We start from the raw sequence: 55,279 nt of genomic DNA, 5'->3' as shown, positions 1-55,279 counted from the left end.
GTATGTGATCGGTACCGCGAGCGCGGGCAAGCACGAGTTCCTGCGCGGTCTCGGCGTGGACGAGGCGATCGACTACCGGGAGACGGACTTCGCCGAGGCGGTCAAGGACGTCGACGTCGTCCTGGACACCCTGGGCGGCGACACCTCCGTGCGCTCGCTGCGGGTGCTGCGGCCCGGCGGGCTCGTGGTGTCGATCCTGCCGGTCGGCTCGGACGAGTTCCACGAGGAGGCCGAGCGGCTCGGCGTCCGGGCGCTGCGCATGCTGGTCGACGCCTCCCACAGCGGGATGACGGCGATCGCCGAACTGGTCGAGGCGGGGAAGCTGCGCCCGACGATCGCCGGCACCTTCCCGCTGGCCGACGCCGCCGAGGCTCACGCCCTCGGCGACACCGGCCGTACCACGGGGAAGCTGGTCCTCACGGTCGACTGAGCCGACGGCCGGGACTCAGAAGGTCAGCACCGGCTTGATCGCCTTGCCGGCCCCCATGTCCCGCACCGCCTGGTCGATGTCCGCGAACGCGTACGTGCTGACCAGGCGGTGCAGCGGGAGCCGTCCTTCCTTCACCAGCCGGACCAGGGCGGGGATGAAGGACTGTGTCTCGGCGTCGCCGAGGGTGAGGCCGACGATCCGCTTGCCGCCGAGCAACCCGTTGACGTCCAGGGCGACTTCGGTGCCGAACGGCGGGGCGCCGACGACGACCAGGGTGCCGCGGGCGCCGAGCGCGTCGACGCCCTGGCGGAGCACGCCGACGTTGCCGGTGGTCTCGATGATGCCGTCGGCGCCCTGGCCGCCGGTGATCGCGGCGAGGGCCTCGCCGAGGTCCTCGTCACCGGCGTTCACCACGTGAGTCGCGCCCAACTCCCGGGCCAGCGCGAGGCGTTCGCCGACCCGGTCGACGGCGACGATCGTCGTGGCGGGTGTCAGGGCGGCGGCCATGACCGCGGACAGGCCGACCGCTCCGGCGCCGAGGACGACGACCGTGCTGCCGGTGACCGGCTTCAGCACGTTCCACACCGCGCCGACGCCGGTCTGCACCCCGCAGCCCAGCGGGGCGATCGACGTCAGCGGCACCTCGGGGTCGACCTTGACGAGGCTGCGCTCGTCCACCAACGCCCGTTCGGCGAACGAGGACTGGCCGAAGAAGTGGCCGCCCAGCGTCTCACCGTCCCGGCTGATGGTGGCGCTGCCGTCGGCCCGCCGGCCGCCGATGAGGTTGAGCGGCAGCCAGGTGGCGCAGTAGGCCGGGTGGCCGCCGTCGCAGTTGCGGCACGCGCCGCAGGAGGTGAACGACAGCACCACGTGGTCGCCCGGCGCGACACCGGTGACCGCCGGGCCCACGGCCTCGACGACCCCGGCGCCCTCGTGACCGAGCACGCCGGGCAGTGGGAAGGGCAGACCGCCGCTCGCGACCCCGAGGTCGGTGTGACAGAGCCCGGTGGCCACCATGCGGACGACCGCCTCGCCGGGCCCCGGCTCGTCGAGCTCGACGTCGGCGAGGGTGAAGGGCGCTCCGCCGGACTCGACGACCGCGGCGCGGGTGGGGATGGACATCGTACGAACTCCCTTGTTCTTCCTGCCCGTTCGGGACGGTTCAGCCGAGCGAGACGACGACGGACTTGACCTTGGTGTAGGCGGCGAGCGCCTCCGGGCCGTACTCGCGGCCGAAGCCGGAGTCCTTGACGCCGCCGAAGGGGATCGCGGGGTCGAGCATCGCCCAGTCGTTGACCCAGACGATGCCCGCCTGGAGCCGGTCGGCGACGCGGTGCGCGCGGGCGAGGTTGGTGGTCTGGACGCCCGAAGCGAGGCCGTACGGTGTGGAGTTGGCGAGGGCGACGGCCTCGTCCTCGGAGTCGAAGGGCTGCACGGTCAGGACCGGGCCGAAGATCTCCTCCTGGATGACGCGGGAGTCGTTCGGGAGGTCGGCGATGACGGTGGGCTTGTAGTAGTAGCCGCCGTGCAGAGCGAGGCGTTCGCCGCCGCAGACGATGCGCCCGCCTTCCTTGCGGGCGAGTTCGACGTAGTCCTCGACCTTCTTGAGGTGCTTCTCCCCCGCCATCGGGCCGACGACGGTCTCCGGTTGCCGCGGGTCGCCCAACGGCACGCCGGGCACGGCCTGCTGGAGGATGCCGAGCAGGGTGCTGTAGACCGACCGGGCCACCAGCAGCCGGGGGCCGCCCATGCAGAACTGGCCGGAGTTGAAGACGAAGGCCTTGATGATCGCGCCGACGGCCTGCTCCAGGTCGGCGTCCTCGAAGACGATGTGGGCCGCGTTGCCGCCCAGCTCCATGGTGACGGGCTTGAGGTTCTCGCCCGCGACGCTCGCGGCGTGCCGGCCGACCGCGGTCGAGCCGGTGAAGGCGATCTTGTCGACGCCGCTGTGCCGCAGCAGCGCCTCGCCGGCGACCGGTCCGGCACCGGTGACGACGTTGACCACGCCGTCGGGGACGCCGGCCCGCTGGAACAGCTCGGCCATGTAGAGCGCGCTGAGCGGGGTCTCGTCGGCGGGCTTGTGCACGACCGTGTTGCCCGCCGCGAGCGCCGGGGCGATCTTCGAGCCGGCGAGGATCAGCGGGAAGTTGAACGGGGTGATCGCGGCGACCACGCCGAGCGGGTCGCGCCGGGTGTAGGCGAGGGCGTTCATGGGGGTGTCGCGGTGGGCGCCGTGCAGGGAGTGGGCGAGGGCGGCGAAGTGCTCGTAGTCGTTGGCCGCGTTGGTGACGTCCACGGCGTGGGCGAGCGTGATCGGCTTGCCGACGTCGAGGCTCTCCAGGTGGGCGATGTCGTCGGCGTTCTCGCGGATGAGCTCGGCGACGCGATGCAGTACCCGGCCGCGCTCCCGGCCGCTGAGTCCGGACCAGGAGCCGTCGTCGTACGCCTCGCGCGCGGCGCGCACGGCCGCGTCCACGTCGGTGGCGCCGGCCTCGGCGACGGTGGTGACGACCGTGCCCCGGGACGGGTCGACCACCTCGGTGCGGGCTCCGTCGGCGGCCTCCCGCCACTGTCCCCCGATGAACAGCCGCCCGGGTTCGATCTCGAAGGTGGTCATCGCCACTCCTCAGCCTCATTGCCAAGTTTTCAACCAACAGGATTCCTGTTGGTTCGCGTCATGGTCCGCAGTCTCATTACAGACAGGATTCCTGTCAATGCTCTAGGCTGAACTCATGCTCGACACCCAGGCGACCAAGACGCCCCCGTCCCTGCTCTACATGGTCAAACAAGTGGAGCTCGTGGTCCGTTCCCACCTGGACGAGCTGGTCAGGCCGTCCGGGATCACCGCGCTCCAGTACACCGCGCTGACCGTCCTGGAGCGGCACGACGGACTGTCGGCCGCACAGCTCGCGCGGGACTCGTTCGTCACGGCACAGTCGATCGCCGATCTCGTACGGTCGCTGGAGAACCGTGAGCTGGTGCGCCGGGAACGCAATCCGCGCAATCGACGGGAGCTGCTGATCCTGCTCACCGACGCCGGTCGCGAGTTGCTCGCCCGACACGAGGAGCCGGTCCGCGAGCTGGAGGAGCGGATGGTCCGGGAGCTCACCGCACACCAGACCGAGCAGTTCCGGCAGGCCCTCTCCCGGGCCTGGCACGCCCTGTCCTGAGACTGGGCTGTAATTCACAGACATATGTCAATCGAACATGCTCAAATTCACTCCATCGAGGGTAACTTGCAGGGCGGGGAAAGGACTTGCACGTACTCCGGGCACGGTGACACGGCGGCGGCTCGTACGCTCGCCGCACGATGTCACCCCAGCCCCCGGTGACCTGCACCCCGCCACGCGAAGGGCCCGGTTGGAGGCGATGTCGTCGTGCAGCAGGAACCTGCACCGATCGGTCGGCACCTGCACATCCACCAGGACCGGGGACACACGGTGCTGGAGTTCCGCGGCGAGATCGACATCGCGGCCGCCGTGGAGATCGTCCCCCATCTGGACCGGGAGACCGGGCGCGACCGCTCCCGGGTCGTGATCGACCTGCGACAGGTGGAGTTCTTCGACTGCTCCGGTCTGCGGCTCCTCTACCGCGCCCGCACCCGGGTCCTCGACCACGACGGACAGCTGCGCCTGGTCTGCGCCCACCCCCTCACCCTGCGGATCATGCGGGTCACCGGGCTGCACCGGTTACTGCCCCCGCACGCGACGCTGGACGCGGCCCTGGGACAGTCCGAGGCCGCGTCCGGGTCCCTGTGACCGCGTCCGTCAGAGGATCTTGGTGACCTGACCGGCGCCGACGGTCCGCCCGCCCTCACGGATGGCGAACTTCAGCCCCTCCTCCATGGCGACGGGCTGGATCAGCCGCACGTTCATGGTCGTGTTGTCGCCCGGCATGACCATCTCGGTGCCCTTGGGAAGCGTCACCACCCCGGTGACGTCGGTGGTGCGGAAGTAGAACTGCGGGCGGTAGTTGTCGAAGAACGGCGTGTGCCGGCCGCCCTCGTCCTTCGACAGGATGTACGCCCGCGCCTCGAAGTCCTGGTGCGGGGTGACCGAGCCCGGCTGGATGACGACCTGCCCGCGCTCGACGTCCTCGCGCTTGACGCCGCGCAGCAGCAGCCCCACGTTCTCCCCCGCCCGGCCCTCGTCGAGGAGCTTGCGGAACATCTCGATGCCGGTGACGGTCGTCCTCGTCCTCGTCTCGTGGATGCCGATGATCTCGACCTCCCTGTTGACGTGCAGCACACCGCGCTCGATCCGGCCGGTGACGACCGTGCCGCGGCCGGTGATCGTGAAGACGTCCTCGATCGGCATCAGGAACGGCTTGTCCACATCCCGCTGCGGCTCCGGCACCGCCGTGTCGACCGCGTCCAGCAGATCGAGCACCGACCGCGTCCACCGCTCGTCGCCCTCCAGTGCCCTGAGCGCGGAGACCTGGACGACGGGCACGTCGTCGCCGGGGAACTCGTACTCGCTGAGCAGCTCGCGCACCTCCAGCTCGACCAGCTCCAGGATCTCCTCGTCGTCCACCATGTCCGTCTTGTTGAGGGCGACGACGATGTACGGCACACCCACCTGCCGGGCGAGCAGGACGTGCTCCTTGGTCTGCGGCATCGGACCGTCGGTGGCGGCGACGACGAGGATCGCGCCGTCCATCTGGGCCGCGCCGGTGATCATGTTCTTGATGTAGTCGGCGTGCCCCGGGCAGTCGACGTGCGCGTAGTGCCGGTGCTCGGTCTGGTACTCGACGTGGGCGATCGAGATGGTGATGCCGCGCTGCCGCTCCTCGGGCGCCTTGTCGATCTGATCGAAGGGCGTGAACGGGTTCAGGTCGGGATACCTGTCGTGCAGCACCTTCGTGATCGCCGCGGTGAGCGTGGTCTTGCCGTGGTCGATGTGCCCGATGGTGCCGATGTTCACATGCGGCTTGGTCCGCTCGAACTTCGCCTTCGCCACGAGGGCCTCCAGGTCACCTGAGGGGCTCCGGGCCGAACCCGGCTCTCCCTCCTGTCTATTCGCTCGGCCGCGCGTCGAACAGGGCGCTGACGGACTCGCCGTTGTGAATACGCCGCACGGCCTCGGCGAGCGCCGGGGCGATGGACAGGATGCGCAGCTTGTCGGTGCGCTCCTCCTCCGGCACCGGCACCGTGTTGGTGCAGACGATCTCCAGTACGTCGGGCTGCTCGCCGATCCGCTTGAGCGCACCGGCCGCGAACAGCCCGTGCGTGCACGCCACGCGGATCGAGCGGGGCTTCAACTCGCGCAACCGGTCCAGGAGTTCGAGGACGGTGCTGCCCTTGGCGATCTCGTCGTCCAGGACGATGACGTCCCGGTCCGTCACCTCGCCGATGACGTCGCTGATGCTGACCCGGTCGTCCGCGTAGCGCTGCTTGGCCCCGGCCGCGACCTGGGCGCCGATGAGCCGGGCGAACGCGGCGGCCTCCTTGGCGTTGCCGAGGTCCGGGGAGACGACGGTGGTGCGCGAGAGGTCGTACTGCTGGAAGTGCGCGGCCAGTTCACGCAGTGCGTGCAGATGGTCGACGGGCACCGAGAAGAAGCCGTGCACCTGCGGGGAGTGCAGGGTCATGGCGAGGACCCGGCTCGCGCCGGCCGACACCATCAGGTCGGCGACGAGGCGCCCGCCGAGCGAGATGCGGGGCGCGTCCTTCTTGTCGGAGCGGGCGTAGGAATAGTGCGGCATGACGACGGTGATCCGCCGCGCGGAGGCGCCGCGGGCCGCGTCGCACATCAGCAGCAGCTCGACGAGATGCTCCTGGACGGGCTTGACCAGCGGCTGGACCAGGAAGACGTCCCGCTCCCGGCAGTTGGCCTGAAGCTGCACCTCCAGGCAGTCGTTGGCGAACCGGCTGACCCGGGTGGGGCTGAGCGGCACACCGAGATGCGCGCAGACCTCCGCCGCCAGCTCGGGATGGGCACTACCGCTGAACACGGCGATGTCTCGCACGATCCGCTCCTCGCATGATCATCTCGGGCTGCCGCCCCTCATGCTACTGACCTGCGAAATTCGCTTGCGCACGGCCCACACCGGCAGGCCATGATGGCGGCGTCCGTGTTCCCTCACGTCAGGATGACCCGCATGCGCCGACTCCTCGGAATCCCCCAGCCCTTCCACAGGCCCACGGTTCTCGAGGACTCAACCAAGCATGCACACCCTGAACATCGGCATTCTGGCCCACGTCGACGCCGGTAAGACCAGCCTCACCGAGCGGCTGCTGTTCGACCACGGCGCGATCGACCGGCTCGGCAGCGTCGACGCCGGTGACACCCGTACGGACGACGGGGCGATCGAGCGGCAGCGCGGCATCACCATCCGCTCGGCGGTCGCCTCCTTCACCGTCGGCGACACCCAGGTCAACCTCATCGACACCCCGGGGCACTCCGACTTCATCGCCGAGGTCGAGCGGGCCCTGGAGATCCTGGACGGGGCGGTGCTGGTGCTCTCCGCCGTGGAGGGCGTCCAGGCACAGACCCGCGTCCTGATGCGGACCCTGCGCCGACTGCGGCTGCCCACGCTCGTCTTCGTCAACAAGGTCGACCGTGCGGGCGCCCGCACGGAGGGACTGCTGGACGATGTCCGGCGGCTGCTGACGCCGCATGTCGCGCCGCTCAGCACGGTCCAGGACATCGGCACCCCGCGCGCCCGTGTGCTCGCCGCGCCCCTCGCCGGCCTGGCCGAACCGCTGGCCGACGTCGACCCGGACATCCTCGCGGCGGTCGTGGACGGCCCCGCGCCCACCCCGTCCGACCTGCACAAGGCCCTCGCCGCGCGCACGGCCGACGGCTCGCTCCACCCCGTCCACTTCGGCTCCGCCCTCGGTGGCCAGGGGGTCGCCGAGCTCGTCGACAGCGTGGTCCGGCTCGTCCCGCCGGCCCCGACGGCCGGGGGCGGCACGCCGCGCGGCACGGTGTTCGCCGTCCGGCCCGGCCCCGGCGGCGAACGCACGGCGTATCTCCGCCTGTACGACGGGGAGGTGACGGAGCGTCAGCGGCTCACGCTGCTGCGACGCGACGCCGACGGGCGGATCCTGGAAGTGGCGGGGCGGGTGACCCGCCTCGACGTGATCGGCGGGAGCGGTCCGCTCACCGCGGGGAACATCGCCGCCGTCACGGGCCTCGCCGGAGCCCGCGTGGGCGACCGGCTCGGCGAACTCCCCGCGCGGGACGCCCAGTTCGCGCCTCCGACCCTGGAGACCGTCGTCACCGCCCGGCGTCCGGAGCAGGCCGCCCGCCTCCGCTCCGCGCTGCTCGCCTTGGCCGACCAGGACCCGCTGATCCACGCCCGCCCCGCGCCCGACGGCACCACCGCGCTGCTTCTCTACGGCGAGGTCCAGCTGGAGGTGCTGGCGGCGACCCTCGCCCAGGACTTCGGCATCGAGGCGGACTTCGCACCGGGCCGCGTCCGCCTTCTGGAGCGGCCACGCGGTGTCGGTGAGGCCTGGGAGGAGCGGCCCTGGCTCGACGGCACCCGGTACTGGGCGACGATCGGGCTGCGGGTGGCGCCGGGAGAGCGCGGATCCGGCGGGGTGTTCACCTACGAGACGGAACTCGGCGCGCTGCCCCGGGCCTTCCACCAGGCCATCGAGGACACCGTGCACACCACCATGCGGACCGGCCTGTGCGGCGCGGCCGTGACGGACTACCGGGTCACTCTGATCCGCTCCGGCTTCGTCGCCCCGCTCAGCACGGCCGGGGACTTCCGCGGGCTCACCCCGTACGTGCTGCGCCGCGCCCTGGAGCGGGCACGGACGCGGCTCTACGAGCCGTACCACACCTTCGAGACCGAGGTCCCACTGGACGCGCTGGCCCCAGTGACCGCCCAGCTCGCCTCCCTGGGCGCCGAGTTCACCGGCACCACAGGAGGCGGCACGACATGGGTGATCACCGGCGAGCTTCCGGCCCGGCGGGTGCGTGAGATGGAGCTGCGGCTGCCGGGGCTCACCCGCGGGGAGGGGATGTGGTGGTCCCGTACGTCTGGCGACCGTGAACTCCGCTCGCACTGACCGGTGTTGTCACCATGACACCGGCAGACGCAGCGGACTGCGCGTCATCTGTCCCACCCGCCACTCGATGGTCCCGGGCGTGAAGTCGGCTCGTAGCCGCGGGAATCGGGCGGCGAGGTGGTGCAGCGCGAGTTCGAGTTCGAGGCGGGCCAGCCAGGCGCCGAGGCAGTGGTGGGGTCCGGCGCCGAAGGCGATGCTCGGCGCGGTGAGGGGCGCGGACAGGTCGGGCGGGCCCGGTGGGAAGACGTCGGGGTCGCGGCCGGCGGAGTTGGTCTGGACGGCCACCACGCTGCCCGCCGGGATCAGCACCCCGCCGACCTCGACGTCGGCGACCGCGCGCCGGATCAGGCCGGGCAGCACCCGGCCCTCGCTGAGCGGCACGGTACGCAGCAACTGCTCGGCCGCGGTCGCCGCCGCCTCCTCGTCGCGGGCGAGCAGCGGCCAGCCGTCGCGCCCGTCGGTGAGGAGGTAGACGACGGCGTTGCCGAGGGCGCTCATGGTGGTCTCGTGCCCGGCGACGACCAGCCCCAGGGTCAGGGTGATCAACTGCCGTTCTTCGACACCGAGTTCATCGCCGGCGGCGATCAGCCCGCTGACCAGGTCGTCCCCTGGCTCCTTGCGCCGCTCGGCGATCAGGGCGGCAGCGAACGCGCCGAACTCGGTCATCGCCGCCATGACCTCCTCGGCCGTGTGGGCGCCGCCGGACAGGGCGTGGTCGGCCCAGTGCCGGATGCGGTCGCGGTCGAGATGGTCCAGGCCCATGAGCCGGCAGATCACGGACACGGGCAGCGGACGCGTGAACCCCTCCACGATGTCGGCGGGCCGCGGCAGGGCCGCGAAGTCGTCGAGCAGCGCGGTGACCACGGACGCCACCCAGGGCCGCCAGCGCGCGACGGCCCGCGGGGTGAACGCCCGCTGCACGGTGGAGCGCAGCCGCTGGTGGGCGGGGCCGTCCTGGTTCAGCAGCCCGTTGGGATCGTCCAGCAGGTTCGGTACGAGGAGCAGGGGCGGGGCGTTCTCGGCATGCAGCGACCTGCGGTCGAACCGCGGGTCCCTGAGCACCTGCCGCACCTCGGCGTACCGGGTGACGAGCCACACCGGGGTGCCGGTGGCGAGGGTCGTGGGCCGGGGCGGACCGGACTCGGGAAGGCTGATGCGATGCATGGGACGCAAGGGCCGGGACGCGCTCTCTGCACTCATCCGGTTCTCCAGGCACACCGTTCGGGACGGCTTTCCACGCTAGTGCGCCGCCCACGCTTCCGTCAGCGGTGCCAATCGGCCAACGCCCGGGTCTGCCAAGGGCTTTGGGGGGCATTCGTTGAACAAGGAAGGAGGGCCGTCGCATGACGACTCCCACTAGGCGCACGACTCCCACCAGGCCCACGGCTCCCATCAGGCGCATGTCCAAGCGCATGCCCGGCTGGGCGAAGCTCGTGAGTGCCGTCGTTCTGGTGCTCGTCGTGTTCTTCGCCGGTATCCGGCTGAGCGTGCTCCCGGGCCTCAAGGACCTGTTCGGCACCGAGACCCACGACCGTTCGGGGCCCGCCCTGCTCCAGTCCATCCAGGACATCAGCCGTTACGACGCCGCCTCCGGCAACTTCCAGGTCGTCGTGGACCTGGAGAAGGACGCGAAGTACCTGCCCGACGCCGTCCGCGGCACCCGCACCCTGTACGTCGGGGCCGGCACCGTCGACGCGTTCGTGGATCTCGGCAAGGTGGGTGAGAACGACGTCAAGGTCAACAAGGACCGTACGTCCGCCACGCTGGTGCTGCCGCACGCCCAGCTCGGCACGCCCGCCCTGGACGCCGACCGCTCCTACGCGGTGTCCAAGCAGCGGGGCCTCCTGGACCGCCTGGGCGATCTGTTCTCGGACAACCCCAACAGCGAACAGGCCGTGCAGAAGCTCGCGGTGAAGCACATCCGCGAGGCGGCGAAGGACAGCGCGCTGACCGGCCGCGCCGAGAAGAACACCACGGACATGCTCGAAGGCCTGCTGCGCTCCCTCGGCTTCGAGGAGGTGAAGGTCACCTACCAGGCCTGATCACGTCCTCTGCGTGGCTGCTCAGAAGGCCGAGACGCCCGGCAGGGCCAACGCTCCGAGCAGGGCGGCACCGACCAGCAGCCACGCCACGTAATCCCCGATGTGCCCGGACTGGAGCCGGCGCAGCGGCAGCGCCCAGCCCGGGGCGAGCAGCTTCGGGCGGGTGACCGCCACGGCGGCGAGGCCCGCGGCGAGCAGGGTCGAGGTGATCCCCAGCAGGACGCCGAGCGGGGTCCAGTGCAGCGGGGCCACCACGATCCCGCCGGACCCGGCTTCGTTCACGGCGTGGGCGACCACGTCGGCGAGGCCGGGTGCCACGCCGACCGCGAGCGACCCGGCGATCAGCAGCGCGGGGACCGCCGTCATCGTGCCGGGGACCCGGCGCAGCCGTTGCCCGGTCTCGGGCTCCTCCCCGGAGCCGGTGGTCTCGTAGCCGCCGTCGTCCGACGGCCTGGGCCCGAGGCCGAGGAAGACGCGGGCGGCGACGCGCAGCACGGCACCGGCCGTGACGGCGCTGACGGCGACGTACAGCACGGTGAGGGGGCCGCCCGCGGCCTCCTCGGTGACGGCCTTGCCGAGTGCCGTGCCGAAGGGCGGCAGTCCGGCGAGACCGAGGGCTCCCAGGGTGAACAGCACCGCGACTCCGCGCAGTTGCCGGGCCTTGCCGTGCAGGGCGTGTTCGTCGACGCTGCCGTAGCGGTCGAGGAGGATGCCGGTGCAGGCGAACAGGGCGGCCTTCACCCCGGCGTGGCCGAGCAGGTACAGGGCGACCCCGTCGTCGGCCTCGGGTGTGAGGACTCCGATGCCGATGAGGAACAGGCCGGTGTGGGCGACGGTGGAGTAGGCGAGCAGGCGCTTGATGTGGCGCTGGTACCAGCACATGACGGCGCCGATCGCGGCCGTCAGCACGCCGAGCACGACGAGGAGGCGTTCCAGGTCCCCGGCCGGGATGCCGCCGGGCCCGGAGAACACGGTGCTGTACACCCGCCAGACGCCGTACGTGCCGAGTTCGACCATGACGCCGGACAGCACCATGCACACCGGGGTGGGGGCGACGGCATGCGCGTCGGGCAGCCAGAAGTGGAAGGGCACGGCGGCGGCCTTGACCAGCAGCCCGGTCAGGACGAGGACGAACGCGGTGAGGACGAGCGCGTCGGGCGGTCCGTGCGCGTCGAGGCCCCGTCCGATCTGAGTCATCGCCAGCTCGCCGGTGCGGGCGTAGAGCAGGGCGATGCCCATGAGCAGGGCGTAGGCGCCGAGGGAGGTGACGACGGCGAAGGTGAGGGCGCCCTGCACCGCCCTGGCCTCCTCGACGCGGTGGCCGGTGAGGGCGTAGGCGCACACGCCCATCAGCTCGAACCACACGAAGGCGTTGAACAGGTCGCCCGCGAGCGCGAAGCCGCACATGCCCGCCTGGAAGAGCAGCATCAGCGCGGGGAAGGAGCCCGCGTGCCGGCGCGGGGGTTCGTCGAAGTAGTGCCAGGAGTAGGCGAGCGCCGCGAGGGTCAGCAGCGAGGCGAGCGCGGCCATGCCGAGGCCCGGCCCGTCGCCGACGAGGACGATCCCGACGCTCTCGCCGTTCACCGGAACCCAGCCGCCGACCCACTCGACCATGGGCGGTGAGGAGTCGAGCAGCAGCACGATCGCGAGGGCGGCCGTGCCCGCCGACACGGTGCAGCCCACCGACTCGGCGGCGACCCGGGGCACGCGGCGGCCCCCGGCGACCAGCAGGGCGGCCCCGAGGAGGGGGACGGCGACGAGGAGCGGCAGCAGGTCGTTCATCAGCCGCGCAGCTCCGAGAGTTCGTCAGGGTCGACGGTGCCGTGCCGCTTGGAGATCTGGACGACGAGCGCGAGCAGCAGCGCGGTGACGGTGGCGCCGACCACGACGTCGGTCAGGGTCAGCGCCTGGACGACGGGGTCGACCACCGGACGCGAGCCGGGCTTCAGATCGGAGAAGACGGGCGCGGTCGCGTCGTCGCGGTAGCCGACGGCCAGCAGCAGCACGTAGGTGGCGCACTGGCACACCGACAGACAGCCGACGGCATGGATGAGGTTCCGGCTGGTGGCGAGGCCGTAACAGCCCACCAGGAAGATCCATGCGGCGACGAGGTACGGCAGCACGTCCATCACGTCCCGTTCCCTTCCTCGATCTCGACGGCCTGGTCCAGGAAGCGGGCCAGCAGCACCACCACCGCGCAGGCGACCTCCATGCCGACGGCCGCGTTCAGCAGCGGGACGGTGCCGGCGGAGGAGAGCGTGTTGAAGGTGCCGTACGGCAGCAGGGTGTTGGCCAGGAAGGCGACGGAGCCGATGAGGCCCGCGATGCCGGTGACGAGGTAGGCGGAGACGGCGAGGGCGTCGCCGACCTCGTACAGGCCGATCGGCCGGATGCGTTCCAGGGCGCGGTAGTCGGCGCCCAGGTAGAGCAGGTGCAGGGAGGTCGCGGCGACGACGCCGCCCTGGAAGCCGCCGCCGGGACTGAGCTGGCCGTGGGCGATGACGTAGAGGCCGGTGAGGAGGGCGACGGGCAGGACGACGAGGGCGTAGCGGCGTACCGGGAGGGCCACGGGTTCGACCTCGGGGCGGGCGCGGTGTTCGTCGCGGGTCTGGCGCAGCAGCACCACGCAGCCGAGGACGGCCGCGAAGAGGATGGTCATCTCGCCGAGGGTGTCGAAGGCACGCTGGTCGAAGTTGATGGAGGAGATGGTGTTGGCGGTGTGCCGGGCGAGGGACTCGCGCACGGCGCGGTCGCCGTAGGGGTGGCGGTCGCCGCCGAAGGCCGGCAGATCCAGGGCGGCGGCCACGAGCAGGGCGGCGAGGCCGGTCCCGCCGACGGCCACGAGCCAGAGCCGGACGCGGCGGCTCACTCCTGGTCCTCTCTCCCCCGGGCGCGCCGTCTGACCTTGCGGACCGCGAGCAGCAGCAACAGCGGGGTGAGCGCGGAGCCCACGGCGAGCTGGGACAGGCCCACGTCCGGTGCCTGGAGCACGGTGAACAGCACGGCGAGGACGACGCCGAGGACGGACAGGACGAGCGCCTGGCGCACCGGGTCGCGGACCGCGACGGCGGTGGTGGCGGTCGCGGCGACCAGCAGCAGGACGACGACGATCACGGCGTCAGCCACGGCGGACCCCGCGGAATCCGCCGGACAGGGCGCGCGAGGCGACGACGTTGCCGCCGATCAGCAGCGCCCCGACCACGAGGAGTTTCACCAGGGCCCGGCTCGGCCCGGTGGCCACGCACAGGACCCCGACGACCGCGGCACCGAATCCGGCCACCGCCCAGGTCACACCCCAGGCGCGGGGCGGGTCGTCGGCCAGTTCGTCGGCGAGCAGCCGGGCGAAGACGAGGGTGCCGACCGGCCCGAGCAGGGCGAGGACCAGGGCGAGGTCCACGTACGACGGACGGGTGTAGCCCTGTGACAGCAGCAGAAGGGCCGGACAGGCCAGCGCGGTCGACAGGTTCTGGGCCACCACCCGGCGCCGCAGCGGCCCGGTGGCGACGCCCCACAGGGCCGCGCCGAGACCCGCGCCGAGGGCGAGGGTCGCCGCGAGGATCCAGCCGTTCACCGTGCGGTCACCACCCGCCGGGCGGCGGTGGCCGCGACCGCGGCGACGGCCGCGGCGCTCGCCCCGACCACGCGTTCCAGGGTGTCCACCGTGCTGATCAGGACCAGCCACAGCGCCGCGAGCGCGACCCACCAGGCAAGCGCCTCGGCCAGGGTGAGAAGGGTCGTACGCGGGTTCATGCGCCATCTCCTCACGGCCTGCCGGCACGGCTTTCGCGCCATCCAAACACCGTCCCGGGGGCGGGTGGTGGCGGCGCGCGCGGGTCTCAGCCCGGAGTGCCCCGCCCGTACGAAGGGAAACCGCGGGCGCCCGCAACCAGGTCCGGCGGCGCCGCATTGTCGACGGGTTCGCGGGTAATCGCCTTACGACGCAGGGAAGTTGAAGACTGGAGGACCGCATGGCCCGTGCAGCCCTACGTTCGCGATCCCCGTTCCGCCTGCGCACCACCAGGCCCGACAAGGCCGGGCCGGAGCCGCCCGCGCCCGCTCCGAAGCAGCGGCGCAGTCCGCTCGCCGCACTCCGCCGCGCGGTGGGGATGGTCGCCGCGTTCGCCTTCATGGTGGCGTTCGCCGTGGTGCTGGCCCGGCTGACGCTGGAGCCGTCGCCCGCGTCGGAGGCGCTGACGCACACCAACCTCCACCCGGGCCGCTCCCTGCGGGCCTATCTGGACCAGCCCGAACTGCGGGACGCCGTCAAGCAGATCGGCGGCAATGTGCTGCTGGGCGTGCCCTTCGGTGTCCTGGTCCCGGTGCTGGCGCCGCGGACCCGCGGGGTGCTGCGGGTGCTGCTGCTGACGGCGGTGGTGATGCTGCTGGTGGAATTCGCGCAGGGCGCGCTGATCACAGGGCGGGCGTTCGACATCGACGACGTGATCCTCAACACCTCGGGGGCGCTGATCGGTTATCTGCTGCTGGGACGGCGGTTGAGCCGGGCGGTGCACCGCTGAGGGTCAGTGCGTCGACAGCTGGACGATGGCCACGGTGCCGACGATCACGATGAGCGCGCGCAGGGCCGCGGCGGGCAGTCTTCGGCCTGCCGCGGCCCCGAGCTGTCCGCCGACGGCGGAGCCGGCCGCGAGCAGGCCGACGGCCGTCCAGTCGAAGTCGCCGGCGACGAGGAAGAAGAGCGCGGCGACGGTGTTCACTACGGCGACGAGAACGTTCTTGACGGCGTTGAGGCGTTGCAGGTCGTCGTCGAGGCGCAGCCCCATCAGGGAGACGTAGACGATTCCCTGGGCGGCCGAGAAGTAGCCGCCGTAGACACTCGCCAGGGCGAGTCCGACGAGCAGCGGCGGGCCGCCGTCGGCCCGGACCGGGGTCCGGCCGGTGCGGGCGCGGCGTGCGCGGAGCCATCGGCCGGTCAGGGGCTGGAGGGCGACCAGCGCGAGGGCGAGGCCCACCAGGACGGGGACGATCGTCTCGAACGCGGCGGCCGGCAGGACCAGCAGCAGCGTGGCCCCCGTCAGCCCGCCCAGCACGGCGCCGACGCTCCACTTGAGGATGCGGCGGCGCTGTCCCGCGAGTTCCCTGCGGTAGCCGATGGCCGCGCTGATCGAGCCGGGGACCAGACCGAGCGCGTTGGAGACGGTGGCGGTCACGGGCGGGAGCCCGGTCGCGAGCAGCACGGGGAAGCTGATCAGCGTCCCGGACCCGACGGCGGCGTTGACCGCGCCGGCGCCCACGCCCGCGGCGAGGACGGCGAATATCTCTCCGAGGCCTTCCATGAGGTGATCTTAGGAACCGAAGGCTTCGGCACCGGCCGAAGTGTCCCCGGCGCCGGGCACCACACCGGTCAACTCCTGGTCCGTACCAAGGTATTGACGGACGCTTATCTCACTTCTTAAATCAAGAGGCGACGCCTTCACCTCCCACCCCAGGAAGGGAGAGCCGTGACAGCCCCACGCCTGCTCCGGAAGTGCCTGTTCGCCGCCCTGTCCGCCGCGCTCGTGGCCACCGCCGCGACGGGTTCCGCACAAGCGCGGTCGGAGCAGCCGACCGCGGCCGCCGCGGCCGTGGCCTTCTCCGACACCTTCGACGGCCCCGCCGGCTCCTCCGTCGACACCTCGAAGTGGCAGATCGAGACCGGCGACAACGTCAACAACCACGAACGGCAGTACTACACGGCGGGCAACCGCAACGCGGCCCTGGACGGCCAGGGCCATCTGGTCATCACGGCCCGCCGCGAGAACCCCGCGAATTACCAGTGCTGGTACGGCACCTGCCAGTACACCTCGGCCCGGCTGAACACCTCGGGGAAGTTCACCGCGCAGTACGGGCACGTCGAGGCGCGGATGAAGATCCCGCGCGGGCAGGGCATGTGGCCGGCGTTCTGGATGCTCGGCACCCCGGTGAACTGGCCGGACTCGGGCGAGATCGACGTCATGGAGAACGTCGGCTTCGAACCCTCCACCGTGCACGGCACGATCCACGGCCCCGGCTACTCCGGCTCGGGCGGCATCGGCGCGGGCTACTCCCTCCCCGGCGGCCAGGCCTTCGCGGACGCCTTCCACACCTTCGCCGTCGACTGGGCGCCCGACTCGATCACCTGGTCCGTGGACGGCACCGTCTACCAGCGGCGCACCCCGGCCGACCTGGGCGGCCGCACCTGGGTGTTCAACAAGCCGTTCTTCCTGATCCTGAACCTCGCGGTAGGCGGCTACTGGCCGGGTGACCCCGACGGCTCCACGGCCTTCCCGCAGCAGCTGGTCGTGGACCACGTCTCGGTGACGACCGGCGACACCGCCACGGGCGGCGCGATCAGGGGACTCGCCGGCAAGTGCGTCGACGTCGCCGGCGCGAACCCGGCGAACGGCACGCCCGTACAGCTCTACGACTGCAACGGCACCGCCGCGCAGCAGTGGACCGTCGGCGCGGACGGCACCCTCCGCGCGCTCGGCAAGTGCCTGGACGTGACGGGCGGCGGCACCGCGGACGGGACCGCCGCACAGCTCTACGACTGCAACGGCACCGCCGCACAGCGGTGGACCGTCACCGCCGCGCACGACATCGTCAACCCGCAGGCCGACAAGTGCCTGGACGTGACCGGCAACAACTCGGCCAACGGCACCCGGCTCCAGATCTGGACCTGCACCGGCGGCGCCAACCAGAAATGGACGGTCGGCTGACCGTCCGGGCTAGGCCGTGTCTTTCGGATCATCCCGGGGCCGCGGGGCTTGGCACGCCCATCTGCCGCGTTGTCGTCGGTCGCCGACGCTCCGCGTCGACTCCCTCCTCCGCCTTGCAGCTGCACGCACCAAGCCCCGCTCACCGGCACCGGTTCAGCACCGTCGCTCCGAGCCGGGCTGATCCGAAAGACACGACCTAGTGCCGGGTCCAGGTGAACTTGTCGCCGCCCACCCAGCGGACCACGTCCGGGTCGTCCAGGTCGTGGACCGTGATGCCGAACGCGGCGGCGGCCTCCAGGACGTCGGTGACGGTCTTCGCCTCACCGACCACTTCTCCGTCGATCTCCACGATGCGGAACGGCGGCGTCCCGGGCTGCACCCCGAGCACCATGATCCGCGGATGGGAGATGTACGGGCTCGCGACTTCGGTCATGCAATAGAGCGTAGAACGCATTCCGGATCGGCGAACCGTACGAGAACCGTACGAGTTGTCCGGGATGTACCCGGCGGGCTCGCCGTGCGCTCTCCTCCGGGCCGGGGAACCCTGGAAGGGACCCCGGCCCAGGAGGTGGCGATGGAGCCCGTGGCGGCGCTGGACCGGATCGCCTTCCTGCTGGAGCGGTCCCTCGCGCCCACGTACCGAGTGCGCGCCTTCCGTACGGCCGCCCGGGTGCTGGCCGGACTGCCGGAGACGGAGCTGCGCGAGCGGGCCGCCGCCGGGACGCTGGAGGCGCTGAAGGGCGTCGGCCCGAAGACCGCGCAGGTGGCGGTCGAAGCGCTGGCGGGGCGGGTGCCCGGATATCTGGAGAAGCTGGAGGGCGAGGCGGCGGAGCGGCCCGCCGTGGGCGGCGGCGAGGGCCTGCGGGACCTGCTGCGCGGCGACTGCCATCTGCACTCGGACTGGTCGGACGGGGGCAGTCCGATCGAGGAGATGGGCCGGACCGCGGCGGAGCTGGGGCACGAGTGGGCCGTGCTCACCGACCACTCCCCGCGCCTCACCGTGGCCCGCGGCCTCTCCCCCGAACGGCTGCGCGAACAGCTGGACGTGGTGGCGGAGCTGAACACGACCTGGGCGCCGTTCCGGCTGCTCACCGGCATCGAGTGCGACATCCTCGACGACGGCTCGCTCGACCAGGAGGAGGAACTCCTGGAGCGGCTCGACGTCGTGGTCGTCTCCGTGCACTCCAAGCTGCGCATGGACGCCCGCTCCATGACCCGCCGCATGGTGGCCGCCGTACGCAATCCGCACGCGGACGTCCTCGGGCACTGCACCGGGCGGCTGGTCACCGGGCGGGGGCGGCCCGAGTCGGAGTTCGACGCGGACGAGGTCTTCGCCGCGTGCGCGGAGTCGGGCACGGCCGTGGAGATCAACAGCCGGCCCGAACGGCTCGACCCGCCCCGGCGGCTGCTGCGCCGGGCCGTGGCGGCCGGCACGTTCTTCTCGATCGACACCGACGCGCACGCGCCCGGCCAGCTCGACTGGCAGATCCTCGGCTGCGCCCGGGCCGAGGAGTGCGAGGTGCCCGCCGAGCGGGTGATCACCACCTGGACCCTGGACGAACTGCTGGCCTGGACCCGGGACCGCAGCACGCCGTCCCGAGTGATCGGCTCCTGAGGTGGTACCCGGGCGAGAGGAACGACGGAAGGACGGGCGTATGGAACGGGCGGCCGTGTTCGATGTCGACGGCACCCTCGTCGACACCAACCATCTGCATGTGACCACCTGGTGGGAGGCGTTCCGCCAGGCGGGCCACCACGTGCCCATGCACGCCGTCCACCGGGCGGTGGGGCTCGGCTCCGACGACCTCGTCGCGCATCTGCTCGGCGAGGACCGGGACAAGGACCAGGACGAACAGCTCAGCGCCGCGCACAAGGCCCTCTACGGGCAGTACTTCGACCGCCTGCCCCCGCTGCGGGACGCGGGGCGACTGCTGCGGCGCCTGGACCACGAGGGCTGGACGGTGGTGCTCGCGACCTCGGCCGGCGGAGCGGAACTGTCCGCGCTGCGGCGCGCGATCGGCGCGGACGACGCGATCAGGGCGACGGCGAGCGCCGACGACGTCTCCGAGGGCAAGCCCGCCCCGGAGCCCGTGGAGCACGCGCTGGAACTGGCGGGCGTCCCGGCCGAGCGGGCGGTGTTCGTGGGCGACACGGTGTGGGACATGAAAGCGGGCAGCCGGGCCGGGGTGCGCTGCGTGGCCGTGCTGTGCGGCGGCATCCCGCGCGCCGATCTCGTCGAGGCCGGCGCCGAGGCGGTCTACGACGATCCCGCCGCCCTGCTCGCCGCGCTCACGGACAGCCCGTTCGCGGGACTTCCGTCCGGCCGGTGACGCACCTCACGCCATAACGCGACAGGCCGGGGAACACCCCAGGGTGGTTGCCCGTTGAACCACACGTGGGTACGGACGGGACAGTGTCCCCGGGCCTCACCTTTTGCCCACAGGGACGATCGTTCGGCTGAAGCCCTGTGGAGCCTTTCGCCGAGAGGCGACCGCCGTCCGTGCCCACCACTGGACCGCCCCGACCGTGATTCCCCCGTCCGGTCGGGGCTTTCTTCTGCCCCCGATCCACGCACGGGCCGCCCGCGCTTGACTTCGAGCGCACTCCAATCCGTAGCGTTCCGAACATGAGCACTGCACAGCACAAGATCGGTTCGGGATACGACACCCAGAGCACGGCGGACGACGTCCTCGCCGGCATCGACCTGTCCGGGAAGCTCGCCGTCGTCACCGGCGGCTACTCGGGACTCGGCCTGGAGACGACCCGTGCGCTCACCAAGGCGGGCGCCCGGGTGGTCGTCCCGGCCCGCCGCCCCGACGCCGCCCGTGAGGCGCTGGCGGGCATCGACGGCGTCGAGGTGGACCCGCTCGACCTCGGCGACCTGGAGAGCGTGCGCGCCTTCGCGGAGCGCTTCCTCGCCTCGGGCCGCTCGATCGACCTCATGATCGACAACGCCGGGATCATGGCCTGCCCCGAGACCCGGGTCGGCCCGGGCTGGGAAGCCCAGTTCGCCACCAACCACCTCGGTCACTTCGCCCTGGTCAACCGGCTGTGGCCGGCGATCGCCCCCGGCGCCCGCGTGGTCTCCGTGTCCTCGCGCGCCCACCACTTCTCCGGGATGCGCTGGGACGACGTCCACTGGGCACACGGGTACGACAAGTGGGAGGCGTACGGGCAGGCGAAGACCGCGAACGTCCTGTTCGCCGTCCACCTCGACCGGCTCGGCGCCGAGCGCGGCGTCCGCGCCTTCTCCCTTCACCCGGGCGGCATCCACACCCCGCTCCAGCGCCACATCCCCAAGGAGGAGATGATCGAGCGCGGCTGGATCGACGAGGACGGCACCCTTCTCAACCCGGGCTCCTTCAAGACCCCGGAGCAGGGCGCGGCCACCCAGGTGTGGGCGGCGACCTCGCCGCAACTGGACGGTATGGGCGGCGTCTACCTGGAGGACTGCGACATCGCCGAACCCGCCGTCGACGGCGACGTGAGCGGCGGCGTCAAGTCCTGGGCGACCGACCCCGAGCAGGCGGCCCGCCTGTGGGAGCTGTCGGCGGAACTGACCGGCGTGAACGCCTTCGCCTAGCCGGCTCAGGCCCTAGTCCTCCTCCCCCGCTGCCGCGGGGTCGGGTTCCTCGCCGACGGTGTACGTGTCCTTGACCTTCACCTCGGAGACCCCGCGGCCCTCCGGGAAGACCCGGCGCCAGTCGCCGATCACATGGAGTTCGTCGGTGCCCATGGCGCGGACGACCGTCAGGCCCTCCTCATGGGCCTTGAGCGCCTTCATCCAGAGGTTGGCGAAGGCCTGCGAGCGGATGAGGTGCATCCAGTCGGGGCGGTACAGCTCCCGGTTGTAGTTCGACTCCCCCATCGTGGAGACGAACTTGGAGTACATCGCCTTCACGTACTCCAGCGTCACGTCGTCGTCCTCGACGATCGCCCGGTCCCGGGCCTCCTTCAGCGCGACCCGGAACTTCTCCAGCAGGCCCTCGGTCGCGCCCGAGGTGAACGACTCATGGATCTCCGGGGGGTCGCACAGCCCGTACTTCGGACCCGACAGCCGCAGCAGCAGGCGCAGCGTCGGTTCGGTGACCCAGAGCGGGCCGGGCTCGTCGCGGTTGCCGATCGGATTGGGGAGCCGGTCCTCGTGGTCCCAGGCGGGCGGGGTGATCAGATGGACGCCGGCCCGGCGGCGGTCGTGGTCGAAGCCGGTGGAATGCTCCAGCTGGCCGATTGGCAGATGCGTCTTGAGGGCCGACAGGTACGCGCCGTTGATGTCGAGCGCGGTCACCTCGTGCGCGCCGGGCGGGAGTTCGGTGCGGGCCCACTTGGGGCGCGCCTCCCAGATCCGGTCGGCGCCGCGGGCGGTCTGCTTGCGCAGGACGTCCGGGATCCAGGGGTGCGCGACGACGTCGTACCGGCCGCCCTTGCGGGTCTCGTCCAGCAGGGCCATGGCGTCCGGGATGGCCTTCTTGACCAGCGCGGCGGTGGCGGCCTCCAGATCGCCGCTGTGCTTCTCGAGCGCGGCGGCCACCGCGGCGCCGATCAGGTCGGGGCTCTGGTCCGCGGTCTGCATACGGCGGCCGACGGGGACGACCCGTACGGGCTTGGCGGCCCGGTCACGCGAGGCGGGGGCCTGCTCACGGCGCCCGGCGCGCGGGGCCCCGGCAGCCGCCGGCGCCGTCCGGTCAGCCGGCCCGGGCTCGGCGGGCGCGGCCGGGGCGGCCACCGGCTCCGGTGGTTCGGGTGCCGCCGTACCGCAGTCGGCGGGGTCCAGGTGCTGAGGGAAGCCCGCGACCTGGTGACGGGCGGGCCCACCGCACAGGACGCAGGGCTCGGGGGCCGGCAGTGCCTCGACGTCGTCGGCCTCGCCCGTGTCGCCGCTCCCCTCCCGGGGCGCGTCGGCCTCGTCGGCACCGTCGCGCGGTTCTACGGCGTCGGCGGCGTCCGGCACCCCCTGGGCCGTCTCCGCCGTCCGCGCCGCCAGCTTCGTCCGGGCGCCCTCCAGGAAGTAGGCGTACTTCTCGCGTACGGGCCCGCTCGGGTCCCGTCCCGCCTCCCAGCCGCCGACGGTGGAGGGGCTCACGCCGAGGGCCTGGGCCACCTGGGCGCGGGACAGGTTGAGCTCCTCGCGCAGGTTGCGCCGCACGTCGACCGGGGGCAGCGGTACCTCCTGGCGGGCCTCGGCCAGCAGGGCGTCGATCGCGTCGAAGTCCGTCATCGGGTCACCGCCGTCGGGCCACCGGAGCGGCGGCGCCGCACGGGCAGGGTCTCGCAGGCCCGGGTCGGTCCGGCGAGGAGGTCGAGGACGTCGATGCCGAAGTGCGCGGCCAGCGCGTCGCAGTCGGCCAGGCTCCAGGCGGCGCTGCCGGACTGACGGCGGCTCACCTGCGCCTGGCTCACGCCGAGCGCGAGGGCGACCTCCGCCTGTGACTCACCCGTCGCGTGCATCAACGCCGCCACCGACGACCTCACTCGTTCTCCCAAGGACAGTGCCACCCCGCCACCCTACCGGGCCTCATGCGCCTGCCGTATGAGACATGCTGCCCACGCAAGGGCGCGTCGGGCACCGCGGCCCGGGTACTCGGGTGCTCCCGCGCAGCACCGGCCCGACAGGAGCGGTGCTCCCCCGCGGCGCGGGTCCGAGAGGAGCCGAACGTGAGCAGCACAACGGGCAGCAGGATCGTCGTCACGGGCGCCACCGGCAACGTCGGTACCAGTGTGGTGCGGCGCCTGTCGGAGGATCCGGAGGTCGGCTCCGTGGTGGGGCTGGCCCGTCGGGCTCCGCAGTGGTCGCCGCCGAAGACGGACTGGGTCACGGTCGACCTGTCCGCCGAGGAGACGGATCCGGCGGCCGAGTTCGCCGGCGCGTCCGCCGTGGTGCATCTGGCCTGGGCGTTCCAGCCGACGCACGATCCGGTGGCGACCTGGCGTACCAACGTCCTCGGCTCCCTGCGGGTGTTCGAGGCGGTGGCCGCGGCCAAGGTGCCGGCACTGGTGCACGCCTCGTCGGTCGGGGCGTACTCGCCGGGTCCCAAGGACGAGGCCGTGGACGAGTCATGGCCGACCCACGGCTGGCCGGACGCCGCGTACTGCCGGGAGAAGGCCTATCTGGAGCGGGCCCTCGACACTTTCGAGCGCGACCATCCGGAGGTGCGGGTGGTGCGGATGCGGCCGGCGTTCCTGTTCAAGCGGGAGTCGGCGAGCGAGCAGCGCCGCATCTTCGGCGGCCGTTTCCTGCCCGGGCCGCTGGTCCGTCCGGAGCTGCTGCCGTTCCTGCCGGACATTCCGGGACTGCGGGTGCAGGCGCTGCACACGGACGACGCGGCCGAGGCCTACCGGCTCGCGGTGCACTCGGCGGCGCGGGGCGCCTTCAACCTCGCCGCCGAGCCGCCGGTGGACGCCGCGCTGCTGGGCGAGCTGCTCGGCGCCCGCCCGGTCCGGCTGCCGCGTACCGCGGCCCGCTCGGCGATCGCCGCCGCCTGGGGCCTGCATCTGCTGCCCGCCTCGCCGCATCTCTTCGACGCGGTCCTGCGCCTGCCCCTGATGGACTGCGCCCGCGCCCGGACCGAGCTGCGCTGGCGTCCGGAGCACACGGCGAACGAGGTGCTGGAGGAGTTCCTCGACGGACTCCAGCAGGGAGCCGGGGCGAGCACGGAACCGATGCGGGGGCGGAAGGCGGGCTGAGCCCCGCTCCGCCCCCTTACGGCCTGTGTCAGTCGGCCGGCTCCTGCGGTTCCGGATGCTCCGGGTGGACGTTGGCGGAGCGCGGTGCGCCCTGACGGCCCGTGCCAGCCTCGTCCGTGTCGGGGACGTCGGCGCCGGCCTCGTCCTCCTCGGACAGCTCGGGAGCCGCGTCCCAGCGGTCCTCCCCCTGCCCGGCCTGCTGGTCCGGCAGGTCCCTCGGAACGGGCTCGCCGTCCGGGCCCGTGCGGTGCTTGTCGGCCACGGCGTCCTCCCTTCACGTCGTACGGGAGACACGCGAGTACCTCCGCCGGTCACCGGCGAAACCCGACGACCGGTCCCCGGGGCTCAGTGCGGGGCCCGCTCCTCCAGCGCGGTGCGCCAGGCCGGGTGGGGTCCCTCGGGGGCGGGCTCGGGGCGGCGGCCGCCACGGGCGAAGAAGTCGGCGAGCGGCAGGATCGCCGCGCCGACCGTGACCGCGTCGGGGCCCAGCCTGCCGAGGTCGATGGTGACCTTCTCGGCCGGGTGGCGCAGGGCGTACGAGACGGCATGGCGGCGTACGGCGGGCAGGAACCGGGTGCCCAGCTGGAGCCCGGCCCAGCCGCCGATGAGGATGCGCTCGGGCTGGAAGAGGTTGATCAGGTCGGAGAGCCCGGCGCCCAGGTACTCGGCGGTCTCCTCCAGCACGGCCAGCGCCACCGGGTCGGCCGTGCCGCCGTCGGCCGGGTAGGCGGCGGCCAGCATCGCGGTCAGGGCGGTCTCCTCGTCGGTGCCCTCGGGCGGCCGCCCGCCCTCCTCGCGCCAGCGGTCGAGCAGTGACTCGGCGCCCGCGTACGCCTCCAGACAGCCGAGCGCACCGCACCGGCAGCGGCGGCCCCGCACCCGTACCGTCAGATGCCCCCACTCGACCGCCCGGCCGTTCTCCACCTCGGGTGTGACGAGGCAGGCGCCGACGCCGGAGCCGAAGAGGACGACGACCGCGTTGTGCGCGCCGCGTCCGCCGCCGAACCACATCTCGGCCTGGCCGAGGGTCTTGGCCCCGTTGTCGATGAAGTACCGGACGGTGTCGGGGAGCCGGGAGGTCGAGCGGAGCAGGGCTTCCAGCGGGACGGCGTCCCAGCCGATGGTCTGGCCGTGCACCACCGCGCCCCGCTCCGCGGTGCGCTCGACGATGCCGGGGACGCCGATGCCGACGCCGAGGAGTTGTTCGGGGGCGATGCGCGCGTCGGCGAGGACCTCGGCGACGCCGTCGCGGATGTGACCGACGATGTCCTCGACGGCATAGCGCTGCTCGGTCAACGGCCTTTCGGCGCGGGCGAGTTCGGTGAGGGTCAGGTCGAACAGCTCGACCCGGACCCGGGTCTCGCCGACGTCGACGCCGATCATGTGGCCGCTGCCGGGCGACACCCGCAGCAGGGTGCGGGGACGGCCGCCGTCGGAGTCGACACTGCCCGCCTCCTCCAGCAGGCCGTCGGCGACCAGGTCGGCGACCACGTTGCTGACGGAGCCGGAGCTGAGGCCGGTCGCCGGGCCGAGTTCGAAGCGGCTGAGGGGTCCGTCGAAGTAGAGCCGTTGCAGCACGGCCGTCCGGTTGGCCCGCCTCAGATCGCGTACCGTGCGCCCGTTCCGCCCCGCCATGTGGCTCCCCTCCGAACCCTGTCCGACCTGCAACATACCGCTCCGGGGGCACCGAGGGCGACTTTCCCCACCCTCTTAATTCACGATGTGAACTCGACATAACGCCCGTCCGCGATCAGGCCGCCGGCCCGGCCCTCCCCTAAATCACTGGCTCCCCCTCGACGCGGTCGACTACCCTGACAGAACCTAGAGGTACTAGGTTATTCACTCTCGCTTTTTGTCATAAGCAAGACTCCCAAGGAGGCTCTCCCATGAGATCACTGACCGAGCACGACATCCGCGACTCCTTCGTGAACTGCTCGAAGGGCGAGGCCAAACGGGCCGCCGTCCCGCACGATCTCGACGAACGCCCCTGGGACGACCTGGACTTCTTCGGCTGGCGAGATCCGGGGGCACCCGACCGGACGTATCTGATCGCCGAACGGGAGGGGCGGCTCGTCGGCCTGTCGATGCGCCTCGCGTCCGCGCACCGCGGCTTCCTGCACCGCAGCATGTGTTCGCTGTGCCTGACGACCCATCCCGGCGGCGGCGTCTCACTGATGACCGCCCGCAAGGCCGGTGTCGCGGGGCGCGAGGGCAATTCGGTCGGGCTGTACATCTGCACCGACCTGGCCTGTTCCCTCTATGTCCGCGGGAAGAAGCAGCTCAACAGCATGCTGCGGATCGAGGAGAGTCTCACCGTGGAGCAGCAGATCGCCCGCACCACGGGCAATCTGTCCGCCTTCCTCGACAAGCTGGACGCCTGAGTCAGTCGACGTCCCCCACGGCGAGCACGATCTTGCCGCGGTTCGTCCGGTTCTCCAGCCGCTCGTGCGCGGCCCGCGCCTGCGCGAGCGGCAGCACCGTCTCGACCGGCACCCGGTACGCGCCCGCGGCCACCCGGTCGGCGAGTTCACGCAGGTCGGCGCGGGGGTCGTAGCCCTGCAACTGCAGGTTGGTGAGCTGGAAGCCGTGGATCGTCACGTTCTTCGGATAGAAGTCGCGGGTGTCGATCGTGCTGGGTTCCAGGGCGACGTTGGCGAGCGCGACGACCCGGCCGCCCGGCCCCGCCTCGCGCAGGCTCCGCCCGAAGGCCGCGCCGCCGACGGTGTCGAGGACGACCTCGGCACCGCGTCCGCCGGTCAGCCGCAGCACCTCATCGACCTCGGCGTCACCGGGGTGCGCGGAGGTGTCGACGACGGCGTCGGCCCCGAACTCCCCCGCCCAGGCGGCCTTCTCGGCCGATCCGGCGAGCGCGATCACGCGTGCCCCCGTCTCGGCGGCGATCTGCACGGCGGCCGTGCCGACCCCGCTCGCGGCGGCCTTCACCACCACGGTGTCGTCCTTGCCGACCCGGGCGAGGTGCCGTACGCAGTACCAGGCGGAGAGCCACGCGATGGGCAGGGTAGCCGCCTCGGTCAGGGCCACGCCGTCGGGCAGCGCGACCACCTGGGTGGCCGGCACCACGGCCGACTCGGCGTAGAAGCCGGGCGACTTCCCCCCGTCCAGGGCGATGACCCGCTGCCCGACCGCGAGGTCCGCCACGCCCTCGCCCACCCCGGCGATCACGCCGGACGCCTCGGCGCCCGGGATCAGCGGGGGCCGTCCGGCGCGGTGGTAGACACCGGCCCTGACGAGGGCGTCGACCCGGTTCACCCCGGCCGCGGCGACCCGGACGAGCACCTCCCCCGGGCCCGGCACCGGATCCGGCACCTCGACCTCGACCAGCACCTCGGGCCCACCGAACGCGTCGATCCGTACCGCGCGCATACCCCACCCACTCTCCGTCGCGACTGACACCGTTTGAACTGGTGTCACCATGCGACACCGGTTCAAGGGGTGTCAAGGTCGGTCCGACTGCGGGTAGGCTCGACCTCGTGACCGCGACCAGCACCGACCCCGATCTCGCCTTCCCCTTCATCGGGGGCAGGCCGTGTCTGAACTTCGTCGCCACGCTCGGCAAACGCCACGCCACGCCCAAGGAGCGACTGCCGGACACCGACGCGCTGGCCCGCTGGCTGAGCCGGGCGGAACTGGCCGTGGGCGGGGAACCGGTCCGGGTCACGGCCCGGGACCTCGCGGACGCCCGGCTGCTGCGCGAGGCCCTGCACCGCTTCGTGCGGGCCGCGATGGCCGGGCGGGCCCCGGAGGCGGCCGACGTGGAACTGATCAACGCCACGGCCGCACGCCCCGATCTGGCACCCCAGTGGGGCGCGGTGCGCTGGACGGCGCGGCATCCCGCGCGGGCGGCCCTGGCCACCCTCGCGCGGGACGCCGTACTGCTGGCGGGCGGGCCGCTGATGGCGCGGGTCAAGGAGTGCGAGAGCCCGGAGTGCTCCCTGCTGTTCCTCGACGACTCCCAGGCCCGGCGCCGCCGTTGGTGCTCGATGGAGCGGTGCGGCAACCTCGCGAAGATCGCCGGTTACCGGTCCAGGAGCCGGGCCGCCGGCACCGCGTGACCGCGTGGGGTCAGGGCTTCCAGTGCGGGTCGCGTCCGAGGAAGGCGAGCAGTGCCTCCGCCCGACCCGCCCCCTCGGGCAGCGGACGCGCGGGGGCGAACACCTGGTAGGCGTCGCGGAGATGGTCCACCAGGTGCTCCGCGACCGGCCAGATCCCCTCGGCGAGCTCCTCCGTCAGCGGTAGCTCCCGTCCGGTCGCGACCGCGATGTCCCAGGCGTGGACCGCCGCGTCCATCGCGGCCGCCGCCGCGGCGAGCGACAGGGGCAGCGGGCCCAGCGGTGTGGGCACCGCCTCGGCGCCGGCGGGCAGCCCCGCGTAGGCCTCCGCCACCGCGCGCAGCGCCTCGTCGAGCTCCGCCGACGGGTCCCCGGCGAGGGCGTCCTCCGGATGGAAGGGGTCGGAGTCCGGCCGCCCGCCGGTGATCGCGAGGCCGTACCCCTGCTGGTCGATCCGCGCGTGGTTGAGGACCTGCCGCACCGTCCACTCGCTGCACGGCGTCGCCGCTCCCCAGGCCCCCGCGGGGACCGCCGCGACCACCTCGCGCAGATAGTCGTGCGCACCTGTGAGAACCTCGAACTCCCGGGTGTTCGCGATCACTGTTCCCCCTTCTTGCCGCCGACCTGCTGTTGCCAACAATCTAGGCATCCTTGCGGACAGCTACGGTCCGCAAGGAGTACGACGACGCACATGTGAAAGTGGGACAGCCTGAGGATGCGAGATGTACGTGAGCGGATGGCGCCCCTCGTACGCTCCCTGAAGCGCCGCAGGGACCCTGCGGTCGTCCATGCGCTGCGGTCCGCGGCCGCGGCGACGATCGCCTACGTCATCGCGCTGCGGATGAGTCCCGAGGCGGCCCCCCTCACCGCACCCCTGACCGCGCTGCTGGTCGTCCAGGTCACCCTCTACGCCACGCTGACCAACGGCATCCGCCGGGTCAACGCCGTGGTGGCCGGAGTGCTGGTCGCCATCGCCTTCAGCCTGCTGGTCGGGCTGACCTGGTGGAGTCTCGCCCTGCTGATCCTGGCCTCGCTGGCGGTGGGGCATCTGGTGAAGGTCGACGAGTACGTCCCCGAGGTGGCGATCAGCGCGATGCTGGTTCTCGGGGTGACGACCGTCGGGGACACCGCGTGGGCGCGGGTGCTGGAGACGCTGATCGGGGCGGTCGTGGGGCTGGGCTTCAACCTGCTGTTCGCACCGCCCGTGTGGGTGGACGAGGCGGGCGAGTCCATCGAGGGACTGGCCCGCCGGGTACGACAGTTGATGCTGCGCATGGGCGAGGAGGCCGCGGGCCGCACCCCCGTCGAGCACGCGAGGGAGCGGCTGCACGAGGCGCGGCGCCTGGACCACGACATCGTCGAGGTGGACGCCGCCCTGCGGCAGGCCGAGGACAGTCTGCGGCTCAACCCGCGCGTGCGCGAAGGCCTGCTGCACCGGGTGGTGCTGCGCACCGGCCTGGACACGCTGGAGATCTGCACGGTCGTCCTGCGGGTGCTCGCGCGCACGCTCGCGGACCTCGCCAAGGAACGCGATCCCGAACGACTGTTCGCCTCGGAGACGGGTGCCGCGGTCGAACGACTGCTGTCCGAGATCGCGGACGCGGTGGTCAGCTTCGCCGTCCTGGTCACCGCGCACGTCAGCCAGAGCGCCGAGTCGGCCGAGGAACGGCTCGCCTCCGAGCTCCGGCAGGCCGCGGCCACCCGCGACAAGCTCGCTCAACTGCTCCTGGAGGAGGTGCAGCACGACGCCCGGCAGTGGCAGCTGCACGGCGCGGTGCTGACGGAGGTCAACCGCATCCTCGACGAGCTGGACACCGAGCACCGCTCGCGCCGGCTGTTCGAGGAACTGGACCGCATCTCCGGCGAACAGCGCGGGCGCCTGCCCCGGCTCACCAGGTTCCAGGAACGCGTACGAAGGAACCGCCCCGCCCGACGCTCCAGGTGACGTGGGCCACCACGGCTCCAAGGGGATGCCGAGGATCCCGCACCGGCAAAGCCGCTGGTGGCCGCCAGGCCGGCCGGCGACCGGTAGGGGCGCGTGTTGCACGCGTGGCGCGGTCCGGGTCATGGTGGCTGGCGACCGGGCGACCGACCGACCTGAGGTGCGTGCATGGGCAGGGGTGACTGGAGCAGGCGTCGGTTCGTCGGCGCGCTCGCGGGAGCGGGGGCGGTGGCGGTGGCGGCGCTGTCCTCGTGCGACGAGGCCGCTCCCGAGGCGTCTCCTTCACCTCGGGCACCCCAGGCCGCTGCCCCGGAGAGCACCGCCGCCGCGTCCCCCTCGCCCACACCCGCGCCCTCCGGCCCACGCCCGCTCGCTCTCGGCACCTACACCTCCGCCGAGGACGGCGGCACCGGCATCGGCTTCGCCACGTACGACACCGGGACGGGCCGGGTGACCGCCGGCCGCACGCTCACCGGGGTGGGCGACCCCTCGTATCTCGCCCTGCACCCCGACGGCCGCACGCTGTACACGGTGAACGAGCGCGAGCAGGGTGCCGTGACCGCGGTACGGCTCGCCGACCGCGAAGTGCTCGGCAGCCGGAGCACCGGCGGCGGCGCCCCCTGCCATCTGTCGGTGCATCCGCGCGGGCGCTGGCTGCTGAGCGCCAACTACGGCGCCGGCAGTGTGGCCGTGCATCCACTGGACGCCTCGGGGGCGATCGGGGAGCGTGCCGACCTCGTCACGCACTCCGCGCCGAAGCCGGGGCCGGGGCAGGAGGGCCCGCATGCCCATCAGTTCGTCACGAGCCCGGACGGCGGCCATCTCCTCGCCGTCGACCTGGGCACGGACACGGTGTACACGTACCGCCTCGACGAGCGGACCGGGAAGCTCACCGAGGTCGCGCAGGCCCAGACCCGGCCGGGGGCCGGGCCGCGGCATCTCACGTTCCATCCCGGCGGGCGGTACGCCTATCTGGCCAACGAGGTCGACAACACCGTCGCCGTCTGCGCCTACGATCCCGGCACCGGGCGCCTGGCCATCGGCGAGGCGCAGTCCACGGGTACCGGCTCGGGCACCAGCTATCCGGCGCAGCTCGTGGTGACGCCGGACGGGGCGTACGCCTACCTCGCCAACCGGGGCCACAACAGCCTCACGCGCTACGCGGTGGAGGCGGACGGCGCCCGGCTCAGGCTCCTGGACACCGTGCCGGTCGCCGGTGACTTCCCGCGGCAGATCGCCCTCTCGCCGGACGGGACGCTGCTGTTCGCGGCGAACCAGCGGTCGGGCACGGTGAGCGTGTTCCGGGTGGACGCCGACAGCGGTCGGCTGCGGCTCGCGGGCAGGCCGTTCGCGTCACCCGTCGCCGTCTGTGCGCTGCCGCTGTAGCGCGCGGGGGCAGGATGCCGAGGCGGCCTGGCCGAGCAGGACGTGCATGCGCTCGGTGAGCTGCGCGACGTCGTCGGCGGGCCGGTGGAAGGCCAGGCGTACGTCGCCGTGCGCACGGACGCGTTCGATGCGCAGGGTCAGCCCGTGCCGGTCGACCGCGACGGGCTGGACCTTCACCGCGCCGTGCAGGCTGTCGGGTTCGACGAGCCGGGTGAGCCGCTCGACCGCGTCGGCGTGGCAGTCGGCGAGGTGCGTCAGCAGCCGGGCCTCGGCGCCGGCCAGCGGGTCGGGCGCGGCGGCGGCGAACTCGTCGAGGTCCACGACCACGGCACCGGACTGCTGCCGCAGCACGATCCGCGTGGCCGTGAACGCCAGCCGGTCGTCCTCGGGGGCGAACCAGCCGGCGAGCCACATACGGGCCCGGATACGGTTGCGCACGGGAACGGGCGAGACGTCGGCGAACTCCAGCACGGCGGACGGCTCTCCGCGCGGTGCGCAGATCGCCGCCGCGAGCAGGGCGCTGTCGTCGGGCACGTCGAGGAGCACCCGGCCGTCCTCGGTGACCGTGTGCGCGCCGACGAGCTCCTCGCGACCGCCGTCCGCGGTCACCGCGCACGACCACGCGGCGGCGAGCACCGAGCGCGCCCGTTCCGCCGCGGAAGGCGCGGCCGTCCAGCTCGGGCTGTCATCCGTCCCAGCACCCATCCCAGAACCTCCTTAGGTAAGCCTTGCCTAACCTATCGGAGTTCGGGACGCACGCCAACCAGCACCCTCGATCCTTTGCGGAAGTTCAGACGCCGAGGACTCCCAGCAGCGCACGGGCGCACAGGTCACGCACCTGCTCCCGGGACAGTTCCGAGCCTCTCAGCCACTCCAGACAAACGGCCGTGATGAAGGCCAGCCAGCCGCGCACGGCGAGGGTGGTCTCGGGCCGCGCCTCGAAACCGGCGCCGAACTCGGGATCCGCCGCCAGCGCCGCCAGAATCTGCCGCTCCTGCGCGGCCAGGGCCTGCTGATAGACCTTGCGTACGGTCTGGTCCCCGGCCGCGTCGGCACGATGGAAGGCACGAAAGCCGTGCGCATGGGCCTCGACGTACTCCAGGAACGTGTCGAGCCCCGCGGCCAGTTGCTCGCGCACCGGGATGCCGGGAACCGCCGCGGTCATCCGCAGCATCCGCGCGCTCTCGCGCTCGACGACCGCCGCGAAGAAGTCCCGCTTGGTCGGGAAGTAGTGGTAGAGCAGCCCGCGCGAGACGCCCGCGATCTCGGCGACCCGCTCGATCCACACGTCGTCGTACGGGCTCTCCGAGAACAGCCGCGCGCCGACGGCGAGGAGCTGCTCCCGGCGCTCCTCGGTGCTGAGCCGGCGACGGGTGCGCTCCCCCTGGTTGGCGGCCATGCCCGCACCTTATCCCGACCACGGTTCCTTTACTTGACGCCGGTTCAACAAGGGGACCAGACTTGTGCGCGTTATTGAACCCACGTACAACACGCCCCAACCCGCCCCCGTATCGAGGGAGATCGCGTCATGGCGGAGTCGAGCAACCGGACCGCGCTGCCCAAGGGGTTCCGCAGTGCCGAACAGGGCTGGCCCGAGCTGCACCGGATCCCGCATCCGCCCCGACGGCTCCCGCTGCTCGGCGATGTGCTCGGGGCGAACCGGCGCACCCCGCTCCAGGACTCCCTGCGCTACGCCCGGCAGCTGGGGCCGATCTACCGGCGCAAGGCCTTCGACCGGGAGTTCGTGTTCGTGTGGGGCGCCCGGCTCGCGGCCGACCTCGCGGACGAGACGCGGTTCGCGAAGCATGTGGGGCTCGGGGTGGCCAACCTGCGGCCGGTCGCCGGGGACGGGCTGTTCACGGCGTACAACCACGAGCCGAACTGGCAGCTGGCGCACGACGTGCTCGCCCCGGGCTTCAGCCGGGAGGCGATGGAGGGCTACCACCCGATGATGCTGGCCGTGGCGGCGCAGCTCACGGACCACTGGGACGCCGAGCTCGCGGCGGGCCGCACGGTGGACGTGCCCGGCGACATGACCAAGCTGACGCTGGAGACGATCGCGCGGACCGGTTTCGGCCATGACTTCGGCTCCTTCCAGCGCTCCCGTCCGCATCCCTTCATCACCGCGATGGTGGGCACGCTCACCTACGCCCAGCGGCTCAACTCCGTGCCGTGGCCCGCGTTGCTGCGCCAGGCCGCGCGCCAGAACGACGCCGACATCTCCTATCTGAACCGCACGGTCGACGACCTGGTGCGGGAGCGCCGGACGGCAGGCGGCGGCGACGGGGATCTCCTGGACCGGATGCTGGAGACCGCCCACCCGCAGACCGGTGAGCGGCTGTCCTCCGAGAACGTCCGACGTCAGGTGATCACCTTCCTGGTCGCCGGGCACGAGACCACCTCGGGAGCGCTCTCCTTCGCCCTGCACTACCTCTCCCGCCATCCGGAGGCCGCGGCCCGCGCCCGCGCGGAGGTCGACCGGGTGTGGGGCGACACGGAGACGCCCGGCTACGACCAGGTGGCCAAGCTGCGCCATGTACGCCGGGTCCTGGACGAGTCGCTGCGTCTGTGGCCGACCGCGCCCGCGTTCGCCCGGGAGGCCGTCGAGGACACGGTGCTGGCCGGGGAGCATCCGATGCGGCGAGGCGCGTGGACGCTCGTCCTCACCCCGATGCTCCACCGCGACCCCGAGGTCTGGGGCGCGGACGCCGAACGCTTCGACCCGGACCGCTTCGACCCGAAGGCCGTACGCAACCGCGCCCCGCACACCTTCAAGCCCTTCGGCACGGGGGCGCGGGCCTGCATCGGCCGACAGTTCGCCCTGCACGAGGCCACGCTGGTGCTCGGGCTGCTGCTCCGCCGCTACGAGCTGCGCGCCGACCCCACCTACCGCCTGCGCGTGACCGAGCGGCTCACGCTGATGCCGGAGGGATTGCGGCTGGGGCTGGAGCGGCGACGGGTGCGGGTGCCGCAGGGCGTGACGGAGGCAGAGGACGTGGCGGCGGCGGAGGCGTCAGGGGCGCGGCTACCGGCGGCGGAGCCGCGGTGTCCGGTGCCCGGTGTCGCGGGCGAGGCACCGGGCGCGGAGGTGCGGTGCCCGGTGAGCGGGGCGGGTGATTGATCCGGGGGCGGTACTGCCGATCCGGCGGTGCGGGCTGAACCGGGCGCACGGGAGAAGCTGAACCGGGGCGTGCCGTGCGGGTAGCCGGCGGATCGCGGGGGCGGGCGACGTGTGCTGTCTGTCGCACGGCGCCGGCCCTGAGGGCCGGGGGCCTCGCAGCCATCGCGGGCGCAAGGTCCCTCAGCGCGCCCCAGCCCGCCGCAGGAACGGCCGCGGCTGCTGTGTCGCCGCGCCCGCGGATCGTGCGGGATCCGACAGACCGCGAGTCTGGCGGCCACCGGCCCTGTCACCGGCCGCGCTTCGGCCCGCAGTCCTCCGGGCCTCCGCGCCGACAAGGGCGTGTCGTCTCGGTGCGCGGCGGTTGTCAGGCCTGTGTCCAGTGCCCCGGTCGTGTGACCGACCCCGGCAGCCGGGTGCCCTCGCTGCCTCGCGCCGCGTTGAGCTGCGGCTGGGTGAGGAAGAAGGCGTCGGTGAGGTCGGCGTCCGTGAGGTCCGTGTCGCGCAGGTCGGCGCCGATCAGGTCCGCGCCGCGCAGGTCGGCGCCGGTGAGGTCGGCGGCGATGAGGTAGGCGCCGCGGAGGTTCGCGCCGCGCAGGTCGGCGTTCCTGAGGCGGGCGCCCATCAGGTCCGCGCCCCGGCGGTCCTTCTTCTTGCCGCGGGTACCGGCCCGGACCAGGTCGCTGGTTCGCAGCAGGACCGCGTTGACCTTCTGGCGGTGTGCGGCGACGTCCAGCTCGGTGAGTTCCTCCGGGGTGCCGCGGGTGAGTCCCTCCGTCTCCTCCAGCAGACGGCGCGCCTCGGCGTGCACCGGGGCGGCGGCCGGAAGGGCGAGCGCCTCGGTGAGGTACCAGAGCAGCTCGTGCAGCTGGCGCACGACCGGGAAGACGTCGACCATACGGCGCGCGTGGTCACGCCCGGCGCCGCGCCAGTCCTCGCCGCCGAACGTGACCTGCGAGACCTTCTGCCCGGCGCCGAAACAGTCGTAGACCGTGCACCCGGTGTAGCCCTCCTGCCGCAGCCGTGCGTGGATGCCGCACCGGTGGTCGCCCTGGAGGTTGGGGCAGGGTTCGCCGGCCGGCTTGTCGCGGGCGAAGTCCGCCGACGCCGCGAAGGGCAGGGCGACACAGCACAGCCCGAAGCATCGGGCGCAGTCGCCGCGCAGGTCGGAGGGGAGGGCTGTCTGATCTTGCATGTGGCCAGGATACGGAACGGAAACTCACCGATGAGTTTCCGGCGTTGTGGGGGTCCCCTCATCCAACGGAAAACAAGTTCGGCTACCACAGAGACATGAGCCGACCCAGGCAGGAGCCCACCGCAACGAGGAGAGACGTCATGTGCAGCCACCAGCCCGCGTGCCCCGCCGCCGAGCGCCCCGACCACCACACCGCGGTGATCGTCTCGGCCCACCCCGAACAGGGCTGGAGCCTGCTGTGCAACGGCACCATCGTCTTCGACGACACCGGTGAACTCCTCCCGGACGGGCGGGCGGTGAGCCCGCACCGCCCGGTCGGCGCGGTGCTGGTGGCCGTCTGACTCAGCCCTGCGCACCCGGCATGCCGAGGCGGGCGAGCCGCTCGGGGTCGGCCAGGATCTGCATCTCGGTGATCCGGCCGTCCACGACGGTGACGCCCATGACCGAGAGCAGCCGCCCCTCGGACACGTTGACCATCCCGATCGCGCCGTTGACCAGCACGAGCTCCGCGAACTGCGAGAACTGGCGGAAGAGCAGGGCCTGTTCGGCCACCGGCTTCGCACCGCGTACCAGCTTGGACGCCGCCGCACCGCCGACCAGCGCACCGGAGTCGGCGCGCAGCACGACATCGGGGTCCAGGACCGCGAGCAGGGCCTCGAAGTCCCCGCCGCGGGCGGCGCTCAGGAAGGCGTCGACGACCTGCCGCTGCCGGCCGAGGTCGGGCTCGGCCGACGGGGTGGCGCCCTTGACCCGGCGCCGGGCGCGGCTGGCCAGCTGCCGGGTGGCGGCCGGACTCTTCTCCACGATCGCGGCGATGTCGTCGAAGGGCACGGCGAACATGTCGTGCAGCACGAACGCGAGCCGTTCGGCGGGCTCCAGGGTCTCCAGGACCACGAGGAGGGCGAGGCCGACGGAGTCCGCCTGGAGCACCTCCTGCTCGGGGTCGATCCGCGAGAGCGGGGTGATCACCGGGTCCGGTACATAGGTGTCGTCCAGTGGGTCCTCGCGGCGCGTGGTGCGGGAGCGCAGCATGTCGAGGCAGACCCGGCCGACGACCGTGGTGAGCCAGCCGCCGAGGTTGCGGATGTCGTCGGTGTCGGTGCGGCCCAGCTTCAGCCAGGCCTCCTGGACGGCGTCCTCGGCCTCGGCGAGCGAGCCGAGCATGCGGTAGGCGACCGCCTTGAGATGCTCCCGGTGCTCCTCGAAGCGGTCCGCCAGGACGTCGGTGTCCGTCATGTTCTCCCCCGTTGTCCTCGTCATCTGCTGAAAACCTGGAAGGCCACGGCGGGTGTCCCGCCGAAGCGCTCCGCGGTTCGCTCCGCCACTCCGGTGAGGAATCCCCGGACGTAGGTCTCCGGGTCCTCGTCCGTCAACGCCTCGATGTACGCCCGGTGTTCGAGCAGCGAGCGCACCGCGCGCTCCAGGCCGGACGTCGCGTCCACGGCGTGGGTGGGCGAGGACGATCCGGCCACGGCCACCCAGCGCACGCCGTTCCAGGGCTCCAGGCCCTGTTCCACCAGCTCCGGGAAGATCCATCGGTTGCCCGCGTCCCCGGCCGCGTCCAGCGTGGCCCGGCCCACCGCGACATGGTCCGGGGTGTTCCAGGCAACGCCGCCCCAGGTGTCCTCGTGGTTGAGGGTGATGACCAGTTCCGGCTTGTGCCGGCGGATCGCAGCGGCGATGTCGCGGCGCAGCGCGGTGCCGTACTCGATCACCCCGTCCCGGTGGTCCAGGAACTCCACGGCCGACACCCCGACGACGGCGGCGCTGGCCCGCTGCTCCTGCTCGCGCAGCGGGGCGCACTTGGCCGGCTCCAGGGTGTCGATGCCGGCCTCGCCGCGGCTCGCCAGGACGTAGGCGACCTCGCGGCCCGCGTCGGTCCAGGCGGCGACGGCCGCGGAGCAGCCGTACTCGAGGTCGTCCGGGTGGGCCACGACCGCGAGTGCGCGCCGCCAGTCCTCTGGCATGGGCTGGAGTTGACTGATCGTCGGCTCTGTCATGGGTGCAGACTAATCCGCGCCGCCGACATCGCCACCGGGATTACGCCTCGTCGCGGGTGAGGGCCAGCAGCCGGTCCAGGACGCGTGGGCCGCCGGCCCGGACGCCGTCGTGCTCGAACTCGTCGGTGACCCAGGTGCGCAGGCCACGGATGGCGTGGGCGGTCTGGAGGGAGTGGGTGGTGTCGACGTACATGTCGTCGTGGTAGACCGCCGCGGCGACCGGGACCTCGTTGGCGGCGAGGCGGTCGGCGTCGTAGAGGGGTCGCCAGTCGGTGCGGGCGGCGAGGAGTTCGGCGGTCTCCCGCAGGGGGCGCAGCGCCGGGTCCGACGCGAACGTCCAGGGGTGGATCGACTCGCCGGTGAACAGCAGCGGTCCGTCGCCCGTGAGCGTCTTGGCGGCGTCGAACTGCGGGAACTCGGCGCGGACACGTTCCGCGGACCATGCGGTGGGGCGGTGGTCCTGGCCGTAGATCGCCTCGTGGACGAGCGCGTAGAGCGGGTGGCCCGCGTACGACAGGAGGCCCTGGACCTCTTCCTGGAAGGCGTCGGAGAGGGCCGGGCCCTGCGGGGTGCGGACGAAGGCGTGCTCCAGGAGGAAGTGCAGCCGGTGGCTGCCCTCGCCGCCGCCGAGGACGATGCCCAGGGACTGGAAGGCCTCGACGGTCAGACGGTAGCCGTTGGGGAGGACGACCTCGTGGTGCAGGAGGTGGTCGGCGATCCGGCGGGCGCGCTCGACGTCCTGCGGGTAGCGGGTGTAGTGGGCGGCGACCTTGCGTTCGATGCGCGGGTAGGCGGCGCGGTAGACGTCGTCGGCGTGGGCGTCGAGGGAGGGCAGGCCGCCGGTGATCACGGCGGCGCTGAGGCCCTCGGGGGCGGCGGAGAGGTAGGTGACGGCGCAGAAGCCGCCGAAGCTCTGGCCGAGGACGGTCCAGGGGGCGCCACCGGTGAGCTCGGCGCGGATGGTCTCGCAGTCGCGGACGATCGAGTCGGCGCGGAAGTGCGTGAGGTAGTCGGCCTGTTCTGCGGGGCCGCCGCGCAGTGGGAGGGTCTGGCGGTTGGCGGGCGTGGAGTGGCCGGTGCCGCGCTGGTCGAGCAGGAGGACCCGGTACTCCTTGAGGGCGCGGCCGAGCCAGGCCGGTCTGCCGACGAAACGGTTCGCCCCGAAGCCTGGGCCGCCCTGGAGATAGACCAGCCAGGGCAGGTCCTGCCGCGCCTTGTCACCGGCGACCACCTCACGGGCGTAGAGCTCGATCGTCTCGCCCGAGGGGGCGTCGTGGTCGAGGGGCACGGTGAAGTGGTGGTCGGTGAGGACGACGCCGGGCTGGCGGTAGGTCGCGGTCAACGGGGCTCCCGGGACGGACGGAGGTACGGACGCGTCCCAGTTCAGCACATGTCCGTCCGATATCCGATCCCCGGGATCATGAAATCGTACTGAACCCCGGATCAGCGGGCGGACAGGCTGGAGCGCCGGACGACCAGCTCGGGCTGGAGCACCACCCGGCGGTGCTCGTGCCGTCGCGGGCCGGACTCCGTCTCCGTCTCCTCCAGCAGCAGCTCGGCGGCCAGGGCGCCCATGGTGACGGCGGGCTGGCGGACCGAGGTGAGCGGGACGGCCGCGGCGGCGGCGAACTCGATGTCGTCGTAGCCGACGATGGCGAGGTCGTCGGGGACGTTTATCCCGGCCGCGTACATGGCCTGGAGGACGCCGAGGGCGAGCAGGTCGTTGGCGCAGAAGACGGCGGTGGGCCGGTCGGCGAGGCCGAGGAGGCGGGCGCCTGCGTCACGGCCCGCGGCGACGTCGAGACGTTCGGTGGGCAGTTCGCGCAGCACGCTCGGGGCGAGGCCCGCCTCGGCGATCGCGTTGAGGGCGCCGGTGCGACGGTCGCGGACCTGGTTGAAGCCGGGCGGGCCGCTGACGTACGCGATGGAGCGGTGCCCGGCGTCGATGAGGTGCCGGACGGCGAGGGCGCCGCCCGCCACGTCGTCGACGGAGACCGAGCACTCCGTGGTGCCCTCGGCGACCCGGTCGACGAGGACGAAGGGGATGCCGTGGCGCCGGAAACTCTGTATGTTGCGGCCGGTCGCGTCGGCGGGGGTCAGCAGGACGCCGCGGACCCGCTGCTCGGCGAAGAGCGAGAGGTACTCGGCCTCCTCGCCGGCGCTCTCCGCGCTGTTGCAGACCATCACGCCGAGCCCGGCGTCGCGCGCGGCCCGCTCGGCGCCACGCGCGACGTCGACGAAGAAGGGGTTGCCCATGTCGAGGACGAGCAGTCCCATGATCCGGCTGCGTCCGGCGCGCAGCTGGCGGGCGGACTCGCTGCGGACGTAGCCGAGCCGGTCGATCGCGGAGAGCACACGCGCGCGTGTCTCGGTCGCCACCGAGTCCGGGCGGTTGATGACGTTGGAGACCGTGCCCACCGACACTCCGGCGGCGCGGGCGACGTCCTTGATACCCACCGACTGCGACATCGGGCAGGAACCTCCAGGTGAAAGAGGGGCGGCGGGCAGGCCATCACATTACCGGCACGCCGCCCCGAAGCGACCCCGATCAGGCGGGCAGCGCGAAGTCGACGACGTGGAGCGCCGACGGCGTCGTACCGCTGGACTTCTCCTGGTACAGCACCGACAGGACGTTGTCCTGGGCGATGCGTGTCTCGTCGATCACGACCTCGCCGAAGGCGTTGAGGCCGCTGCCGTCGTACAGGAGCGTCCAGTCGGTGTAGCCGGACGCCTTGGAGGCGCCGGCGATCCGGCCGAACGGGAAGATCGCGTAGGCGTTGTCGTACTTGTCCAGGACCAGCTTGGTGCGCTGGCTGGAGTTGAGGGCGACCGGGATCTCCGTCTTCTGCCAGGTGCCCGAGGAGTTCTTGCGGACGTGGAAGGCGCGGCCGTTGGCGGTGCGGTCGGTGACGTAGTTGGTCGTGCACTGACCGAATCGACCGGGTACGTACGAGATGATCGCGTGCGGCAGACCGCTCGAGTCGGTGAACTGGCTCTCCTGGTTCATCAGGGAGTGATCGGGGTTGAGCGAGTCGATCACCAGGCCGCTGTCGGTGACGGCGACCTTGTCGGAGCCTCCCGTCGTGCCGACGACGGTGCCCGCGTTGTTGCGCCAGGTGCGGCCGCGGTCGTCGGAGTAGACGTAGCCGGTGTCGTGGTTGGTGATGCCGCCGCTGTTGCACATCACGGCGCCGTTCTGCTCGCGCCAGGTGAAGAACGAGTGCAGGCGGCCGTTCTTGTCGTAGTCGATGCCGTGCAGATACATGTTGCGGGCCGTCGAGGAGCCGTGCTCGCTGGTGTAGGTGCCGGTGGAGCTGGACCACTCCCCGAGGTTGGTCCAGGTCGAACCGTCGTACTCCGCAAGGGCGTTGCGGCCGTTGCCGGAGATCGCGACCCGGTAGCTGAGCTGGAGCTTGCCGTCGGGGGTGGAGATGAACTGGGGGTAGGTGAACTGCGAGGTGAGGGCGAGACCGTCCAGCGTGGACTGGGGGGCGCCGAAGCGGGCGGCGGTCCAGCTCAGGCCGGACGGGTTGTCCATCAGCCCGGCGACGGACTTGACGTAGGTGAAGCCGTCGCTGTGCGAGTCCATGTTGAGGTGGAGCCGGCCGTCGACCTTGGAGACGCCCATGGAGATGACGTTGTGCGAGTCGCTGGCCTTGAGCGTGTGGCCGACCTGGACCGTGGACCAGGTGCTGCCGCCGAGGACACGGCGGCCTACGACGGCGTTCTTGTCGGCCGTGTACCAGACGGCGTACTGGTAGCCCTTGTAGGTGAGCAGGCCGTTCTTCTGGAACGAGTTGTTGTTGACCAGGCCGTCGTAGGACACGAAGAAGACGGCCGAGCTGTCGAGGGTCGTGCTGCCGGTCTTGGTGACGGAGGGGCCGGGGTCGGCGGCACGGGCGGTGCCACCGGTGAGCGCGGAGGTGGACATGGCGGTCACGATGGCACCGGTGAGCAGGGTGCGTCTTCTCATGGAGCGGCTCCAGGTGATCCTGAGTGGGGACGTCAGGCGAGGTGGAACACTTCGGTGAGCGGTTTCATGGCCTCGTCGGGGCGGGCGCCGTCCAGCGACTCGAAGAACGGCGCCATCTCCCGCTGCCAGCGGGCGTTGACCTCGGCGGCCTCCATGCCGGCCTGGGCGGCGGCGAAGTCCTCGGTCTCCAGGTAGCCGACCAGCAGGCCGTCTTCTCTGAGGAAGAGGGAGTAGTTGTGCCAGCCGGTGGCCGAGAGCGCGTCGAGCATCTCGGGCCACACGGCGGCGTGTCGTTCGCGGTACTCGTCGAGCTTGTCCTGACGGACCTTGAGCAGGAAACAGACGCGCTGCATGAAGTACCGCTCCTTGACGGGGAGTTGAGACGTGAACCGGTCGATCAGAAGTTGAACTGGTCGATGTTCTCGGCGTTGAAGACGGTCGGCTTGCCGAGGTTGATCACGCCGTCCTTGCCGATGGTGTACGTGGTGCCGCCGGCCTTGAAGGTCTCCCCCTCGGCGCCGGTGATCTGGCCGGAGACCAGGGCGACGGCCGTCTGCGCGGCCAGCGCGCCGAGCTTCGACGGGTCCCACAGCTCGAAGCCCTCGACGGTGCCGTTCTTGACGTACTTGCGCATGTCGTTGGGGGTGCCGAGGCCGGTCAGCTTGACCTTGCCCTTGTACTTGGAGCCCGACAGGTACTGGGCGGCGGCCTTGATGCCGACCGTGGTCGGGGAGATGATCCCCTTCAGGTTCGGGTACTCCTGGAGCAGGCCCTGGGTCTGCTGGAAGGACTGCTGGGCGTCGTCGTTGCCGTACGCGACCTTGACGAGCTTGATGTCCTTGTACTTGGCGTCCTTCAGCTCGTCCTTCATGAAGTCGATCCAGGTGTTCTGGTTCGTCGCGGTCTGCGCGGCGGACAGGATCGCGATCTCGCCCTTGTAGCCGATCTGTTCGGCGAGCAGCTGCACCTCGGTGCGGCCGAGGTCCTCGGCGGAGGCCTGCGAGACGAAGGCGTTGCGGCAGTCCGGCTTGGTGTCGGAGTCGTAGGTGACGACCTTGATGTCGTTCTTCATGGCCTGCTTGGTCGCGGTGCACAGGGCGCCCGGGTCCTGCGCGGAGATGGCCATCGCGTCGACCTGCTGCTGGGTGAGCGTGTTGACGTACGACACCTGACCGGCGGTGTCGGTCGCGTTGGAGGGCCCGACCTCCTTGTAGCTGGAGCCCAGCTCCTTCAGGGCGGCCTCGCCGCCCTTGTCGGCGGAGGTGAAGTACGGGTTGTTGACCTGCTTGGGCAGGAAGCCGACGGTCAGCCCCTTCTTGGTGGCCGCGTTCGGGTCGGCCTTGGCGGTGGAGGCGGCGGAGGCGCCTTCGTCGGCGACGTCCTTCTTGGTGGTACCACCACAGGCGGTGAGGGCGAGAGCGAGGGAGGTTCCGGCGGCGAGGGCCGCGCAGCTACGGCGGAGGGATGACTTGCGCATGGCGTGGAGTCCTTTGATACGAGGGTGAAGTGGACGCGCCCCAAAGGGGCGCGGGGAACTGCGCGACCAGCCACATCGGACCGGCAGCTTCAAACGGCGCTAAGACGTGAGCCTTCGTGCCCTGGCCACTGCAACCTGCTTGGCGACTCGCGGCCCCAGCACAGACAGCACCAGCAACACACCCGTGACAACGATCTGCGACTGAGCGGACACATCCTGGAGGCTCATCACGTTCTGGAGCGCCCCCAGCAGGAACACCCCGGCGATGGCCCCACCGAGCGTCCCCTTACCACCGTCGAAGTCGATGCCACCGAGCAACACCGCGGCGATGACGGACAGTTCGAGCCCCGTCGCGTTGTCATACCGAGCGGACGCGTAGTGCAGCGCCCAGAAGATCCCGGTGAGCGAGGCCATCAGCCCCGTCACCGTGAACAGGATCAGCTTCTGTCGCTTGACCCGGATGCCGGCGAACCGCGCCGCCTCCTCGCTCGCGCCGGTCGCGAAGACCGACCGTCCGAAGGGGGTGGCGTGCAGCACGATCACGGCGATCGCGAGGAGCACCAGGAAGGGCAGGAAGGCGTACGGGATGAACGTGTCGCCGATCCGCCCGGCCGCGAAGTCCAGGTACTGGGTCGGGAAGTCGGTCACCGCGTCGGAGCCGAGCACGATCTGTGCGATGCCCCGGTAGGCGGCGAGGGTGCCGATGGTGACGGCGAGGGAGGGCAGTCCGAGCCGGGTGACGAGCAGACCGTTGATCAGTCCGCAGACCACACCGAGCAGGAGACAGATCGGAATGATCGTCTCGATCGTCATGCCCTGGTTCCACAGGGCGCCCATCACGGCGCCGGAGAGGCCTGCGGTGGAGGCGACCGAGAGATCGATCTCGCCCGAGACGACCAGAAGGGTCATCGGCAGGGCGATCAACGCGATCGGAAGGGTGTTCCCGATCAGGAAGGACAGGTTGAGGGCGTTTCCGAAGCCGTCGACCGTTCCGAAGGACAGCAGGAGCACGACGATCAGAAGGGCGCCGACGATCGTGTCCCACCGCACCGCGCCGGACCAGCGGCTCGCTCGCTCGAGTGACTCAGGCATGGCGGGCGTTCCTCTTCTTCAGGGCCGAGGCCACGCGCAGCGCGACGACCCGGTCGACCGCGATGGCGAGGATGAGCAGGATGCCGTTGATGGCGAGCACCCACACGGAGCTGACGCCGAGGGCGGGCAGCACGCTGTTGATGGAGGTCAGCAGGAGTGCGCCGAGGGCCGCGCCGTAGACGCTGCCGGAGCCGCCGGTGAAGACGACACCGCCGACGACGACCGCGCTGACGACGGTGAGTTCGTAGCCGTTGCCGGTCCCGGAGTCGACGTTGCCGAACCGGGCCAGGTACATCGCGCCGGCGAGTCCGGCGAGGGCGCCGCAGAAGGTGTACGCCGTCAGGATCCGCTTGCGGACCGGGATGCCGGCGAGACGGGCGGCCTCGGGGTTGGAGCCGAGGGCGTACAGCTCACGGCCGCTGCCGAAGTGCTTGAGGTAGTACGCCGTGGCGACCAGCACCGCGAGGGCGATGAGCGCCAGGTAGGGCACCGCGGAGATGCCGCCGGAGCCGAAGTCGATGAACCCGTCCGGGAGGCCGGCCGCGGTGATCTGCCGGGAGCCGACCCAGATGGAGTCGATACCGCGGATGATGTAGAGCGTGCCGAGGGTGACGACGAGAGCGGGCACCTGGCCGAGGCTGACCAGCAGGCCGTTGAGCAGACCGAAGCCGATGCCGAGCAGGACCGCGAGCACGATCGCGACGACCGCGTTGCCCCCGCCCTGGAGGTAGTTGCCGGCGGCGAAGGCGCTGATGCCGAGTGTCGAACCGACCGACAGGTCGACGTTCCGGGTGATCACGACCAGGGACTGGCCGGTGGCGACCAGCACCAGGATGGTCGCGTTGAGCAGCAGGTCCTTGATGCCCTGTTCGGACAGGAACTCGCTGTTGCCGGCCTGGGTGATGCCGATCATCACCAGGAAGACGACCAGGATGGCGAGTTCGCGCATCTTGAAGACACGGTCGACCAGCCGGGTGCCGCTGGATGTGGGCACCTCGGCGACGGGCGCCTTGTCGGGGGTGGTGACCGTCATGCGGCGGCCCTCCCGGTGGCTGCTGCCATCACGGATTCCTCGGTTGCTTCGGAGCGCGGGATCTCGGCGGTGAGCCGGCCCTCGTGCATCACGAGCACGCGGTCGGCCATGCCGAGGATCTCGGGCAGGTCGGAGGAGATCATCAGGACCGCCACGCCGTCGGCGGCCAGCTCGCTCAGGAGCCGGTGCACCTCGGCCTTGGTGCCGACGTCGATGCCGCGGGTGGGCTCGTCGACGATCAGCACCTTGGGGCCGGTGGCGAGCCACTTGGCGAGGACGACCTTCTGCTGGTTGCCGCCGGACAGGGTGTTGACCGTGTCGGCGATGCGGGCGTACTTGACCTGGAGCTTGACGGCCCAGTCGAGGGACCGGCTGCGTTCGGCACCGCGGTCCATCAGGCCGGCCTTCACGGTCGTACGAAGTCCCGTGAGGCCGATGTTGCGCTCGATGGACATGTCCATCACCAGGCCCTGGGCGCGCCGGTCCTCGGGGACGAGGGCGAGTCCGGAGGACATCGCGACCGACGGGGCCCCGTTGGTGAGCTTCTTCCCGTCGAGCTCGACCTCGCCCGCGTCCCAGCGGTCGATGCCGAAGACGGCCCGGGCGACCTCGGTGCGTCCGGCGCCGACGAGTCCGGCGAGACCGACGATCTCGCCGCGCCGCACCTCGAAGGAGACGTCGGTGAAGACGCCCTCGCGGGTCAGCCGGCGCACACTGAGCGCCACCTCGCCCGCCTCGACGTCCTGCTTGGGGTAGAGCTCCTCCAGGTCGCGGCCGACCATACGGCGTACGAGGTCGTCCTCGGTCATGCCGTCGACGGGCTCACTGGAGATCCAGGCGCCGTCGCGGAGCGTGGTGACCCGTCGGCAGATCTGGAAGATCTCCTCCAGGCGGTGGGAGATGAAGAGGACGGCCGCGCCCTGTTCGCGCAGGGTGCGCACGACGCCGAAGAGGCGGGCGACCTCGCTGCCGGTCAGGGCGGCGGTGGGCTCGTCCATGATCAGGACGCGGGCCTCGAAGGAGAGCGCCTTGGCGATCTCGACGATCTGCTGGTCCGCGATGGACAGGCCGCGCGCGGGGCGGTCGGGGTCGAGCTCGACGCCCAGGCGCTGCATCAGGGCGGCGGTGGCCGCGTGGGTGGCCTTGTGGTCGATGCGGCCGAGCGCCTTCCGGGGCTGACGTCCCATGAAGATGTTCTCGGCGATCGAGAGGTCGGGGAAGAGCGTGGGCTCCTGGTAGATCACGGCGATGCCGGCGTCGCGGGCGTCACCGGGGCCGTGGAAGACGACGGGCTCGCCGTCGAGGAGCACCTGGCCGGTGTCCGGTCGGTGCACCCCCGCAAGGGTCTTGATGAGAGTCGACTTGCCCGCGCCGTTCTCGCCGGCGAGGGCGTGGACCTCACCGGGAAACAGCTCCAGGGAGACGTCCCGCAGGGCGCGTACGGCTCCGAAGGACTTGGAGATGTCCTTGAGTGCCAGCACCGGGGCCGGTCCCGCGTCGGACGGGTGGGTCATGGAGGGCTCCTCGACGACGCCCGGGGACTGCCCTCACGGCGTCGTGAAAGGTTTCAACTTGGTTGCCGGGACGTTAGGCACGGCGCCCATGTCACGTCAATGGGTTCGTGTCGAAAAAATTTCGAGACTCATAGGTCACGGCCGGGTCACGAGCAACAGGCTTGGTCGCAGGGCTTGACACCCCACCGAACGGCTCATACTTTCCCGTGTTGAATCGTTTCACAGTGAAGCCGTTCAGAAACCCTTCGGACCCGACGTCACAGGAGCCCTCAGTGACCGAGCTCGCCGCGGTGAAGGCCGCGCTCAAGACACAGGCAGTCGAAACGCCGTCGTGGGCGTACGGGAACTCGGGGACCCGCTTCAAGGTGTTCGCCCAGCAAGGGGTGCCCCGGACACCGCAGGAGAAGCTGGCGGACGCCGCGCAGGTGCACGCCGTCACCGGTGTGGCGCCCACGGTCGCGCTGCACATTCCCTGGGACAAGGTCGAGGACTACGCCGCGCTGGCGAAGCACGCCGAGGAACACGGGGTGAAGCTCGGCGCGATCAACTCCAACACCTTCCAGGACGACGACTACAAGCTGGGCAGCATCTGCCACCCGGACGCGGCGATCCGCCGCAAGGCCGTTGATCACCTGCTGGAGTGCGTCGACATCATGGACGCGACCGGCTCGCAGGACCTGAAGCTGTGGTTCGCCGACGGCACGAACTATCCCGGCCAGGACGACCTCCGGGCCCGCCAGGACCGGCTCGCCGAGGGCCTCGCCGAGGTGTACGAGCGGCTCGGCGACGGGCAGCGGATGCTGCTGGAGTACAAGTTCTTCGAGCCGGCCTTCTACTCGACGGACGTGCCGGACTGGGGCACGGCGTACGCCCACTGCCTCAAGCTCGGCGAGAAGGCGCAGGTCGTGGTCGACACGGGCCACCACGCGCCGGGGACCAACATCGAGTTCATCGTCGCGACGCTGCTGCGGGAAGGGAAGCTCGGCGGGTTCGACTTCAACTCGCGGTTCTACGCGGACGACGACCTGATGGTCGGGGCCGCCGACCCGTTCCAGCTGTTCCGGATCATGTACGAGGTCGTCCGGGGAGGTGGGTTCTCTCCCGAGGTCGCCTTCATGCTCGACCAGTGCCACAACATCGAGGCGAAGATTCCGGCGATCATCCGGTCGGTGATGAACGTGCAGGAGGCCACGGCGAAGGCGCTGCTCGTGGACCGGGACGCACTGAGTGCCGCGCAGGCTTCGGGGGACGTCCTTGAAGCCAACGCCGTGATCATGGACGCGTACAACACGGATGTGCGGCCGCTGCTTCGTGAGGTGCGGGAGGAGATGGGGTTGGACGCCGATCCCATCGCTGCGTACCGGCGATCCGGGTGGGCCGAGAAGATCGTGGCTGAGCGGGTCGGTGGGCAGCAGGCCGGGTGGGGGGCGTAAGCGCGTCTGCCTGGATCTGTTTCGTTGCGGGCTTGCGGGTCGTATGTGGCTGGTCGCGCAGTTCCCCGCGCCCCTAGGTGGGACCAATCACCCTCTGTTTAGAAGGAACTGGACGTCATGGCTGTACATCCCGAGGCTGCTGCTCTCCTCGCTCGCTCCCATCGGCTCGGTGCCGACCCCCGTAACACCAACTACGCCGGTGGCAACGCGTCGGCGAAAGGTATCGATAGTGATCCCGTGACCGGGGGTGATGTGGAGCTGATGTGGGTCAAGGGATCCGGTGGGGATCTCGGGACGCTCACCGAAGCGGGGCTTGCCGTGTTGCGGCTGGACCGGCTGCGGGCGCTCGTCGAGGTCTACCCGGGCGTCGAGCGCGAGGACGAGATGGTCGCCGCGTTCGACTACTGCCTGCACGGCAAGGGCGGGGCGGCGCCGTCCATCGACACCGCCATGCACGGGCTGGTCGACGCCGCTCATGTGGACCACCTGCACCCCGACTCCGGGATCGCGCTGGCCTGCGCCGCGGACGGCGAGAAGCTGACCGCGGAGTGCTTCGGCGACACCGTGGCCTGGGTGCCGTGGCGGCGGCCCGGGTTCCAGCTGGGTCTGGACATCGCCGCGATCAAGGAGGCCAACCCGCAGGCCATCGGTGTCGTCCTGGGCGGGCACGGCATCACGGCCTGGGGCGCGACCGCGGAGGAGTGCGAGCGGAACTCGCTGCATATCATCCGTACCGCCGAGCAGTTCCTGGAGGAACGGGGCAAGGCCGAGCCGTTCGGGCCGGTCGTGGCGGGGTACGAGGCGCTGGCCGAGGCCGAGCGGCGTGAGCGGGCCGCCGCGCTGGCTCCTTATGTACGGGCCATCGCCTCGCAGGACCGGCCGCAGGTCGGACACTTCGACGACTCGCAGGTCGTCCTCGACTTCCTGGCCTCCGCCGAGCACCCGCGGCTCGCCGCGCTGGGCACCTCCTGCCCCGACCACTTCCTGCGGACCAAGGTGGCGCCGCTCGTCCTCGACCTGCCGCCGGCCGCCCCGCTGGAGGAGGCCGTGGCGCGGCTCAAGGAGCTGCACGCCGTCTACCGCGAGGAGTACGCCGCCTACTACCAGCGGCACGCCCTGCCCGACTCCCCCGCGATGCGTGGTGCGGACCCGGCGATCGTGCTGATCCCCGGCGTGGGCATGTTCTCCTTCGGCAAGGACAAGCAGACCGCCCGGGTGGCCGGCGAGTTCTACGTCAACGCGATCAACGTGATGCGGGGCGCGGAGGCCGTCTCCACCTACGCGCCGATCGAGGAGTCCGAGAAGTTCCGGATCGAGTACTGGGCGCTGGAGGAGGCCAAGCTTCAGCGGATGCCGAAGCCGAAGCCGCTCGCCACCCGGGTCGCGCTGGTGACCGGTGCGGGCAGCGGGATCGGCAAGGCCATCGCGCACCGGCTGGTCTCCGAGGGCGCGTGTGTCGTCGTCGCCGACCTGAACGCCGAGAACGCCGCCGCGGTCGCCGAGGAGCTCGGGGGCGCCGACAAGGCGGTCGCCGTGACCGTCGACGTCACCTCGGAGGAGCAGATCGCCGAGGCCTTCAAGGCCGCCGCGCTCGCCTTCGGCGGGGTGGACCTCGTCGTCAACAACGCGGGCATCTCCATCTCCAAGCCGCTGCTGGAGACGTCGAGCAAGGACTGGGACCTCCAGCACGACATCATGGCCCGCGGCTCGTTCCTCGTCTCGCGTGAGGCGGCCCGGGTGATGATCGTGCAGGGGCTGGGCGGCGACATCGTCTACATCGCCTCGAAGAACGCCGTGTTCGCCGGGCCCAACAACATCGCCTACTCCGCCACCAAGGCCGACCAGGCCCACCAGGTGCGGCTGCTGGCCGCCGAGTTGGGCGAGCACGGCATCCGCGTCAACGGTGTCAACCCGGACGGCGTGGTGCGCGGTTCCGGGATCTTCGCCGCCGGCTGGGGCGCCCAGCGGGCCGCCGTGTACGGCGTGGAGGAGGAGAAGCTGGGCGAGTTCTACGCCCAGCGGACCATCCTCAAGCGCGAGGTGCTGCCCGAGCACGTCGCGGGCGCGGTCTTCGCGTTGACCGGTGGGGAGTTGACCCACACCACCGGCCTGCATGTCCCCGTCGACGCCGGCGTCGCGGCCGCCTTCCTGCGGTGAGCGCGCTCGTGAAGTCGTACGCCGCGGTCGACCTCGGCGCGTCCAGCGGACGCGTCATGGTCGGCCGCGTCGGCCCCGACAGCCTGGAGCTGGCCGAGGCGCACCGGTTCGTGAACCGGCCGGTGCGGGTGCCGGAGGGGCTGCGGTGGGACGTACTCTCGCTGTACGCCGGGGTGTTGGACGGGCTCAAGGCGGCCGGGCAGGTCGACTCGGTCGGCATCGACAGCTGGGCCGTGGACTACGGCCTGCTGGACGCCGACGGGGCGCTGCTCGGCAACCCCGTGCACTACCGGGACTCCCGCACCGAGGGCGTCGCGGAGAAGGTGTGGGCGACCGTCCCGGCCGAAGAGCTGTACGCGGCGACGGGGTTGCAGTACGCGCCCTTCAACACCCTCTACCAGCTGGCCGCCGCCAAGGACCGACTCGGGTCCGCTCAGCGGCTGTTGCTCATCCCCGATCTGCTGACGTACTGGCTCACCGGCGAGCAGGGCACCGAGCTGACCAACGCCTCGACGACGCAGTTGATCGATCCCCGGACGCGCGAGTGGTCGTACGACCTCGCCTCCCGGCTGGGCATCGACCTCGACCTGTTCGCGCCGCTGCGGCAGCCCGGTGATCCGGCCGGGGTGCTGCGGGCCGAGGTGCTGGAGGAGACGGGGCTGCGCGGGCCCGTGCCGGTGACGACGGTCGGTTCGCACGACACCGCGTCCGCGGTGGCCGCCGTGCCGGCCGCGGCCGGCGAGCGGTTCGCGTACATCTGCACCGGCACCTGGTCACTGGCCGGACTCGAGCTGGGCTCCCCGGTGCTGACCGAGGAGAGCCGGGCCGCGAACTTCACCAACGAGCTGGGGCTGGACGGTACGGTCCGGTATCTGCGCAACATCATGGGTCTGTGGCTGCTCCAGGAGTGTGTACGGGCCTGGGGCGGGCCGGAGTTGGGGGCGCTGCTCCTCGACGCGGCGAAGGCGCCCGCGCTGCGGTCGGTGGTGGATGCCTCCGACCCCGTGTTCCTCGCGCCGGGACGGATGCCGGAGCGGATCGCCGAGGCCTGCCGTGCCTCGGGGCAGCCGGTGCCCGAGACGCCCGGTGAGATCACGCGCTGCATCCTCGACTCGCTCGCCCTCGCGCACCGTAAGGCGATCGAGGAGGCCCAGCGGCTCGCCGACCGTCCCGTGGACGTCGTGTACGTCGTCGGCGGCGGTACCCGCAACGCGTTGCTGTGCCAGCTGACCGCCGACGCCTGTGGGCTGCCGGTGGTGGCGGGCCCGACGGAGGCGGCGGCCCTCGGGAACGTGCTGGTGCAGGCCCGGACGCACGGGCTGGTCGGCGACCTGACCGCCGCCAGACGGCTCCTCACCCGTACCCAGCCGCTGACCCGGTACGAGCCCCAGGGGGACACCGCGCCGTGGCGCGAGGCGGAGGCCCGGCTCGCCGCGCGCTGAGCGGGGTCTCCCCCCGGCCGCGGGTCCGCACTACCCTGCACTCATCCGATGATCGATCACAAGGAGCCGCGATGCGTGTCGCCCTGTTCCTGACCTGTGTCAACGACACGCTCTATCCGGACACCGGGCGCGCCGTGGTGAAACTGCTGACCAGGCTGGGCGTCGAGGTCGACTTCCCGATGGCCCAGACCTGCTGCGGGCAGGCGCACTACAACACCGGTTACCGGCATGAGACGGAGCCGATGGCCCGGCATTTCTCCGATGTCTTCGGGGAGTACGAGGCGATCGTCACACCGTCCGGTTCGTGCGGGGCGATGGTGCGGGAGCTGTATCCGCGGCTGGGTGAGCGGGCGCGGGCGGAGGGACGCGGGGACGGCCTCGCGACCGCGCTGGCGCCCGTGGTGCCGAAGACCTACGAGCTCACGGAGTTCCTGGTGGACGTGCTGGGGGTGACGGACGTGGGTGCCTACTACCCGCGGAAGGTGACCTACCACCCGACCTGCCACGGGCTGCGCGGACTGGGTCTCGGCGACCGGCCCCGGCGGCTGCTCGAGGCCGTGCGGGGGCTGGAGTTGGTGGAGCTTCCGGGGGCGGAGGAGTGCTGCGGTTTCGGCGGCACCTTCTCCCTGAAGAACTCCGACGTCTCGGCGGCGATGGGCGCGGACAAGGTGCGCAACGCCGAGTCGACCGGTGCCGACGTGCTGTGCGCGGCCGACAACTCCTGTCTGATGCACATCGGCGGGACGATGGCCCGGCTGAGCACGGAGCTGCGGCCGGTGCACATCGCGGAGATCCTGGCGAGCACGGAGGAGGAGCCGGCGGTATGAGCGGCACGTTCGTAGGGATGCCGGCCTTCCCGAAGGCCGCGCACGAGGCGGTCAACAACCCGACGCTGCGCGGGAATCTGCGGCACGCCACGCACACGATCCGCGCCAAGCGCGAGAAGGCCGTCGCCGAGGTCTCCGACTGGGCCGAGCTGCGCGAGGCGGGCAAACGGATCAAGGACCACACACTCCGTCATCTCGACCACTATCTGGTCCAGTTGGAGGAGTCGGTGACCGCGGCGGGCGGCATCGTCCACTGGGCCGCCGACGCCGAGGAGGCCAACCGGATCGTCACCGAACTGGTCAAGGCGACCGGCGAGTCGGAGGTCGTCAAGGTCAAGTCGATGGCCACGCAGGAGATCGGGCTCAACGAGGCGCTGGAGGAGGCGGGCATCCATGCCTACGAGACCGATCTCGCCGAGCTGATCGTGCAGTTGGGCAAGGACCGGCCCTCGCACATCCTGGTCCCCGCCATCCACCGCAACCGGGGTGAGATCCGGGACATCTTCACGAAGGAGATGAGCGAGTGGGGGCGCCCGGCCCCCGAGGGCCTGACCGACACGCCCGCCGAACTCGCCGAGGCGGCCCGCCTCCATCTCCGTGAGAAGTTCCTGCGCGCCAAGGTCGGCGTCTCCGGCGCCAACTTCATGGTCGCCGAGACCGGCACCCTGGTGGTCGTGGAGTCCGAGGGCAACGGGCGGATGTGTCTGACCCTGCCCGAGACGCTGATCTCGGTGGTCGGCATCGAGAAGATCGTGCCGACCTGGCAGGACCTGGAGGTGTTCCTCCAGACGCTCCCCCGCTCCTCCACCGCCGAGCGCATGAACCCGTACACCTCGACCTGGACCGGCACCACCGACGGGGACGGTCCGAAGACCTTCCATCTGGTGCTGTTGGACAACGGCCGCACCGACACGCTCGCCGACGAGGTCGGCCGCCAGGCCCTGCGCTGCATCCGCTGCTCGGCCTGTCTGAACGTGTGCCCGGTCTACGAGCGGGCCGGCGGCCACGCCTACGGCTCGGTGTACCCGGGTCCGATCGGCGCCATCCTCAGTCCCCAACTGCGGGGCACAGCAAGCGAGATCGACGCGTCGCTGCCGTACGCCTCCTCGCTGTGCGGGGCCTGCTACGAGGTGTGCCCGGTCGCCATCGACATCCCCGAGGTGCTGGTCCATCTGCGCGAACGGGTCGTGCAGGGCGGTGAGGTGACCCGCGAGGGCAACAAGGTGGTGCTCAAGCCCGCCAAGGGGCATGCCGCCGAGCGGGCGGCGATGCGGGCGGCCCGCTGGGCGTTCGCCCGCCCCGGCGCCCTGCGCACCGGCCAGCGCCTGGCCTCCCGCACCCGGCGCCTGCATCCGCGCAGCCTGCCGCTGCCGGGTCCCGGCAAGGCGTGGAGCGCGACACGGGATCTGCCCCCCGTGCCCGCGGAGCCGTTCCGTGACTGGTGGCAGCGGACGCAGGGCGGAAAGGACGGCGCCAAGTGAGCAGCAGGGAACGGATTCTGGGCCGGGTGCGGCGCGCGCTGGCCGACGCCCCGGGCGAGGACACGCCGATCGAGCGCACGTATCTGCGCGAGCACGGTGACCGCACCGTCGAGGAGACCACCGAACTCCTCGCCGAGAACCTCGCCGACTACCGGGCGGTCGTGCACCGTTGCGCCCCCGACGACCTCGCGGCGACGCTCGCCGGGATGCTCGCCGCGCGCGGCGCGAAGACCGTGCTCGTGCCGCCGGGCCTCGACCCGTCGTGGCTCGCGGAGGCCGACGCCGAGCAGGTCCCCGACCGGCCGGAGAGCACCCCGCACGAACTGGACCGGATCGACAGCGTCGTCACGGCCTGTGCGGTGGCGGTCGCCGAGACCGGCACGATCGTGCTGGACGGCGGCCCCGACCAGGGCCGTCGCCGGATCACGCTCGTCCCCGATCACCACATCTGTGTCGTACGGGTCCCGGAGCAGGTCGTCTCGTCGGTGCCGCAGGCCCTCGAACGCCTCGATCCGGTCCGCCCGTTGACCTGGATCTCCGGTCCGTCGGCGACCAGTGACATCGAGCTGGACCGGGTCGAGGGGGTGCACGGCCCGCGAACCCTGGAGGTGGTGCTGGTCGGTGCTCAGCCCAGCGCGGAGGTCAACTCGTAGCGTCCGCAGGGCAGTCGGTAGGAGGCGGTGCCGTCCGCGAAGTCCAGGAGCTCCACGCCCCGGACGCGTGACTCCCGCCCCTCGAAGGCCCATTGGCTGGCGATCTCGCCGTACGGCGACAGATGCGAGCCCGCCACCCGGGTGATCCTGCCCGTCGGGTAGAGGTGCGGCCGGAGGAAGAAGTGCCCCACAGCAGCGCGGTCTGGGTGTCGTCCTCGGTCCTGGTGGGGGTGTCGCCGGGGGTGGGCGGTGGGTCGCCGAGGCTGGAGCGGACGGTGAGGGTGCCGTTCTCGGTGCTGAGGTACTTGGCGATAAAGGCCCGCTTGACGCGCGCGAAGAGGTCGTCGTAGGCGCGGCCGTCGGCGGTGCGGCCGGTGGCGCGGGCCATGTCCGCCGTGAGGCGGGCGCTGTAGCCGTAGTAGACGTCGCTCATGAGCTGGGTGCCGGTGTTCTGGAAGGCGGGCCAGTCGCCGAAGATGGCGCCCGGTACGGGCCGCGCTGTCCCGAGCAGTTGTCCGGCGGTCAGCGATGGGGGGGTCCCCCGGCCGTTCAGGCACTGAGGGAGGGCCAGCACGACGCCGGATGGGTCGCGGTGCTGGACGGGGCCCGCTT

The 55,279-nt window shown here is 71.6% G+C and carries 55 protein-coding genes and 2 pseudogenes (2 of these 57 running past the window's edge); 24 read left to right on the top strand and 33 right to left on the bottom strand.

Going from position 1 to position 55,279, the window contains the following annotated elements:
* On the top strand, positions 1-430 hold the end of the coding sequence (locus ACIHIX_RS41615) for an NADP-dependent oxidoreductase (protein WP_399965758.1). Its footprint begins 521 nt before the window's first position; the window shows 430 of its 951 coding nt (coding positions 522-951); its start codon lies beyond the left edge, outside the window; the stop codon is at positions 428-430.
* 15 nt (positions 431-445) lie between these two features.
* Here the strand turns inward: ACIHIX_RS41615 and ACIHIX_RS41610 are convergent, their stop codons facing one another.
* Both ACIHIX_RS41610 and ACIHIX_RS41605 read right to left on the bottom strand, forming a co-directional pair.
* Positions 446-1,552, bottom strand: coding sequence for an NAD(P)-dependent alcohol dehydrogenase (locus ACIHIX_RS41610; protein ID WP_399965757.1), 1,107 nt, complete (start codon positions 1,550-1,552; stop codon positions 446-448).
* Between the two features lie 40 nt (positions 1,553-1,592).
* The gene (locus ACIHIX_RS41605; RefSeq protein WP_399965756.1) at positions 1,593-3,047 is read right to left on the bottom strand and encodes an aldehyde dehydrogenase family protein; all 1,455 of its coding nucleotides are present in this window, start codon (positions 3,045-3,047) and stop codon (positions 1,593-1,595) included.
* A 115-nt stretch (positions 3,048-3,162) separates the two neighbouring features.
* Between ACIHIX_RS41605 and ACIHIX_RS41600 the strand changes: the two genes are divergently transcribed.
* Positions 3,163-3,600: a MarR family winged helix-turn-helix transcriptional regulator gene (locus ACIHIX_RS41600; RefSeq protein ID WP_399965754.1), complete on the top strand. Its 438-nt coding sequence runs from the start codon at positions 3,163-3,165 to the stop codon at positions 3,598-3,600.
* Positions 3,601-3,807: 207 nt separating this feature from the next.
* Entirely contained in the window at positions 3,808-4,188 is a 381-nt protein-coding gene (locus ACIHIX_RS41595; RefSeq protein WP_399965753.1) for an anti-sigma factor antagonist, read from the top strand.
* 9 nt (positions 4,189-4,197) lie between these two features.
* On the opposite strand, the gene tuf is transcribed toward ACIHIX_RS41595, so the two are convergent.
* Entirely contained in the window at positions 4,198-5,388 is a 1,191-nt protein-coding gene (gene tuf / locus ACIHIX_RS41590) for an elongation factor Tu (RefSeq protein ID WP_399965752.1), read from the bottom strand.
* Between the two features lie 55 nt (positions 5,389-5,443).
* Positions 5,444-6,397, bottom strand: coding sequence for a ribose-phosphate diphosphokinase (locus ACIHIX_RS41585; RefSeq protein ID WP_399965751.1), 954 nt, complete (start codon positions 6,395-6,397; stop codon positions 5,444-5,446).
* A gap of 199 nt (positions 6,398-6,596) precedes the next feature.
* Between ACIHIX_RS41585 and otr(A) the strand changes: the two genes are divergently transcribed.
* Entirely contained in the window at positions 6,597-8,453 is a 1,857-nt protein-coding gene (otr(A), locus tag ACIHIX_RS41580) for a tetracycline resistance ribosomal protection protein Otr(A) (protein ID WP_399965750.1), read from the top strand.
* 9 nt (positions 8,454-8,462) lie between these two features.
* On the opposite strand, the gene ACIHIX_RS41575 is transcribed toward otr(A), so the two are convergent.
* Positions 8,463-9,653 carry a cytochrome P450 gene (locus ACIHIX_RS41575; protein WP_399965749.1) on the bottom strand — a complete coding sequence of 397 codons (1,191 nt, stop codon included), beginning with the start codon at positions 9,651-9,653 and terminating at the stop codon, positions 8,463-8,465.
* Positions 9,654-9,853: 200 nt separating this feature from the next.
* On the opposite strand from ACIHIX_RS41575, the gene ACIHIX_RS41570 reads away from it, so the two are divergent.
* Positions 9,854-10,495: a DUF4230 domain-containing protein gene (locus ACIHIX_RS41570; protein ID WP_399965748.1), complete on the top strand. Its 642-nt coding sequence runs from the start codon at positions 9,854-9,856 to the stop codon at positions 10,493-10,495.
* A gap of 21 nt (positions 10,496-10,516) precedes the next feature.
* Here ACIHIX_RS41570 and ACIHIX_RS41565 read toward each other — a convergent pair whose 3' ends face one another.
* The 6 genes from ACIHIX_RS41565 to ACIHIX_RS41540 are packed head-to-tail and all read right to left on the bottom strand — an operon-like array spanning position 10,517 to position 14,245.
* Entirely contained in the window at positions 10,517-12,277 is a 1,761-nt protein-coding gene (locus tag ACIHIX_RS41565; protein WP_399965747.1) for a complex I subunit 5 family protein, read from the bottom strand.
* Positions 12,277-12,624, bottom strand: coding sequence for a sodium:proton antiporter (locus ACIHIX_RS41560; protein ID WP_399965746.1), 348 nt, complete (start codon positions 12,622-12,624; stop codon positions 12,277-12,279). Before ACIHIX_RS41560 ends, ACIHIX_RS41565 begins: the two co-directional genes overlap by 1 nt.
* Positions 12,624-13,364: a hydrogen gas-evolving membrane-bound hydrogenase subunit E gene (mbhE, locus tag ACIHIX_RS41555; protein WP_399965745.1), complete on the bottom strand. Its 741-nt coding sequence runs from the start codon at positions 13,362-13,364 to the stop codon at positions 12,624-12,626. Before mbhE ends, ACIHIX_RS41560 begins: the two co-directional genes overlap by 1 nt.
* Positions 13,361-13,621, bottom strand: a complete 261-nt coding sequence (locus ACIHIX_RS41550; protein WP_329342396.1) for a hydrogenase subunit MbhD domain-containing protein — start codon at positions 13,619-13,621, stop codon at positions 13,361-13,363. The genes mbhE and ACIHIX_RS41550 overlap by 4 nt, the downstream gene beginning before the upstream one ends.
* Positions 13,614-14,066 (bottom strand): monovalent cation/H+ antiporter complex subunit F, encoded by a 453-nt coding sequence (locus ACIHIX_RS41545; protein WP_399965744.1) that lies wholly within the window; start codon positions 14,064-14,066, stop codon positions 13,614-13,616. The genes ACIHIX_RS41550 and ACIHIX_RS41545 overlap by 8 nt, the downstream gene beginning before the upstream one ends.
* Positions 14,063-14,245, bottom strand: coding sequence for a hypothetical protein (locus ACIHIX_RS41540; protein WP_399965743.1), 183 nt, complete (start codon positions 14,243-14,245; stop codon positions 14,063-14,065). The genes ACIHIX_RS41545 and ACIHIX_RS41540 overlap by 4 nt, the downstream gene beginning before the upstream one ends.
* Positions 14,246-14,463: 218 nt before the next feature.
* Here ACIHIX_RS41540 and ACIHIX_RS41535 point away from each other — a divergent pair, with 218 nt between their 5' ends.
* A complete protein-coding gene (locus tag ACIHIX_RS41535) occupies positions 14,464-15,012 on the top strand; it encodes a VanZ family protein (RefSeq protein WP_399965742.1) in 549 nt (182 codons plus the stop codon).
* Between the two features lie 3 nt (positions 15,013-15,015).
* Here ACIHIX_RS41535 and ACIHIX_RS41530 read toward each other — a convergent pair whose 3' ends face one another.
* The gene (locus tag ACIHIX_RS41530) at positions 15,016-15,789 is read right to left on the bottom strand and encodes a sulfite exporter TauE/SafE family protein (RefSeq protein WP_399965741.1); all 774 of its coding nucleotides are present in this window, start codon (positions 15,787-15,789) and stop codon (positions 15,016-15,018) included.
* A gap of 165 nt (positions 15,790-15,954) precedes the next feature.
* On the opposite strand from ACIHIX_RS41530, the gene ACIHIX_RS41525 reads away from it, so the two are divergent.
* Entirely contained in the window at positions 15,955-17,190 is a 1,236-nt protein-coding gene (locus ACIHIX_RS41525; RefSeq protein ID WP_399965740.1) for a ricin-type beta-trefoil lectin domain protein, read from the top strand.
* A gap of 196 nt (positions 17,191-17,386) precedes the next feature.
* Here the strand turns inward: ACIHIX_RS41525 and ACIHIX_RS41520 are convergent, their stop codons facing one another.
* Positions 17,387-17,623: a hypothetical protein gene (locus tag ACIHIX_RS41520; RefSeq protein ID WP_399965739.1), complete on the bottom strand. Its 237-nt coding sequence runs from the start codon at positions 17,621-17,623 to the stop codon at positions 17,387-17,389.
* 141 nt (positions 17,624-17,764) lie between these two features.
* Between ACIHIX_RS41520 and ACIHIX_RS41515 the strand changes: the two genes are divergently transcribed.
* The 3 genes from ACIHIX_RS41515 to ACIHIX_RS41505 all read left to right on the top strand — a co-directional run bounded on the left by ACIHIX_RS41515 (position 17,765) and on the right by ACIHIX_RS41505 (position 20,773).
* Positions 17,765-18,805 (top strand): PHP domain-containing protein, encoded by a 1,041-nt coding sequence (locus ACIHIX_RS41515; protein ID WP_399965738.1) that lies wholly within the window; start codon positions 17,765-17,767, stop codon positions 18,803-18,805.
* Between the two features lie 40 nt (positions 18,806-18,845).
* Positions 18,846-19,520, top strand: coding sequence for an HAD family hydrolase (locus tag ACIHIX_RS41510; RefSeq protein ID WP_399965737.1), 675 nt, complete (start codon positions 18,846-18,848; stop codon positions 19,518-19,520).
* Between the two features lie 296 nt (positions 19,521-19,816).
* Positions 19,817-20,773: an SDR family NAD(P)-dependent oxidoreductase gene (locus ACIHIX_RS41505; protein ID WP_399965736.1), complete on the top strand. Its 957-nt coding sequence runs from the start codon at positions 19,817-19,819 to the stop codon at positions 20,771-20,773.
* A 12-nt stretch (positions 20,774-20,785) separates the two neighbouring features.
* Here the strand turns inward: ACIHIX_RS41505 and ACIHIX_RS41500 are convergent, their stop codons facing one another.
* The gene (locus tag ACIHIX_RS41500) at positions 20,786-22,408 is read right to left on the bottom strand and encodes a helix-turn-helix domain-containing protein (RefSeq protein WP_399965735.1); all 1,623 of its coding nucleotides are present in this window, start codon (positions 22,406-22,408) and stop codon (positions 20,786-20,788) included.
* A complete protein-coding gene (locus tag ACIHIX_RS41495; protein WP_399965734.1) occupies positions 22,405-22,686 on the bottom strand; it encodes a helix-turn-helix domain-containing protein in 282 nt (93 codons plus the stop codon). Before ACIHIX_RS41495 ends, ACIHIX_RS41500 begins: the two co-directional genes overlap by 4 nt.
* 159 nt (positions 22,687-22,845) lie before the next feature.
* Here ACIHIX_RS41495 and ACIHIX_RS41490 point away from each other — a divergent pair, with 159 nt between their 5' ends.
* A complete protein-coding gene (locus ACIHIX_RS41490; protein WP_399965733.1) occupies positions 22,846-23,874 on the top strand; it encodes an SDR family oxidoreductase in 1,029 nt (342 codons plus the stop codon).
* Between the two features lie 28 nt (positions 23,875-23,902).
* Here ACIHIX_RS41490 and ACIHIX_RS41485 read toward each other — a convergent pair whose 3' ends face one another.
* Together ACIHIX_RS41485 and ACIHIX_RS41480 are read right to left on the bottom strand one after the other, a co-directional pair.
* Positions 23,903-24,136, bottom strand: a complete 234-nt coding sequence (locus tag ACIHIX_RS41485) for a hypothetical protein (RefSeq protein WP_399965732.1) — start codon at positions 24,134-24,136, stop codon at positions 23,903-23,905.
* Between the two features lie 83 nt (positions 24,137-24,219).
* Positions 24,220-25,509, bottom strand: coding sequence for an ROK family protein (locus ACIHIX_RS41480; RefSeq protein ID WP_399965731.1), 1,290 nt, complete (start codon positions 25,507-25,509; stop codon positions 24,220-24,222).
* 251 nt (positions 25,510-25,760) lie between these two features.
* Here ACIHIX_RS41480 and ACIHIX_RS41475 point away from each other — a divergent pair, with 251 nt between their 5' ends.
* Positions 25,761-26,255 (top strand): FBP domain-containing protein, encoded by a 495-nt coding sequence (locus ACIHIX_RS41475; RefSeq protein WP_399965730.1) that lies wholly within the window; start codon positions 25,761-25,763, stop codon positions 26,253-26,255.
* Position 26,256: 1 nt separating this feature from the next.
* On the opposite strand, the gene ACIHIX_RS41470 is transcribed toward ACIHIX_RS41475, so the two are convergent.
* A complete protein-coding gene (locus tag ACIHIX_RS41470) occupies positions 26,257-27,258 on the bottom strand; it encodes a zinc-binding alcohol dehydrogenase family protein (RefSeq protein WP_399965729.1) in 1,002 nt (333 codons plus the stop codon).
* A 107-nt stretch (positions 27,259-27,365) separates the two neighbouring features.
* On the opposite strand from ACIHIX_RS41470, the gene ACIHIX_RS41465 reads away from it, so the two are divergent.
* Positions 27,366-27,947: a CGNR zinc finger domain-containing protein gene (locus tag ACIHIX_RS41465; protein WP_399965728.1), complete on the top strand. Its 582-nt coding sequence runs from the start codon at positions 27,366-27,368 to the stop codon at positions 27,945-27,947.
* A 10-nt stretch (positions 27,948-27,957) separates the two neighbouring features.
* On the opposite strand, the gene ACIHIX_RS41460 is transcribed toward ACIHIX_RS41465, so the two are convergent.
* A complete protein-coding gene (locus ACIHIX_RS41460; RefSeq protein WP_399965727.1) occupies positions 27,958-28,545 on the bottom strand; it encodes a TIGR03086 family metal-binding protein in 588 nt (195 codons plus the stop codon).
* Positions 28,546-28,659: 114 nt separating this feature from the next.
* On the opposite strand from ACIHIX_RS41460, the gene ACIHIX_RS41455 reads away from it, so the two are divergent.
* Positions 28,660-29,889 carry an FUSC family protein gene (locus tag ACIHIX_RS41455; protein ID WP_399965726.1) on the top strand — a complete coding sequence of 410 codons (1,230 nt, stop codon included), beginning with the start codon at positions 28,660-28,662 and terminating at the stop codon, positions 29,887-29,889.
* Positions 29,890-30,054: 165 nt separating this feature from the next.
* Complete coding sequence (locus ACIHIX_RS41450; protein WP_399965725.1) at positions 30,055-31,272, top strand: lactonase family protein; 1,218 nt, start codon at positions 30,055-30,057, stop codon at positions 31,270-31,272.
* On the opposite strand, the gene ACIHIX_RS41445 is transcribed toward ACIHIX_RS41450, so the two are convergent.
* A complete protein-coding gene (locus tag ACIHIX_RS41445) occupies positions 31,240-31,977 on the bottom strand; it encodes a DUF2470 domain-containing protein (protein ID WP_399965724.1) in 738 nt (245 codons plus the stop codon). The genes ACIHIX_RS41450 and ACIHIX_RS41445 overlap by 33 nt on opposite strands.
* Before the next feature lie 85 nt (positions 31,978-32,062).
* Positions 32,063-32,671, bottom strand: coding sequence for a TetR/AcrR family transcriptional regulator (locus ACIHIX_RS41440; RefSeq protein WP_329342360.1), 609 nt, complete (start codon positions 32,669-32,671; stop codon positions 32,063-32,065).
* 129 nt (positions 32,672-32,800) lie between these two features.
* Between ACIHIX_RS41440 and ACIHIX_RS41435 the strand changes: the two genes are divergently transcribed.
* On the top strand, positions 32,801-34,393 hold the full coding sequence (locus ACIHIX_RS41435; RefSeq protein WP_399965723.1) for a cytochrome P450: 1,593 nt from the start codon (positions 32,801-32,803) through the stop codon (positions 34,391-34,393).
* A gap of 364 nt (positions 34,394-34,757) precedes the next feature.
* On the opposite strand, the gene ACIHIX_RS41430 is transcribed toward ACIHIX_RS41435, so the two are convergent.
* Positions 34,758-35,585: a pentapeptide repeat-containing protein gene (locus tag ACIHIX_RS41430; RefSeq protein ID WP_399965722.1), complete on the bottom strand. Its 828-nt coding sequence runs from the start codon at positions 35,583-35,585 to the stop codon at positions 34,758-34,760.
* A gap of 140 nt (positions 35,586-35,725) precedes the next feature.
* On the opposite strand from ACIHIX_RS41430, the gene ACIHIX_RS41425 reads away from it, so the two are divergent.
* Positions 35,726-35,926, top strand: a complete 201-nt coding sequence (locus tag ACIHIX_RS41425; RefSeq protein WP_399965721.1) for a DUF5999 family protein — start codon at positions 35,726-35,728, stop codon at positions 35,924-35,926.
* A 1-nt stretch (position 35,927) separates the two neighbouring features.
* On the opposite strand, the gene sigJ is transcribed toward ACIHIX_RS41425, so the two are convergent.
* The 10 genes from sigJ to ACIHIX_RS41375 all read right to left on the bottom strand — a co-directional run bounded on the left by sigJ (position 35,928) and on the right by ACIHIX_RS41375 (position 46,674).
* Positions 35,928-36,821, bottom strand: a complete 894-nt coding sequence (gene sigJ, locus ACIHIX_RS41420) for an RNA polymerase sigma factor SigJ (RefSeq protein ID WP_399965720.1) — start codon at positions 36,819-36,821, stop codon at positions 35,928-35,930.
* A gap of 20 nt (positions 36,822-36,841) precedes the next feature.
* Complete coding sequence (locus ACIHIX_RS41415) at positions 36,842-37,585, bottom strand: PIG-L deacetylase family protein (protein ID WP_399965719.1); 744 nt, start codon at positions 37,583-37,585, stop codon at positions 36,842-36,844.
* 40 nt (positions 37,586-37,625) lie between these two features.
* A complete protein-coding gene (locus tag ACIHIX_RS41410; protein WP_399965718.1) occupies positions 37,626-38,927 on the bottom strand; it encodes an alpha/beta fold hydrolase in 1,302 nt (433 codons plus the stop codon).
* A gap of 101 nt (positions 38,928-39,028) precedes the next feature.
* The gene (locus ACIHIX_RS41405) at positions 39,029-40,054 is read right to left on the bottom strand and encodes a LacI family DNA-binding transcriptional regulator (RefSeq protein ID WP_399965717.1); all 1,026 of its coding nucleotides are present in this window, start codon (positions 40,052-40,054) and stop codon (positions 39,029-39,031) included.
* Positions 40,055-40,133: 79 nt separating this feature from the next.
* The gene (locus tag ACIHIX_RS41400) at positions 40,134-41,558 is read right to left on the bottom strand and encodes a BNR repeat-containing protein (protein WP_399965716.1); all 1,425 of its coding nucleotides are present in this window, start codon (positions 41,556-41,558) and stop codon (positions 40,134-40,136) included.
* Between the two features lie 32 nt (positions 41,559-41,590).
* A complete protein-coding gene (locus tag ACIHIX_RS41395; protein ID WP_399965714.1) occupies positions 41,591-41,911 on the bottom strand; it encodes an L-rhamnose mutarotase in 321 nt (106 codons plus the stop codon).
* Between the two features lie 44 nt (positions 41,912-41,955).
* On the bottom strand, positions 41,956-43,035 hold the full coding sequence (rhaS, locus tag ACIHIX_RS41390; protein WP_399965713.1) for a rhamnose ABC transporter substrate-binding protein: 1,080 nt from the start codon (positions 43,033-43,035) through the stop codon (positions 41,956-41,958).
* Positions 43,036-43,134: 99 nt separating this feature from the next.
* Positions 43,135-44,127 (bottom strand): ABC transporter permease, encoded by a 993-nt coding sequence (locus ACIHIX_RS41385; protein WP_399965712.1) that lies wholly within the window; start codon positions 44,125-44,127, stop codon positions 43,135-43,137.
* The gene (locus ACIHIX_RS41380; RefSeq protein ID WP_399965711.1) at positions 44,120-45,160 is read right to left on the bottom strand and encodes an ABC transporter permease; all 1,041 of its coding nucleotides are present in this window, start codon (positions 45,158-45,160) and stop codon (positions 44,120-44,122) included. Before ACIHIX_RS41380 ends, ACIHIX_RS41385 begins: the two co-directional genes overlap by 8 nt.
* Entirely contained in the window at positions 45,157-46,674 is a 1,518-nt protein-coding gene (locus tag ACIHIX_RS41375; RefSeq protein ID WP_399965710.1) for a sugar ABC transporter ATP-binding protein, read from the bottom strand. The genes ACIHIX_RS41380 and ACIHIX_RS41375 overlap by 4 nt, the downstream gene beginning before the upstream one ends.
* Positions 46,675-46,946: 272 nt before the next feature.
* Between ACIHIX_RS41375 and rhaI the strand changes: the two genes are divergently transcribed.
* From rhaI to ACIHIX_RS41345, 6 genes are all read left to right on the top strand, one after another.
* Positions 46,947-48,107 carry an L-rhamnose isomerase gene (gene rhaI / locus ACIHIX_RS41370; RefSeq protein WP_399965709.1) on the top strand — a complete coding sequence of 387 codons (1,161 nt, stop codon included), beginning with the start codon at positions 46,947-46,949 and terminating at the stop codon, positions 48,105-48,107.
* A 117-nt stretch (positions 48,108-48,224) separates the two neighbouring features.
* Positions 48,225-50,264, top strand: coding sequence for a bifunctional aldolase/short-chain dehydrogenase (locus ACIHIX_RS41365; RefSeq protein WP_399965708.1), 2,040 nt, complete (start codon positions 48,225-48,227; stop codon positions 50,262-50,264).
* 8 nt (positions 50,265-50,272) lie between these two features.
* Positions 50,273-51,706, top strand: coding sequence for a rhamnulokinase family protein (locus ACIHIX_RS41360; RefSeq protein ID WP_399965802.1), 1,434 nt, complete (start codon positions 50,273-50,275; stop codon positions 51,704-51,706).
* Positions 51,707-51,777: 71 nt separating this feature from the next.
* Complete coding sequence (locus tag ACIHIX_RS41355; RefSeq protein ID WP_399965707.1) at positions 51,778-52,533, top strand: (Fe-S)-binding protein; 756 nt, start codon at positions 51,778-51,780, stop codon at positions 52,531-52,533.
* Positions 52,530-54,014 (top strand): LutB/LldF family L-lactate oxidation iron-sulfur protein, encoded by a 1,485-nt coding sequence (locus tag ACIHIX_RS41350; protein ID WP_399965706.1) that lies wholly within the window; start codon positions 52,530-52,532, stop codon positions 54,012-54,014. Before ACIHIX_RS41355 ends, ACIHIX_RS41350 begins: the two co-directional genes overlap by 4 nt.
* Positions 54,011-54,667 (top strand): lactate utilization protein C, encoded by a 657-nt coding sequence (locus ACIHIX_RS41345; protein WP_399965705.1) that lies wholly within the window; start codon positions 54,011-54,013, stop codon positions 54,665-54,667. Before ACIHIX_RS41350 ends, ACIHIX_RS41345 begins: the two co-directional genes overlap by 4 nt.
* Here the strand turns inward: ACIHIX_RS41345 and ACIHIX_RS41340 are convergent.
* A pseudogene (locus tag ACIHIX_RS41340) lies at positions 54,640-55,151 on the bottom strand (alpha-L-rhamnosidase C-terminal domain-containing protein); the annotation flags it as partial. The gene ACIHIX_RS41345 and the pseudogene ACIHIX_RS41340 overlap by 28 nt on opposite strands.
* Before the next feature lie 51 nt (positions 55,152-55,202).
* Between ACIHIX_RS41340 and ACIHIX_RS41335 the strand changes: the two are divergent.
* Positions 55,203-55,279, top strand: a pseudogene (locus tag ACIHIX_RS41335) (ABC transporter ATP-binding protein); its annotated part runs 52 nt beyond the window's last position; the annotation flags it as partial.

Source organism: Streptomyces sp. NPDC051913 (assembly GCF_044593635.1).
Taxonomy (GTDB): Bacteria; Actinomycetota; Actinomycetes; order Streptomycetales; family Streptomycetaceae; genus Streptomyces.
The sequence above is the reverse complement of the archived record's forward strand: the minus strand, read 5'-3'. Positions and strand labels throughout refer to the sequence as shown.

Bases quoted from the DNA above. Each gene is read 5' to 3' on its own strand.
- ACIHIX_RS41610 (WP_399965757.1), bottom strand. From the start codon at position 1,552: ATGTCCATCCCCACCCGCGCCGCGGTCGTCGAGTCCGGCGGAGCGCCC.
- ACIHIX_RS41605 (WP_399965756.1), bottom strand. From the start codon at position 3,047: ATGACCACCTTCGAGATCGAACCCGGGCGGCTGTTCATCGGGGGACAG.
- ACIHIX_RS41600 (WP_399965754.1), top strand. From the start codon at position 3,163: ATGCTCGACACCCAGGCGACCAAGACGCCCCCGTCCCTGCTCTACATG.
- ACIHIX_RS41575 (WP_399965749.1), bottom strand. From the start codon at position 9,653: ATGAGTGCAGAGAGCGCGTCCCGGCCCTTGCGTCCCATGCATCGCATC.
- ACIHIX_RS41570 (WP_399965748.1), top strand. From the start codon at position 9,854: ATGTCCAAGCGCATGCCCGGCTGGGCGAAGCTCGTGAGTGCCGTCGTT.
- ACIHIX_RS41565 (WP_399965747.1), bottom strand. From the start codon at position 12,277: ATGAACGACCTGCTGCCGCTCCTCGTCGCCGTCCCCCTCCTCGGGGCC.
- ACIHIX_RS41560 (WP_399965746.1), bottom strand. From the start codon at position 12,624: ATGGACGTGCTGCCGTACCTCGTCGCCGCATGGATCTTCCTGGTGGGC.
- ACIHIX_RS41540 (WP_399965743.1), bottom strand. From the start codon at position 14,245: ATGAACCCGCGTACGACCCTTCTCACCCTGGCCGAGGCGCTTGCCTGG.
- ACIHIX_RS41535 (WP_399965742.1), top strand. From the start codon at position 14,464: ATGGCCCGTGCAGCCCTACGTTCGCGATCCCCGTTCCGCCTGCGCACC.
- ACIHIX_RS41530 (WP_399965741.1), bottom strand. From the start codon at position 15,789: ATGGAAGGCCTCGGAGAGATATTCGCCGTCCTCGCCGCGGGCGTGGGC.
- ACIHIX_RS41520 (WP_399965739.1), bottom strand. From the start codon at position 17,623: ATGACCGAAGTCGCGAGCCCGTACATCTCCCATCCGCGGATCATGGTG.
- ACIHIX_RS41515 (WP_399965738.1), top strand. From the start codon at position 17,765: ATGGAGCCCGTGGCGGCGCTGGACCGGATCGCCTTCCTGCTGGAGCGG.
- ACIHIX_RS41510 (WP_399965737.1), top strand. From the start codon at position 18,846: ATGGAACGGGCGGCCGTGTTCGATGTCGACGGCACCCTCGTCGACACC.
- ACIHIX_RS41505 (WP_399965736.1), top strand. From the start codon at position 19,817: ATGAGCACTGCACAGCACAAGATCGGTTCGGGATACGACACCCAGAGC.
- ACIHIX_RS41500 (WP_399965735.1), bottom strand. From the start codon at position 22,408: ATGACGGACTTCGACGCGATCGACGCCCTGCTGGCCGAGGCCCGCCAG.
- ACIHIX_RS41480 (WP_399965731.1), bottom strand. From the start codon at position 25,509: ATGGCGGGGCGGAACGGGCGCACGGTACGCGATCTGAGGCGGGCCAAC.
- ACIHIX_RS41475 (WP_399965730.1), top strand. From the start codon at position 25,761: ATGAGATCACTGACCGAGCACGACATCCGCGACTCCTTCGTGAACTGC.
- ACIHIX_RS41470 (WP_399965729.1), bottom strand. From the start codon at position 27,258: ATGCGCGCGGTACGGATCGACGCGTTCGGTGGGCCCGAGGTGCTGGTC.
- ACIHIX_RS41455 (WP_399965726.1), top strand. From the start codon at position 28,660: ATGCGAGATGTACGTGAGCGGATGGCGCCCCTCGTACGCTCCCTGAAG.
- ACIHIX_RS41450 (WP_399965725.1), top strand. From the start codon at position 30,055: ATGGGCAGGGGTGACTGGAGCAGGCGTCGGTTCGTCGGCGCGCTCGCG.
- ACIHIX_RS41445 (WP_399965724.1), bottom strand. From the start codon at position 31,977: ATGGGTGCTGGGACGGATGACAGCCCGAGCTGGACGGCCGCGCCTTCC.
- ACIHIX_RS41440 (WP_329342360.1), bottom strand. From the start codon at position 32,671: ATGGCCGCCAACCAGGGGGAGCGCACCCGTCGCCGGCTCAGCACCGAG.
- ACIHIX_RS41435 (WP_399965723.1), top strand. From the start codon at position 32,801: ATGGCGGAGTCGAGCAACCGGACCGCGCTGCCCAAGGGGTTCCGCAGT.
- ACIHIX_RS41430 (WP_399965722.1), bottom strand. From the start codon at position 35,585: ATGCAAGATCAGACAGCCCTCCCCTCCGACCTGCGCGGCGACTGCGCC.
- ACIHIX_RS41425 (WP_399965721.1), top strand. From the start codon at position 35,726: ATGTGCAGCCACCAGCCCGCGTGCCCCGCCGCCGAGCGCCCCGACCAC.
- sigJ (WP_399965720.1), bottom strand. From the start codon at position 36,821: ATGACGGACACCGACGTCCTGGCGGACCGCTTCGAGGAGCACCGGGAG.
- ACIHIX_RS41415 (WP_399965719.1), bottom strand. From the start codon at position 37,585: ATGACAGAGCCGACGATCAGTCAACTCCAGCCCATGCCAGAGGACTGG.
- ACIHIX_RS41405 (WP_399965717.1), bottom strand. From the start codon at position 40,054: ATGTCGCAGTCGGTGGGTATCAAGGACGTCGCCCGCGCCGCCGGAGTG.
- ACIHIX_RS41400 (WP_399965716.1), bottom strand. From the start codon at position 41,558: ATGAGAAGACGCACCCTGCTCACCGGTGCCATCGTGACCGCCATGTCC.
- ACIHIX_RS41395 (WP_399965714.1), bottom strand. From the start codon at position 41,911: ATGCAGCGCGTCTGTTTCCTGCTCAAGGTCCGTCAGGACAAGCTCGAC.
- rhaS (WP_399965713.1), bottom strand. From the start codon at position 43,035: ATGCGCAAGTCATCCCTCCGCCGTAGCTGCGCGGCCCTCGCCGCCGGA.
- ACIHIX_RS41385 (WP_399965712.1), bottom strand. From the start codon at position 44,127: ATGCCTGAGTCACTCGAGCGAGCGAGCCGCTGGTCCGGCGCGGTGCGG.
- ACIHIX_RS41380 (WP_399965711.1), bottom strand. From the start codon at position 45,160: ATGACGGTCACCACCCCCGACAAGGCGCCCGTCGCCGAGGTGCCCACA.
- ACIHIX_RS41375 (WP_399965710.1), bottom strand. From the start codon at position 46,674: ATGACCCACCCGTCCGACGCGGGACCGGCCCCGGTGCTGGCACTCAAG.
- ACIHIX_RS41365 (WP_399965708.1), top strand. From the start codon at position 48,225: ATGGCTGTACATCCCGAGGCTGCTGCTCTCCTCGCTCGCTCCCATCGG.
- ACIHIX_RS41355 (WP_399965707.1), top strand. From the start codon at position 51,778: ATGCGTGTCGCCCTGTTCCTGACCTGTGTCAACGACACGCTCTATCCG.
- ACIHIX_RS41350 (WP_399965706.1), top strand. From the start codon at position 52,530: ATGAGCGGCACGTTCGTAGGGATGCCGGCCTTCCCGAAGGCCGCGCAC.